This window comes from Gemmatimonadaceae bacterium, from assembly GCA_019752115.1.
Taxonomy (GTDB): Bacteria; Gemmatimonadota; Gemmatimonadetes; order Gemmatimonadales; family Gemmatimonadaceae; genus Gemmatimonas.
Map to the genome: position 1 here is coordinate 115,343 of JAIEMN010000019.1, position 57,671 is coordinate 173,013.

The 57,671-nt window shown below is 68.2% G+C and carries 47 protein-coding genes and 1 tRNA gene (2 of these 48 running past the window's edge); 19 read left to right on the plus strand and 29 right to left on the minus strand.

Annotated features, from left to right (window positions below):
- The 3 genes from K2R93_08955 to K2R93_08965 all read right to left on the minus strand — a co-directional run.
- A protein-coding gene (locus tag K2R93_08955) for a hypothetical protein (GenBank protein MBY0489952.1) crosses the window boundary here: on the minus strand, positions 1-585 show its 5' end (the start). It extends 786 nt beyond the left edge of the window; 585 of the gene's 1,371 nt are visible here — the first part of the coding sequence; the start codon lies at positions 583-585; the stop codon falls past the left edge of the window.
- Positions 586-596: 11 nt separating this feature from the next.
- Positions 597-3,341 carry a TonB-dependent receptor gene (locus K2R93_08960; protein ID MBY0489953.1) on the minus strand — a complete coding sequence of 915 codons (2,745 nt, stop codon included), beginning with the start codon at positions 3,339-3,341 and terminating at the stop codon, positions 597-599.
- A 189-nt stretch (positions 3,342-3,530) separates the two neighbouring features.
- A complete protein-coding gene (locus tag K2R93_08965; GenBank protein MBY0489954.1) occupies positions 3,531-4,592 on the minus strand; it encodes a LacI family transcriptional regulator in 1,062 nt (353 codons plus the stop codon).
- 169 nt (positions 4,593-4,761) lie between these two features.
- On the opposite strand from K2R93_08965, the gene K2R93_08970 reads away from it, so the two are divergent.
- A complete protein-coding gene (locus tag K2R93_08970; GenBank protein ID MBY0489955.1) occupies positions 4,762-5,286 on the plus strand; it encodes a hypothetical protein in 525 nt (174 codons plus the stop codon).
- Positions 5,287-5,289: 3 nt separating this feature from the next.
- On the opposite strand, the gene K2R93_08975 is transcribed toward K2R93_08970, so the two are convergent.
- The 3 genes from K2R93_08975 to K2R93_08985 all read right to left on the minus strand — a co-directional run bounded on the left by K2R93_08975 (position 5,290) and on the right by K2R93_08985 (position 8,023).
- The gene (locus K2R93_08975; protein ID MBY0489956.1) at positions 5,290-5,952 is read right to left on the minus strand and encodes a hypothetical protein; all 663 of its coding nucleotides are present in this window, start codon (positions 5,950-5,952) and stop codon (positions 5,290-5,292) included.
- A 32-nt stretch (positions 5,953-5,984) separates the two neighbouring features.
- Complete coding sequence (locus K2R93_08980; protein MBY0489957.1) at positions 5,985-7,508, minus strand: carbohydrate binding family 9 domain-containing protein; 1,524 nt, start codon at positions 7,506-7,508, stop codon at positions 5,985-5,987.
- Between the two features lie 65 nt (positions 7,509-7,573).
- Positions 7,574-8,023: a hypothetical protein gene (locus K2R93_08985; GenBank protein ID MBY0489958.1), complete on the minus strand. Its 450-nt coding sequence runs from the start codon at positions 8,021-8,023 to the stop codon at positions 7,574-7,576.
- 145 nt (positions 8,024-8,168) lie between these two features.
- Here K2R93_08985 and K2R93_08990 point away from each other — a divergent pair, with 145 nt between their 5' ends.
- Complete coding sequence (locus K2R93_08990; GenBank protein MBY0489959.1) at positions 8,169-9,428, plus strand: dicarboxylate/amino acid:cation symporter; 1,260 nt, start codon at positions 8,169-8,171, stop codon at positions 9,426-9,428.
- Positions 9,429-9,508: 80 nt separating this feature from the next.
- Here K2R93_08990 and K2R93_08995 read toward each other — a convergent pair whose 3' ends face one another.
- Positions 9,509-11,896 carry a ribonuclease H-like domain-containing protein gene (locus K2R93_08995; protein ID MBY0489960.1) on the minus strand — a complete coding sequence of 796 codons (2,388 nt, stop codon included), beginning with the start codon at positions 11,894-11,896 and terminating at the stop codon, positions 9,509-9,511.
- Positions 11,897-12,029: 133 nt separating this feature from the next.
- Here K2R93_08995 and K2R93_09000 point away from each other — a divergent pair, with 133 nt between their 5' ends.
- Both K2R93_09000 and K2R93_09005 read left to right on the plus strand, forming a co-directional pair.
- Positions 12,030-12,392 (plus strand): hypothetical protein, encoded by a 363-nt coding sequence (locus K2R93_09000; GenBank protein MBY0489961.1) that lies wholly within the window; start codon positions 12,030-12,032, stop codon positions 12,390-12,392.
- 61 nt (positions 12,393-12,453) lie between these two features.
- Positions 12,454-12,936: a hypothetical protein gene (locus K2R93_09005; GenBank protein MBY0489962.1), complete on the plus strand. Its 483-nt coding sequence runs from the start codon at positions 12,454-12,456 to the stop codon at positions 12,934-12,936.
- A 9-nt stretch (positions 12,937-12,945) separates the two neighbouring features.
- Here the strand turns inward: K2R93_09005 and K2R93_09010 are convergent, their stop codons facing one another.
- Positions 12,946-14,187 carry an aminotransferase class V-fold PLP-dependent enzyme gene (locus tag K2R93_09010; protein ID MBY0489963.1) on the minus strand — a complete coding sequence of 414 codons (1,242 nt, stop codon included), beginning with the start codon at positions 14,185-14,187 and terminating at the stop codon, positions 12,946-12,948.
- Between the two features lie 10 nt (positions 14,188-14,197).
- On the minus strand, positions 14,198-15,793 hold the full coding sequence (locus tag K2R93_09015) for an alkaline phosphatase D family protein (protein MBY0489964.1): 1,596 nt from the start codon (positions 15,791-15,793) through the stop codon (positions 14,198-14,200).
- A gap of 118 nt (positions 15,794-15,911) precedes the next feature.
- On the opposite strand from K2R93_09015, the gene K2R93_09020 reads away from it, so the two are divergent.
- Positions 15,912-18,449, plus strand: a complete 2,538-nt coding sequence (locus K2R93_09020) for a zinc-dependent metalloprotease (GenBank protein ID MBY0489965.1) — start codon at positions 15,912-15,914, stop codon at positions 18,447-18,449.
- A gap of 12 nt (positions 18,450-18,461) precedes the next feature.
- Here the strand turns inward: K2R93_09020 and K2R93_09025 are convergent, their stop codons facing one another.
- Positions 18,462-19,691, minus strand: coding sequence for a DUF1343 domain-containing protein (locus K2R93_09025; protein MBY0489966.1), 1,230 nt, complete (start codon positions 19,689-19,691; stop codon positions 18,462-18,464).
- A 79-nt stretch (positions 19,692-19,770) separates the two neighbouring features.
- Here K2R93_09025 and K2R93_09030 point away from each other — a divergent pair, with 79 nt between their 5' ends.
- On the plus strand, positions 19,771-21,018 hold the full coding sequence (locus K2R93_09030) for a DUF1343 domain-containing protein (protein ID MBY0489967.1): 1,248 nt from the start codon (positions 19,771-19,773) through the stop codon (positions 21,016-21,018).
- A gap of 235 nt (positions 21,019-21,253) precedes the next feature.
- Here the strand turns inward: K2R93_09030 and K2R93_09035 are convergent, their stop codons facing one another.
- Entirely contained in the window at positions 21,254-24,052 is a 2,799-nt protein-coding gene (locus tag K2R93_09035; GenBank protein ID MBY0489968.1) for a TonB-dependent receptor, read from the minus strand.
- 194 nt (positions 24,053-24,246) lie between these two features.
- On the opposite strand from K2R93_09035, the gene K2R93_09040 reads away from it, so the two are divergent.
- Positions 24,247-25,572, plus strand: coding sequence for an aspartate aminotransferase family protein (locus tag K2R93_09040; protein MBY0489969.1), 1,326 nt, complete (start codon positions 24,247-24,249; stop codon positions 25,570-25,572).
- An 18-nt stretch (positions 25,573-25,590) separates the two neighbouring features.
- Here the strand turns inward: K2R93_09040 and K2R93_09045 are convergent, their stop codons facing one another.
- Genes K2R93_09045 through K2R93_09060 form a run of 4 tightly spaced genes read right to left on the minus strand, consistent with a single transcriptional unit; the run spans position 25,591 to position 28,792 of the window.
- A complete protein-coding gene (locus K2R93_09045; protein MBY0489970.1) occupies positions 25,591-26,424 on the minus strand; it encodes a hypothetical protein in 834 nt (277 codons plus the stop codon).
- A 7-nt stretch (positions 26,425-26,431) separates the two neighbouring features.
- Positions 26,432-27,127, minus strand: coding sequence for a hypothetical protein (locus K2R93_09050; GenBank protein MBY0489971.1), 696 nt, complete (start codon positions 27,125-27,127; stop codon positions 26,432-26,434).
- A 1-nt stretch (position 27,128) separates the two neighbouring features.
- Positions 27,129-28,514: an FAD-dependent oxidoreductase gene (locus tag K2R93_09055; protein ID MBY0489972.1), complete on the minus strand. Its 1,386-nt coding sequence runs from the start codon at positions 28,512-28,514 to the stop codon at positions 27,129-27,131.
- Positions 28,511-28,792: a 4Fe-4S dicluster domain-containing protein gene (locus tag K2R93_09060; GenBank protein ID MBY0489973.1), complete on the minus strand. Its 282-nt coding sequence runs from the start codon at positions 28,790-28,792 to the stop codon at positions 28,511-28,513. Before K2R93_09060 ends, K2R93_09055 begins: the two co-directional genes overlap by 4 nt.
- Positions 28,793-29,001: 209 nt before the next feature.
- Between K2R93_09060 and K2R93_09065 the strand changes: the two genes are divergently transcribed.
- Complete coding sequence (locus tag K2R93_09065) at positions 29,002-30,054, plus strand: cyanophycinase (protein ID MBY0489974.1); 1,053 nt, start codon at positions 29,002-29,004, stop codon at positions 30,052-30,054.
- 163 nt (positions 30,055-30,217) lie between these two features.
- Here K2R93_09065 and K2R93_09070 read toward each other — a convergent pair whose 3' ends face one another.
- From K2R93_09070 to K2R93_09090, 5 genes are read right to left on the minus strand one after another with little or no spacing between them, the layout of a single operon-like run.
- Positions 30,218-31,036 (minus strand): fumarylacetoacetate hydrolase family protein, encoded by an 819-nt coding sequence (locus K2R93_09070; protein MBY0489975.1) that lies wholly within the window; start codon positions 31,034-31,036, stop codon positions 30,218-30,220.
- 10 nt (positions 31,037-31,046) lie between these two features.
- Positions 31,047-31,469, minus strand: a complete 423-nt coding sequence (locus K2R93_09075; GenBank protein MBY0489976.1) for a hypothetical protein — start codon at positions 31,467-31,469, stop codon at positions 31,047-31,049.
- Positions 31,466-32,728 carry a beta-lactamase family protein gene (locus tag K2R93_09080; GenBank protein ID MBY0489977.1) on the minus strand — a complete coding sequence of 421 codons (1,263 nt, stop codon included), beginning with the start codon at positions 32,726-32,728 and terminating at the stop codon, positions 31,466-31,468. The genes K2R93_09075 and K2R93_09080 overlap by 4 nt, the downstream gene beginning before the upstream one ends.
- A gap of 11 nt (positions 32,729-32,739) precedes the next feature.
- Positions 32,740-33,354, minus strand: coding sequence for a YbhB/YbcL family Raf kinase inhibitor-like protein (locus tag K2R93_09085; GenBank protein ID MBY0489978.1), 615 nt, complete (start codon positions 33,352-33,354; stop codon positions 32,740-32,742).
- 11 nt (positions 33,355-33,365) lie between these two features.
- Positions 33,366-34,226, minus strand: a complete 861-nt coding sequence (locus tag K2R93_09090) for a DUF1028 domain-containing protein (protein MBY0489979.1) — start codon at positions 34,224-34,226, stop codon at positions 33,366-33,368.
- A 146-nt stretch (positions 34,227-34,372) separates the two neighbouring features.
- Between K2R93_09090 and K2R93_09095 the strand changes: the two genes are divergently transcribed.
- Both K2R93_09095 and K2R93_09100 read left to right on the plus strand, forming a co-directional pair.
- Positions 34,373-36,628, plus strand: a complete 2,256-nt coding sequence (locus tag K2R93_09095; GenBank protein MBY0489980.1) for a prolyl oligopeptidase family serine peptidase — start codon at positions 34,373-34,375, stop codon at positions 36,626-36,628.
- A complete protein-coding gene (locus tag K2R93_09100; GenBank protein MBY0489981.1) occupies positions 36,625-39,177 on the plus strand; it encodes an Ig-like domain-containing protein in 2,553 nt (850 codons plus the stop codon). Before K2R93_09095 ends, K2R93_09100 begins: the two co-directional genes overlap by 4 nt.
- Before the next feature lie 59 nt (positions 39,178-39,236).
- Here K2R93_09100 and K2R93_09105 read toward each other — a convergent pair whose 3' ends face one another.
- Together K2R93_09105 and K2R93_09110 are read right to left on the minus strand one after the other, a co-directional pair.
- Entirely contained in the window at positions 39,237-39,419 is a 183-nt protein-coding gene (locus tag K2R93_09105) for a hypothetical protein (GenBank protein MBY0489982.1), read from the minus strand.
- Positions 39,420-39,480: 61 nt separating this feature from the next.
- Entirely contained in the window at positions 39,481-40,332 is an 852-nt protein-coding gene (locus K2R93_09110) for an NAD(P)-dependent oxidoreductase (protein MBY0489983.1), read from the minus strand.
- A gap of 117 nt (positions 40,333-40,449) precedes the next feature.
- Between K2R93_09110 and K2R93_09115 the strand changes: the two genes are divergently transcribed.
- Positions 40,450-40,893 (plus strand): cytochrome c, encoded by a 444-nt coding sequence (locus K2R93_09115; GenBank protein MBY0489984.1) that lies wholly within the window; start codon positions 40,450-40,452, stop codon positions 40,891-40,893.
- Positions 40,894-40,914: 21 nt separating this feature from the next.
- On the opposite strand, the gene K2R93_09120 is transcribed toward K2R93_09115, so the two are convergent.
- From K2R93_09120 to K2R93_09140, 5 genes are all read right to left on the minus strand, one after another.
- Positions 40,915-43,953, minus strand: a complete 3,039-nt coding sequence (locus K2R93_09120; GenBank protein ID MBY0489985.1) for an efflux RND transporter permease subunit — start codon at positions 43,951-43,953, stop codon at positions 40,915-40,917.
- Between the two features lie 173 nt (positions 43,954-44,126).
- Positions 44,127-44,348 (minus strand): DUF433 domain-containing protein, encoded by a 222-nt coding sequence (locus tag K2R93_09125; protein ID MBY0489986.1) that lies wholly within the window; start codon positions 44,346-44,348, stop codon positions 44,127-44,129.
- Between the two features lie 23 nt (positions 44,349-44,371).
- Complete coding sequence (locus K2R93_09130; protein MBY0489987.1) at positions 44,372-47,503, minus strand: efflux RND transporter permease subunit; 3,132 nt, start codon at positions 47,501-47,503, stop codon at positions 44,372-44,374.
- A complete protein-coding gene (locus tag K2R93_09135; protein ID MBY0489988.1) occupies positions 47,500-48,666 on the minus strand; it encodes an efflux RND transporter periplasmic adaptor subunit in 1,167 nt (388 codons plus the stop codon). Before K2R93_09135 ends, K2R93_09130 begins: the two co-directional genes overlap by 4 nt.
- A gap of 56 nt (positions 48,667-48,722) precedes the next feature.
- Positions 48,723-49,793: a hypothetical protein gene (locus K2R93_09140; GenBank protein MBY0489989.1), complete on the minus strand. Its 1,071-nt coding sequence runs from the start codon at positions 49,791-49,793 to the stop codon at positions 48,723-48,725.
- Positions 49,794-49,996: 203 nt separating this feature from the next.
- Here K2R93_09140 and K2R93_09145 point away from each other — a divergent pair, with 203 nt between their 5' ends.
- Positions 49,997-51,205: a hypothetical protein gene (locus tag K2R93_09145; GenBank protein ID MBY0489990.1), complete on the plus strand. Its 1,209-nt coding sequence runs from the start codon at positions 49,997-49,999 to the stop codon at positions 51,203-51,205.
- A gap of 9 nt (positions 51,206-51,214) precedes the next feature.
- On the opposite strand, the gene K2R93_09150 is transcribed toward K2R93_09145, so the two are convergent.
- Positions 51,215-51,361 carry a hypothetical protein gene (locus tag K2R93_09150; protein MBY0489991.1) on the minus strand — a complete coding sequence of 49 codons (147 nt, stop codon included), beginning with the start codon at positions 51,359-51,361 and terminating at the stop codon, positions 51,215-51,217.
- A gap of 139 nt (positions 51,362-51,500) precedes the next feature.
- Here K2R93_09150 and K2R93_09155 point away from each other — a divergent pair, with 139 nt between their 5' ends.
- Positions 51,501-52,340 (plus strand): AraC family transcriptional regulator, encoded by an 840-nt coding sequence (locus K2R93_09155; protein ID MBY0489992.1) that lies wholly within the window; start codon positions 51,501-51,503, stop codon positions 52,338-52,340.
- Positions 52,341-52,343: 3 nt separating this feature from the next.
- On the opposite strand, the gene K2R93_09160 is transcribed toward K2R93_09155, so the two are convergent.
- Positions 52,344-52,658 (minus strand): HigA family addiction module antidote protein, encoded by a 315-nt coding sequence (locus K2R93_09160; GenBank protein MBY0489993.1) that lies wholly within the window; start codon positions 52,656-52,658, stop codon positions 52,344-52,346.
- Between the two features lie 316 nt (positions 52,659-52,974).
- Here K2R93_09160 and K2R93_09165 point away from each other — a divergent pair.
- From K2R93_09165 to K2R93_09190, 6 genes are all read left to right on the plus strand, one after another.
- Positions 52,975-53,048, plus strand: a tRNA-Arg gene (locus K2R93_09165).
- A gap of 77 nt (positions 53,049-53,125) precedes the next feature.
- Entirely contained in the window at positions 53,126-54,379 is a 1,254-nt protein-coding gene (rho, locus tag K2R93_09170; GenBank protein ID MBY0489994.1) for a transcription termination factor Rho, read from the plus strand.
- Positions 54,376-54,870: a Holliday junction resolvase RuvX gene (ruvX, locus tag K2R93_09175; GenBank protein ID MBY0489995.1), complete on the plus strand. Its 495-nt coding sequence runs from the start codon at positions 54,376-54,378 to the stop codon at positions 54,868-54,870. Before rho ends, ruvX begins: the two co-directional genes overlap by 4 nt.
- A 128-nt stretch (positions 54,871-54,998) precedes the next feature.
- Positions 54,999-56,021 carry an endolytic transglycosylase MltG gene (gene mltG / locus K2R93_09180; protein ID MBY0489996.1) on the plus strand — a complete coding sequence of 341 codons (1,023 nt, stop codon included), beginning with the start codon at positions 54,999-55,001 and terminating at the stop codon, positions 56,019-56,021.
- Between the two features lie 10 nt (positions 56,022-56,031).
- Complete coding sequence (locus K2R93_09185) at positions 56,032-56,841, plus strand: glycosyltransferase family 2 protein (GenBank protein MBY0489997.1); 810 nt, start codon at positions 56,032-56,034, stop codon at positions 56,839-56,841.
- On the plus strand, positions 56,834-57,671 hold the 5' portion of the coding sequence (locus K2R93_09190; protein MBY0489998.1) for a class I SAM-dependent rRNA methyltransferase. It continues 341 nt past the right edge of the window; 838 of the gene's 1,179 nt are visible here — the first part of the coding sequence; the start codon lies at positions 56,834-56,836; its stop codon lies off the right edge, out of view. The genes K2R93_09185 and K2R93_09190 overlap by 8 nt, the downstream gene beginning before the upstream one ends.

Sequence of the window (57,671 nt, forward strand, 5' to 3'; positions counted from 1 at the left end):
CTGCGACGGGTCGATGCGCGACAGGGGGATATCCCAGGTCGGCGCATTGTCGTTGCCGGATTCCCATGGGTGCCGGATGTAAACGAGCCCGAGATGATCCGGATCCCGCTCGCGGTACAGATGCCGATGCAACGCCAGGACCGCCGGGATCAGGGCCCGGATCGCATCGCGGTCGAGCCCGCGTGCGAGCAGCTGCTGCAGCACCATGCCGTGCACGGCCGGCTGCGTGATCCCGGAGGTCAGGCCATGCCGCGGCGCGTGCGCCGACCGGGTGACCTGCCAGAAATCCGGGCCAGGGAAGTAGCGCCCCAACCCGGCTTCGTTGAACACGATGTGCGGCAGCATGCCATTCGCCCACTGCGCGGCGAAGAGCGTCTGCATTTCCGCGAGTGCGCGCTCGGGGCGATACGTCGCCAGCCCCAGCGCGATGAACCCCGAGTCCCAGTTCCACTGGTGCGGATAGAGCGTGGGCGAGGGCTTGGTGCTGGCTCCCAGCCAGTTGGCGTCCAGCACGCCCCGCGCGGACGCGATCAACGCGTCGCGCGAGGCGGCCGGCGCCGAGCCGGCCATGACGTCGGCGGTCATCCCCACCGGACTCAGAAGTCGTAGCGCAGCGACACCATCACGCGGCGCGGCAGAATGGGCCGGAAGTTGAGGAACGGCAGCGTGCTCGGATCGACACCACCCGCCAGACGCGGGTCGCCCTCGGTCACGCCACGATCGTCGAGGAGGTTGTAGATGTTGACGCCGACGCGGATGCGCTGCGCCGTGTTGCGGCCGAAGGTGTAGCCGGCGCCGGCCGTCAGCACCCCAAAGCCCTCGAGCTTCTGCAGGTTGGCGTCGTCGGCGAAGCGACTGCCGATGTAGTTGTAGTCGAAGTTCGCGTCGAGCCCACGGCGCTGATAGTTAGCCGACAGGTCGGCCATCGTGTTCGGCTGGCGGCGGATCTTGCGCCCCGAGTTGCTCGTGACCGAGTCGCGAATCGCGCCGTTGGCATCGCGGAGGTAGATCGTCGGCACCTGCGGGAAGTTGAGCGCCTTGTGATCCTGATACGTGCCGGCCGCCTGGAACGTCCAGCCGGGCAGCGCCGACGGCGTGGCCACGAGCGTGGCTTCGACACCGGCGGTGCGCGTCTCGCCGACGGCGTCGGTGACGACCGCCGAGACGCCGCCGGGCAGGATGCGGAGATCGCTCTGCAGGCGGTTCTTGATGTTGACGTAGAACGGCGCGACGGTGAGGCCGGCCTGCTTGGTGGTGAGGCGGTAGCCGACTTCACCCTGCAGGAACTGCTCGTTCTTGGTCAGCTGGGGCTGACGGAAGTTGCCGTTGGCATCGAGCGCCAGCGACGTGAAGAACGACGCATCCGGGATGCGGAAGCCGCGGCTCCCCGAGACGTAGAAATTCGACGTCGAGTTGATGGCATAGTTCACACCACCGGTGGCCGCCCAGTCGTCGAACTTCACCACGCGGCGCACGAAGCGGCCGGTGCCAATGGCCACATTGCGGCCGGCTTCGGTGATCCCCACGGTCTGATTGGCCGTCTGCTCCTGCGAGATCGACGTATTCTGGCGCTCGTAGCGGGCGCCGAGGTCCACGCGCCACTTGGTGCCGATCTGCATTTCATCGCCGGCGAAGAAGGCGGCGATGCCCGTCTGATACTCGGCGTTGGTGTAGGCGCTCGACAGGCGCGTGAGGCCGTTCTGCGTGATGCGGCGCACGACGGTATCGCCGGCGGAGCCGGCCGGGCCGCCCCGGATGGTCAGGTCGAGCAGGCGCGGCTGCGACTGCACGTCGATCAGCGTAAGCGGCGAGAACTGCTGGTCGAGCTGCCGCGTGCGCGACAGGAAGCTGCCGAGCGTGAGGCTGTGCTGCGTCTGCCCCTGCACGATCTTGCGCTGCAGCTGCGTTTCGTTGGCGTACTCCGTGAACGGGCGATTGCGGTAGCGCGCGTCCTGCGTCATGACGTTCGCCGAGTTGAACGGCACCACGGCATTGTTGACGTACGAATACACCGGACGCCACGCCGGATTCGTGAGATACTGCGCAGCGAAGCCCGCGGCGGTGTTCGTATTCGAGCCGGGGAGGAAGATGTTGAACTCGTGCGCGATGTTGCTCATGCGCGTCCGCGACGTGAGCTGCCAGCCGGGCGCCACTTCGTTGCTGAACTCGAGCGTCGCCACCGGGCCCTTCACGAGAATGCCGTTGGCCATCTTCGACTGGAACGTCCCGTTGAAGAAGCCGCCGGTGAAGCCACTCACGATCAGGTTGGCCGCTTCGGGGGTGTTGAGCGTGCCGGCGCGACCGACGGCCGCGACATCGGCGCCCTTCGCGTACGGGACCGGGAGGAAGAACTGCACCTTGTCGTCGATGATCTTGAGGTGCGCGCGGATATAGCCCTTCTCGAGCATGCGCGTCACGTTGGCCTTGAACTGCATGCCCTGCGTGGGCAGGCCGCCCTGCAGCGGACCGTCATCGAGGCGGAGGAAGCCGCCGACGTTGTAGGTGAGCTTGTCGCCCATCGGGCCCGAGCTGTTGTAGTCGAGGCGATAGAGGCCGCTCGGCGCCGTCGTCACCTGCAGCACATTCTGCTGCGTCGGACCACCGACCTTGTCGATGTAGTTGATGATACCGCCCGGCCGGCTCACGCCGAAGACGGTGGAGTTGCCGCCCTTCACGACCTCGACGCGATCGAGGTTCTGGTCCTGGCGCAGCAGCACGTCTTCAGCCGACAGGTTGATGGCGCTCTGCACGGGCATGCCGTTCTCGAGCATCATCAGGTAGCGCTGCTGACCCGGCGACGGGATACCGCGCACGAACACGTTCGACGCGAGCTCACCGCCACCGTTCTCGGCGTGAATGCCGGGGATGGTGCGCACGGCGTCGGCGATGTTGAAGTTCGGCGCCAGCTTGGTGAGCTGCACGTTGTCGATGACTGCCGCGGAGACCGTGGCTTCCTTGGTCACGCGCTCGGAGCGCGTACCGGTCACGACGACAGCCTCGGCGCGCATCGGGTCGGAGGCGAGGTCGAAGTTCACCTCGACGCTGCCGCCGGCCGGCACATCCACGACCTTGCTGTCGGGGCGATAGCCAATGGCGCGCACCCGCACCGTCTGCTTGCCGGCGGGGACGCGGGCGATGACGTAGCGCCCCGTGCCGTCGGCCGTGCCACCGATCATGGTGCCATCGATGCGCACCGAGGCGCCAAAGACGGCGTCGCCTTCGGGGTTCTTGACGACACCCCGGACGGTGCCGGTGGGGGCTTGAGCGGCGAGCGGGATGGCCGCGACCAGGGCGAGGAGCCCGGTGGCGAGCGAGAGCATACGAGCCGGGAGCGCGCGCATGACTGAGCCTCTGAGGAGGGAAAGGCGGGACACCGGCACGGGCCGGCGCGAAGGAGGGCGGAGGCGAATGTAGGAGTGCCACCGGATTTGTGCAATCGATTGCATAAAACCCGGCATTCCGAAATGCGGTATACTTTTGAACGTCCTGGAATACGCTTGGAACGGTTCAGCCCGAACAGGGGCCAACCGTCACCGTGGACGGGTCGATTCGCGAACGACGAGCTGGACCGGGAGTTCGGTGGACGGCGCGTCGCGACCGGCGATGCGATCGAGGAGATGGTCCACCAGCAGGCGGGCGCCGGTCACGACGTCCTGCCGCACCGTCGTGAGCGACGGCGAGATGATGGTCGCGGCCGGGATATCGTCGAACCCGACCACCTGGACCTCGTCGGGGACGCGTCGACCTTCGGCGCGGAGCACCTGCAGGGCGCCAATCGCCAAGGTGTCACTGGCCGCCATCACGCCGTCGAATTCGGCGCCGGCGGCCAACGCCCGCGTCATCGTCTGCTGGAGATCGTGGCGGGAGTAGCGCGCCATGAGGTCGAGCGGTGTCATCCCCGCTTCCCGCAGGGCGCGCTGGTAGCCCTGATAGCGCGCGTTGTACTCGGGTAAGGCGCGGTCGCCGACATACGCAATGCGGCGACATCCGCAGGCGATCAGATGGCGCGTCGCGAGCTGCCCACCGGCCTGATTGTCCGAGCCGATCGCGAGGTAGTGCTGATCGGGGAGGCGCTGCCCCCACACCACCAGATTCCGGTACGACTCCGACACGGCATTCAGCAGCGGATGCAGCGTGCTCTGGCGCAACACGATCAGCCCATCGGCACGGCCGGAGTCGAGCACGTCGCGCGCGAGCGACTCGATATCGGGGGAATGGCGGACAAGCAGCAGATCGAGCCCCCGCTGCGTGAGCACATCGCCGATGCCGGCGAGGAGCCCGAGCAGAAAGGGATGGGCGCCGTACTGTTCGAGGCCGTGCCCCATCGGCAGCACGATGCCGATCGTTTGCGCGCGTCGGGTGCGCAGACGGCTGGCCGAACTGTGCACCCGATAGCCGTGCGCGGCCGCCAGCGCTTCCAACCGCTGGCGCGTGGCCTTGGAAATGGCCGCGTGTCCTGCCAGCGCGCGTGACACGGTGGATTCCGACACATTCGCCAGCCGCGCCAACTCGGCCATGCTGCTCAATCGGCGGGGCGGCGGGGTCTCCGCGTCGGCGGGCGTCGGCGGCGGGGGCTGTTTGCGACGCGGCATTCCGGCAATATCGTCCCGCATGGGCAGCGCGACAACGTGCGCGTCCACTCTTCGTTTTTCCGGGCTCTCGCGCGGGCGCGTGATGTCGGGGAATCCCTCCTGACATCCGACTGTATTACTGAATAGTTATATAAGGCCCGCAATCGGCAACCCGTTCCCGGAGAACGTTATGCGTGCCTCTCACATCGCTTCGCTGTTGCTGGGTCTCACCTGCCTCTCCGCCATCGCGCCGGCGCAGGGCGCGCTGGGCGGCATGAGTCCCGGCATGGGACGCGGCATGATGGGCGATTCTGCCGCTGCCGTCATCATGCCGATCGTGCATGACCTGATGACCAATCACACCAAGCTCCGCCGAACGGTAACCATCCTGCCGAATGGCGTGCGAACGGTGACCGAATCGGACGACAGCACGATGATGTACCAGCTGCGGAAGCACGTCTCGACCACCGGTGGCCTGGTGGCGCGCAGTCAGGATCTCAATGTGCCGCCCGCCTCACCGGTGTTGCACGCGCTGCTGCAAAACGGCGCGAAGATCGTACGGACCGTGTCCCCCACGCCGAAGGGGGTGGCGGTGACCGAGACCTCCGAGGATCCGGCGGTGGTGCGCCTTCTGCAGGACCATGCGGCCGAGGTCACCGCGCTCGTAGAGCGTGGTATGGCGGCCATGCACGAGTCGATGATGAAACGGAAATAGGCGTCAGAACGCCAGCATCTGCGTGTACTTCACGATCACGCCAAAGCCCGAGGGCGGCGCATCCGGCATGGTGATGCGCTGCTGATTCAGCACCACGAAGAGATCGCTCAGCGGGTGGTGAATGAGGTTGAAGCGGATGTTGGCGTTGAGCAGGTGCGCGTGCGGGTCGTACTGCGCGAGGCCGTCCACAAACTTGTTGGTGGCCAGCGAGTAGTTCGCGCGCATCGTCCACAGCGTCGCTTCGAAGCTCGCGTGCGGTACGGCGAGCGATGCCGCCGTGTGCGAGATCCCGACCGTGCTGCTGAACTTGGCGGACGGGCGCACGGCCACGCCGAGTTGCTGGGAGTGCTGGTGCCCGCTCCAGAACTGCCCCTCGGTGAGCGTGAACGTCAACGCCAGCGGTCGGCTCAGGTCGGTGGCGCCCTTGAAGGCGATATCGGTCCACGGATACGCGCCCGCGGGGATGGCCGGAATGCTCTTGCTGATGCGAAATGGGGTCTCGATGCGCTGGAAGCGCGGGTTCACCGAGAGCTCGTAATAGGCACCACTGCTGTTGAAGACCGTGAAGTCGCTGTGCAGGTCCTTCGCGGTGATGCGGCCGCGCAGATCCTCGTAGTAATTCCAGGTGATGTGCGGGTGCAGCTCACGGGCCTTGATCCGGGGCAACCACTGCGGACGCGGACGAAGTCCGAAGTCGATCAGCCACTTGCGCGTGTCGGTCCGACGGAAGTAGCCCAGATCGTCCTGAAAGCCCTTCCCACCTGCAGCGCGCCCGCCTTGAGGTGAAGGAAGTTGCCTTCGTGGTTAATCCTGCTGCGCCACGCATACTGCCCCTCGGACTTGCCCGCGGTGCGCGTGCCGACCGCGTAGCTGCTCCAGTCCCAGACCCCCGGAAGGCGGAAGGTGGCATCGACACCAGCGACCCGATTCCAGCTGTTCTGTCCGCGCGCGCCGAGCCCTTCGCGGTCGAGCATGATCAGCCCCACATCCGAGCCGGGGCGCAGATTGCGCCGCAGTCGCAGGGCGCCATAGCGATTGGCGGGCGCCGTGGGCGTCGCCTGCGACTGCATGCCGAGGGCGCCGATGGTGAGTCCCGCCGCCGATCCCGTGAGCCGCACGCCGCCCGGAATGGGAACAGAGCGACCATCCGCCGAGAGCCCGATACGACGACTGAAGAAGAGCAGCATGTCTTCGTCGGGCGTCGGCGCCAGATTCACGCGATTGTTGCGCGCCGCATCCCCCACGTAGAAGATGCCTGAGTTCTCGAGGAAGAACTCGCGCTTCTCGGGGAAGAACTGACTGAACTGGGTGAGGTTGACCTGCTGCTCGTCGGCCTCCACCTGCGCGAAGTCGGGATTGAGCGCCACATTGAGCGCGAGCTTGGGCGTCACGCCATAGGTGACATCGAGCCCGCCGGCTTCGGCCAGCGTCGCGCGTGCGGTTCGGGCGGGCGCGACCGGCAGATCGCGCACATCGCGCGCGAGGAGATACGGCTTCACACGGAGATCGCGCGACCCCCCGCTGGGCTCCACGCCTTCGAGCGTGCCGGCGAGCGACGCGCGCGTGATGGTGAACGCGCGCGGTATCGGCGCCCAGTACGTCGTCTCGTTCCGATGGCGGATGCGCCGCGCGAAGTTGATCCCCCACCCGTCGACGTCGCCTAACCGATAGCGCAGCGTCTTGAAGGGAATCGCCATTTCGACGATCCACTTGTCGGCGAAACGGCGGGTCTTCACCGTCCACACGCCGTCCCAGCTGGTGTTCACCTCGCGTCCTTCATTCGCCATCTGCCGATCGGCGCGCGCGCCGGCCGCATTGGTCAGAAAGACGTAGCCATTGCGACGATCATGAAAGGTGTCGAGGAGGACTTCGAAGTCGTCCTGATCGTCTTCCTTGAAGTCCTTCTTGATGTCGGCGACGACGAGATTGGCGGCATCGGGGTCGTGCAGCACCGCGCCGATGTAGAGCGCGCTGCCGTCGAAGAGGACGCGGACCTCGGTGGCCTCGGTGGCCGGCTCACCGGTGCGCGGTTCGCTCTGCACGAAATCGGTGGCGAGCGGGGCGCGGGCCCAATCCGGTTCGTCGAGGGTCCCGTCGATCGTGACGGGCGCCGACGTGCGCGTGGCCCGGATGCGCTTCTCGGCGCGGGGCGGATCAGACGCGCGGGGCGTGGCGCGCGCGACGGCGGGGAGGAGACACGCCGCCGTCAGGAGACGACACACGGGACGAAACGATGGCATACACGACAATATGCCATCGGTTCGTCCCGCTCGCGGCGGGACTCAGGTCAGGTGCCGGACCCGGTCCACACCGTGACCAGCCGCGCCCACGGCAGCACGGCCGCGATGAGGAGCATCGTGATCAGCGTGCCCACGAGCGCCTTCTTGGCCTTGGCCGGTGCATTCGGGGCCTTCTTCACCAGCACGCCGGACACGGTGGCCGCAATGACCGCGGCGAGCATCAGCGTGGGGTGCTCCACGAGCAGGCGGCGCAGGTTCGGATCCTTCATGCTGTCGCCCATGCTCTGACGTGCCTGGGCAATGGTGGGGCTGGTGAAGAACAGCCCCAGGCCAGCGAGCAGCTGCAGATGCACGAACAGCGTCAGGCGCCGCACCCACGCGGTATCGCCGTCGTTCCACGTCTGCTGGCGCGTGGCGGCCTTGACCAGCACGAAGATGCCGGTGGCCAAGACGGCCCACGCCACGATGTTGTGCACACCAATCAGAATGCCGTACATCCGTCCCCACAGGTCATCAGGTAGCCGCGCGGGCGGAGTGCCGGGCGCGGGCGATGACGGAGGATGCCACGACCGGGGGCCCGGGGCAATCGGACCCGAGCGGTCGGAATGGCCTTCGGGGCGCCGCCGGTCTAGCTTCGCCGCCATGGCCCGACTCTCCCTGACCACGCGCGTCCTGCTCGCGCTCGTTGCCGGCCTTGGGCTTGGCGTTGTCATCGCCACCTCCGGCTCCCCCGCCCTGCTCGCGGTGGGGAAGGCGCTCGAGCCGTTGGGGACGCTGTTCGTGAATGGCATCCGGATGACGATCATCCCCCTCGTGGTCTCGAGCCTCATCGTGGGGATCGCGGCCGCCCCCGACGCGGCGACGATTGGCCGCCTGGGTGGGCGGGCGTTGCTGTTCATGGTGGTGAGTGTGGCCGTAGCGGCGGCGCTCGGCGTGACCGTGGCTGGCCCGTTGTTCGATGCGTTTCCGATCGATCCGGCGGCCACGGCGGCGTTGCGGACGAATGCGGCGGGGGCGGGCGACGCGGCAGCCCAGAGTGCCAAGGCCGTCCCCGGCTTTGCGCAGTGGCTGACCGACCTCGTGCCGGTCAATCCGGTGAAGGCGGCGGCCGACGGGGCGATGCTGCCGCTGATTGTATTCAGCGTGGCCTTCGGGATTGCGGTGACGCGCCTCGAGCCCACGCGACGCGCGGCGCTCGTGCCCGTACTCGAGGCCATTCAGGACGCGTCGCTCACGCTCGTGCGCTGGGTGCTGGGCTTTGCGCCCCTGGGCGTCTTTGGCCTCGCGGTGCCGCTGGCCGCGAAGCTGGGCGTGAGTGCGGTGGGCGCCTTGGCCACGTACGTGGGCGTGGTCTCGGTGCTGTCGATCGTCCTGATTCTCCTGCTCTACCCGGTGGCGGCGGCGCTCGGGCGCGTGTCGCTCGCCACGTTCGCGCGTGCCGCCCTGCCCCCGCAGGCGATGGCGTTCAGCGGCCGCTCGTCACTCGCTGCGATGCCGGCGATGATCACCGCCACGCGCGATACGCTCGCGCTGCCGGCGCAGATTCCGGGATTTCTGGTGCCGCTCCTCACCTCCACCTTTCGCGTCGGTGCCGGCATCGGACAGACGGTGGCGGTGGTCTTCGTCGCGCACCTCTACGGCGTCGCGCTCACGCCCGCGCAGCTGGCCACGGTGGCGGTGACGACGGTGATCAGTTCCTTCTCGGTGCCCGGCATTCCCGGCGGCACGATCGTGGGGATGATCCCGGTGCTGATGGCCGCCGGCGTACCGGTCGAAGGCGCCGGCATTCTGCTCGGCGTGGACACGATCCCCGACATGTTCCGGACGACGGCGAACGTGACGGGGGATATGGCGGCGGCGGTGGTGCTCGGCGGACGCGAGGTCGCTTCGCGGGACAACTGAACTGGGGGACAACGAGCGAGGGGCGGGACGACGCACGAGGATTGGGGTGGGGGCTGACCCTTCGCTCGCGACGCCTCTCGTCAGTGGTCCCTTGCCTCGTCAGTTGTCCTCAGAAGAAGCCAGGATTCGGGGACGCGGCTCGCGACGGCCCGCACCGATTCCAGCCCCGCGGCAAACAGCGGCAACTGCTCGGCGTCGGCGAAGACACGCTCGAAGTCGTCGGGGGTGAAGGCGCGCGCGAGCCGCGTGGCGAAGGTACGGCGCAGCAGCGCGGCGTAGTAGGCGCGGTCGTAGTCGCGCGGGTCGTGCTCAACGTGCGCTTCCCCGTCGAACTCGTCGATCACGCGACCGCCGGTGGGCGTGCGATAGACGCGCACGCGTTCGTTCACCGCCCAGTGGGTACGCCCGCTCTGCAGCATGGCCTCGTAGGCAAACTCACGACGGCTGTCGCGCGACTCGGCGTAGGCGCGCGGTGACTTTCGCAAACGCACGCGTGACGCGACCTCGAGCGTAGGGATCGCGGCGCGATGCAGCGCGCCGAGCGTCTCCAGATACGCGGCGCGGACCCCGGGGATGTCGCCGGCCAGCAGGCGCGCGATGGCGACGCGCAGAAACTGCTCCCCGAACGGTTCGGCGCGACTGGAGCGGAACGCGACGCCCTTGAGCAGCAGGCGGCCGTCGAACGTGAGAAGCGCGTAGTTCTTGGGCTCGTGCGACAGCATGGCGGCGTAGCGCCCTTCGAACTCGAGCTTCACCATGGGCGGCAGCATCGCCGCGACTTCATCGACCACGCGCCGTTCGTCGGCTTCGGACCACGTATCCGGGACGGCGAAGTAGATGCCGTCGGTGTCGGCTTCGAGCAGTTCGGCGCCGCGATCGGCGAGTGCGCGGCACATCTGCATGAGCGTGGCGCGGCCGCGGCGTGTGACCTCGTTGGCGGCGTGCACATCGGCGAAGCGGGTGAGCCCCTCGCCGGCGGCGAGATATCCATAGGCGGAGTTCACGACAAGCTTCATGGCCGCCGAGAGCGCATCGTTCTCATGACGCGCATCGGTGCCGGCTGGGGCAGCCTTTCCGCGTTGCTTCGCGGCGAGTCGTTGTTCGACCAGGCGATCGACCAGAAACAGCAGCGCCTGCAGATGATCGCGCTTCGGGCCGATAGCAAAGGCGCGCATCAGCGACGGGTACAGACTCGCGACGTCCACCTTCACCACGCGATGGGCCACGCCGGCGGTGAAGAGGAGCAATGCGGCGCCGCTGTGGACGGTGCCATCGCTTTCAGCATAGACCGGGAGCGCTTCCCCGGCGCGCAGGTAGGCACGCACCAGTAGCGGGTCGATCACGCCGGTGGCCGGGCCCGCGTCGGCGAGCCGTTCGTAGCGGCGCGGCGCCATGCGAGCGAGGGCGAACGCGGCGCCGCCGAGCAGGCGGGCGAGGCCTTCCACTTCGGTGACGTCGGCGCTGGCGTATCGCTTCACGCGATCGGGATCGACCTGGTACACCGCGTGAATGCGGTCGCCGGGGATCAGTTCACGATCGGGGCCGGCGAGGCCAAAGTGGCGCGCCACGGCCTTGAGGCCATGGCCCGGCAGGTCACGACTCGCGAAGTCATACCGTCGCACGGCATCGAGCGTGTCGATGCATTCGCGCCCTGGCGCCACATAGCGAATCCGCCGGCTCGGATCACGCGGGCTGCGCGCCCCGCGCATCGCGGCGCGCTCCTGCAGCGGTACGCCCTCGAAGCGCCCCAACACCAGCGGCAGGCGGAGCCGCTGCGCGCGCGCCTGCAGAAAGGGGAGATCGAAGCCATGCAGGTTGTGGTTCTCGAGCACGTCCGGGTCGTGCCGCGCGATGCACGCCATGAACGCTGTGAGCAACGCCCGTTCGTCGTCGTCGCTGGGGCCCGGCGCTTCGAGCAGCTCCACGGCGCCGTCAGGCGTGTGCACGGCGATGAGGAAGACGCGATCACGGGCCGGATCGAGTCCGGTGGTCTCGAGGTCGAACTGCACCCGGCGCAGCTGCGTGAACGCGAGATCACGGAAGTACGTGCGCCCGGTGGCGACGAGGTATTGCTCGTCGGGGGGGAGGACGTGCCGGGCGAGGCGATCGAGTTCGTGCAACCGCGTGATCCGGCGCCCGAGCCGTTTGGACGCGCCGCGGGTGATCGCCTGCTCGATGTCGCGCTGGCGATCCGCCGAGACGAGCCAGCGGAGGGCGCCCGGGCCGTGGAGCTCACGGGCGTGGAGGCCGCGCGCCGGCTCGTCGCCCCGGGCCACGGCCACCCCGGCCGCCTCGAGATCCTCGAGGGAGTCGAGCAGCATCCACGGCCGAAAGCGGGCGGTCTCGCGCACGAGCGCGCCACCATCGGGACGCCGCCACACCACCGCCTCACCCCGGTCGTTGGCCCACACCGAGACGATCGCCGGCGTAGGGTCCCACCCCCAAAGCCACTCGTCGTTGCCGGTCACACCCGGAAATGCGGATTCACAGCAGGAACTTCACGGTCCGTACCACCAAGTCCTAGACCACCTCGTCTTATTGCCTCCACCCGGTCCGGCCCCATTTGTAGAGGGATTCAGTTTTCCCGTTCCCGAGGTGCCGGTGGACCAGCAACGCGATGCCACCAGCCTGTTCTTCCGTTCCGGCGAGTATACCCTGCTGCTGGCGTCCCACGATACCGCGGAACGCATCGGCCGGCAGTGTGTGCGCGTGGAACCCGCGGCCGTGCAGGAGCACCAGGACTGGGTCCTGGAGGTGGCGCCCGATGGGCGCGTGCTGCTGGCGCAGTTCCGCGCGCCGTACCACGACGACCACGAGGTCGAGGCGCTGGGCGATGGCGTCCGGGTGACGTTCCTGCAGGTGTCCCAGCCGCGCACGGAAGAGGTCTACCCGGGGGTTCGGCTCTACCGCCACCCGGATACGGGCACCCTGGTGGGGGCGGACCTGACGCGGGTCTGTCGCTGAGTCGATTCTCCTGCGTCGCGTGACGTATAGTCGAGGAGGGCGGCGCGTCGCAATTTGGCGCATGCGCTCATCCCCCGGCTCCCTCTGCCGCGCCATCGCCGTCGCCATCGCCGGCGCTTCACTCGCCGCCTGCCACACCTACCAGCCGGCCGCGCTCGCGTCGCTCCGAAGCGGCCAGCAGGTGCGTTTCGAATCGCGCGCGGCTGGATCGGCACTGCGCTTCGGGCCGATTCCGACCGACGCGATCGACGACCACTGCCAGGCCACGCGCGTGAGCGGCGTCGTCGCGACCCCACACAGTTCAACCGTGATCAGCCTGCGCGCGCTTGGAAAGACGCGTGGCGGTGACCGCGCGGACAGCAGCTGCGCGCAGTTGGCCGGTCAGGCCGTCAATGTGGTGATACGCGACACCGCGGCGGTTCGCGTAAAGCGGCAGCGCATCGCGTGGGGACGCAGCATCCTGCTGGTCCTCGGTGGCGTGATCATGCTTCAGGGCGCACTCCTGGGGGCGTCGACCGGCTCGCTGCTCGCCGGTCCAGGTTGAGCCCTCGCGTTACCGCACCGCCTCCAGCAACCGCTCCACGTCCGCCATCTCGTTGTACACACTCGGCGACATCCGAATCCACGTCGGCGCCACGCGCACATTCACCTTGGCGGCGGTGAGCTTCGCGCCCACCGCGGCGGTATCCTTGAGCGCAAACGTGACGATGGGCGAGCGTGAATCCCGCGGCGTCTGCGGCGTCCAACCGAGGGTGCGCAGCTCCGTTTGCAATCGCGCGAGCAACGGTTGCCGATGGGCCTCGATATTGGCGACCCCGAGCTGCTGCAGATACGGGATCGATGCGCTCAGCGCTTCGCCTACGCCGATCGCGTAGGTCCCGAGCTGTACGTGATGCGCCGCCGCGCTGCCCGGGGTGTACGTCACACTGCGCGGATATTGCGGATCGAAGGGCGAGAGATGCAGATCGGTGTCGGGCGCCGATTCGTAGCTCCAGTGTGGGCGCTGCACGACGCGCCCAAGCAGGTCGTGGCGCACGTACAGAAAGCCGAGGCCGAAGTCACCCATGAGCCACTTGTAGCTCGACGTGGCGGCGAAGTCCACGCCGGTGGCTTTCACGTCGACTGGCACGGCGCCTACCGCCTGCGTGAGATCGGCATAGACGTACGCGCCGTGCGCATGGGAGAGATCGCACACGGCCTTGAGATCGTGCTGAAAGCCGTTGTACATCGAGACCAGCGACACTTCCACCAGCCGCGTGTGGCGGTCGATGCGCTGCTCGAGATCGGCCAGCAGGATCCGCCCGTCGCGCACCGGTGCCGTGCGCACGTCGAGCCCCTGCTTGGCCAGTTCGGCGAGGTGTACCAGCGCGCCTTCGAAGTGGAGCGCATCGGTCACCACGTTACCGCCGCGGCGCGGGAGCCCCAGCGCCTCGGTCACCCAGTTCTCGCCTGCGCTCGTATTTGGGATATACGCGATCTCATCGGGGCGGGCGTTGATGAGCGCTGCGTAGAGCGGCCGCGGATCGACCCGCGGTGGCGGCGGTGGGCCACCGACCGTGCCGCGCCGCGTGGCCCATGCCGCCTGCGCGGTACTGGCCACGCGGGGCATGGGATGCGTATACGCGCCGTTGATGTACGTGTAGCCGGGCGCGATCTCAAAATCCGCTCGGCGCGCGACGCCGGGCTGCCACGCGCCGGGCGGCGCAACCGGCTCATCGAACCAGGCACGCGGCACACGGCGCGCCGCGCCCGCCGCGAGCGCACCAGCGAGAACATCACGTCGAGTGGGGGCCATGCGGCCCACGCTACCGCGCGCTCGGCTCCGGCGCCAGTTCCGTGCTCCAGAGGCGCTTGCCGGTCACATCCCAGAGACCAGCGGTGAGTGCCCGTGAGGTGGGGTCGATGTCGAGCGTCCCGTAGAACTGGTAGTTGTCGCTCGGCGGTCGGTTCGGCTTGGGCGGCGTGCTGGCAAAACGCACCTCCGGGCCGAAGGTCGCGTCGAGCTCGTTCGGACCGAATGTGCCGGCATGCATCGGCCCCGCCACGAATTCCCAGAACGGATCGAAGCCCGTGAAGCGCGCGCGTTCAGGCGTGTAGTAATGCGCGGCGCAGTAGTGCACATCAGCGGTGACCCACACCACGTTCCTGACCCGCGCCTGCTTGAGGCGTTGCAGCAGCTGCGCGAGTTCGCGCTCGCGCCCGCTCGGTGCGCCGGGATCGCCGTTGGCCACGGCCTCGTACGTGCGCGGCCCACCGTTCGGGGGGTCCATCACCACGAGCCCCAACGGCATGTCACTGGCAACCACCTTCCACTGCGCGCGGCTCGTGGTCAGCCCGCGCTCGAGCCAGGCGAGCTGCGCATCGCCCAAGATATGCGCGCCGGATGCTTCCCGGTTCGGCGAATTGGCGGAGCGATAGCTCCGCATATCGAGGACGAACACCTCGAGCAGCGGCCCGTATGAGAACGAGCGGTACACGCGGCCAGCCTCGGTTGGGTTGCGTCGGATCGGGAGATAGTCGAAGAGCGCCTGCTTGGCCCGCTGCGCCAGCACGTGGACGCGCTTCTCGGAGTAGCGTGCGTCGTTGGCCAGCACGAGCTCGTCGTACCAGTTGTTGCAGACTTCGTGGTCGTCCCACTGCGCGATGATCGGCACGCTGGCGCCAAAGCGCTGGGCGTTTGCGTCAAGCAGGTTATACGCGAAGCAGCCGCGAAACTCGTCGAGCGTTTCGGCCACTTTGGCCTTGGCGGGGGTGACGAGATTGCGCCACACGGTGCCATCGTCGAGCGCGACCTCGGCCTGCAGCGGGTTGTCGGCGTAGATGTTATCGCCCGAGTGGATGAACACATCCGGCTCGGCACGGCGCAGCGCCTCGTACATGCGAATGCCGCCACGCGCGTCGTCGATACCCCACCCCTGCCCCACCATGTCGCCCGAGAAGGCCACGCGCAGCGGGCGATCGGCGCGCACGGGGGCCGTACGGAACGAACCGGCGAGGGGTTCGCTGAACGCGCCCGGGCTGTCATCGCTTTCGAAGCGCACGCGGTAGTGGATGGTCTGCCCCGGCGGGAGACCGGCGAGATCCACATGTGCGATGTGATCATCAACTGCGCGCACCGGGGCGGTCACCAGGCGCCGCACGTGGCGGAACGCGTCGGTGGTGTCCCATTCGATGTGCAGGCGGGCCGGGCGATCGGCGCGGCTCCAGAGCATGGCCCGGGTACTCAGCACATCCCCCACCTGCACGCCGCTGGGGAGGAGCGGGCGGAGACGCTCCGCCGTGATGATCGCCGGGGCGCCGTGGGCGGGGAGCCACCCCGATCGCGGGCGGATGACGGAGGCGACCCCCGCGGCCAGCGAGGCGCCCAGGAAGGATCGGCGAGTCAGATGCGGATCGACCATGCGGGAAAGCTACTGACGCGCCCAGCAGGTGCGCCCATCGCGTGCGCCCAGCGGATGCGCCCAGCGGATGCGCCCCGGTGGTCGTACGTTCTAGCGTCCCTCACCCCGAGCGTCCCTCATGTCGTTCCGTCGTTCTCGCGTGCCCGCCCTGGTGCTGCTGGGCACGCTGTCCACTCCGGCTGCCTCCGCGGTGGCGCAGCAGCCGCCGGCCGGTGGCGCCGCCCAACCCCCTGCCGCCACGCAGCCGCCCGCCGGTGGAGCACCGGGCGGCGGGAATGCGCCCGCGCGCGGCCCGCGCCCGTACGCGCAGGTGATCCCTGCCCGTGCGCATACCGAGCGGGGCGGCATCACGGTGCATCGGGTGGATGAACGCTGGTTCTTCGAAGTCCCCGACTCGCTCAAGGGGCGCGACTTTCTGATGGTAACGCGCGTGGCCGGCGTGCCCGGCGGCTCGGGCGGCTTTCAGAGCGCGGGCAGCTCGCTCACGGAACGCCTGGTGCGCTGGGATCGCGTGGGGGACCGCGTGCTGCTCAAGAGCATCAACACCGGGGCGGTGGCCGATGACTCACTCCCCATCGCCAAGAGCGTGGCGCAGAACAACTATCCGGCGATCATCGGCGCGTTTCCCATTGCCGCCTACGGCAAGGACAGTGCGTCGTACGTGATCGACGTGACCGACTTCTTCGCCACCGACAATCCGGCGACGTCCGGCCTCGACGCGGCAAGCCGCCGTCAGTTCGGTGTGCGTCGCTTTGATGCCGCGCGCAGCTACATCGCGGGGATCCGCGGGTTCCCGATCAACATCGAAGTGCGGCAGGTGCAGACGTTCGATGCCGCCACGCCCCCGAGCGATCCCGATGGGGCTACGGTCACGATGGAGACGCGGCAGTCGATCGTGCTCCTCCCCAAGGTGCCGATGCGCCCGCGCTACGCCGACGCGCGCGTGGGCTTCTTCTCGGTGGAGCGCGTGAACTACGGCCTCGATGTGCAGAAGGCCGAAAGTCAGGAGTTCATCACCCGGTGGCGCCTCGAGCCCAAGGATCCCGCCGCGTATGCGCGCGGAGAACTCGTGGAGCCGGTCAAGCCCATCGTGTACTACCTCGACCCGGCGACGCCCACCCGCTGGAAGCGCTACGTGAAGGAAGGCGTGGAGAACTGGCAGAAGGTCTTTGAGAAGGCCGGCTTCAAGAACGCCATCCTGGCGAAGGATGCGCCGAGCAAGGCGGAAGATCCCGACTTCGACATGGACGATGCGCGCTACAGCATTGTGCGCTGGGCCGCGAGCCTGGTGCGCAATGCGACCGGACCGCACACGCACGATCCGCGCTCGGGGGAAATCATCAACAGCGAGATCACGTGGTACCACAACCACATGCGTTCATATCGCAACTGGCTCATCATGGAGACCGGGGCCGCCAATCCGATGGCGCGCTCGCTCAACATCCCGGATGAGCTGATGGGCGAGACGATGCGGCAGGTGATCACGCACGAGATCGGCCACGCGCTGGGGCTGCAGCACAACATGATCGCGTCGGCGAGCTTCCCGGTGGATTCGCTGCGGAAGCCGTCGTTCACGCGGAAGTACGGCGTGAGTGCGACGATCATGGACTACGCGCGCCAAAACTATGTGGCGCAGCCGGGCGATGGGCTCGAGCCGAAGGACTTCATCCGTCGCGCCGGCCCGTTCGACGACTTTGCCATCAACTGGGGCTACCGCGTGATCAACGCCCCGACGCCCGAGGCGGAGCGCAGCACGCTCAACACGTGGCTCACCAAGCAGAGCGGGCCGTTCCCCTATCGTTTTGCGTCGCAGGGTGTGGCCGCGGGTGATCCGCGCAACCAGACCGAGGATCTGGGCGACGATCCGGTGAAGGCGAGCCGCTACAGCACGATGAACTACAAGCGGATGATTCCGCAGCTGGCCACCTGGACCACGACGCCGGGCGATGATTTCACGGAGTTGCGCGAGGTCTACGAGGAGTCGGTGGGGCGCTGGTTCGGCAACATGCAGCATGTGACCACGGTGGTGGGCGGCGTCGAGGTGGATCTGAAGAGCGCCGATCAGCCGGGGGCCGTGTATCGGGTTGTACCCAAGGCGCGGCAGAAGGAGGCGCTCGCGTTCCTCGCCGAGCAGGTGTTTGCCACGCCCACGTGGTTGAGCCCCGCGAACATCACGTCGCGCATCGGGCCCACGAACGTGATTGCGCAGCGGCAGGCGGCGATCGTGACGACGCTGCTGACGCCGGCGCGCCTTGGGCGTCTGGCGGAGTCGGAGGCGTACGACGCCGCCAATGCGTATCCGCTTGCGGAGTACATGACCGACCTGCGGCGTGCCCTCTTTGCCGGCACGCCGGACGCGGGGCGGCGGCAGTTGCAGCGCGTGTACCTGCAGCGGCTCGAGGCGCTCATCAAGCCGCCCACCGCGCCGGCGGCCGGTGGACCGGGCGGCGGCTTTGGTGGCGGACCGGCGCGCTACACGCCGTTCGTTACGGCGCCGACGGTGCCGCTGAGCGACCTGCCGGCGCTGGCGCGCCAGCAGTTGCGCGACGTGCAGCGGGAGGCGACGGCCAACGCGGCCACTGCCACCGGCACCACGAAGGCACACTGGCAGGATCTGGCCGATCGCGCGCGCGCGATTCTCGATCCGCGCAGCTGATCGCGCGCGGCGCTAGTACAGCAGCAGCGGTGCAACGCGCGCGGCCCATCCGGTCGCGCGCGTTGTCGTTTGGTCGGGGAGCGGCGCGTGCGGATCGGCCAGCGCCGCCGCGAGATCGCGCCGCCCCACCAGCCGGGCGAGATGATCAGCGCCGCTGGGATTGGCGGCGGTCGGATACGTCGCCCAGGCAAAGTCGCGCGGGTGCTGCCGCGCCACGTGCGCGAGCAGGCGAAGGCCGAGCGCCACCGGACGAAGCGACTGCGCCACAAATGTCGCGGGATCCGCCGCCGCCACGGTCAGGTGGATGCCCTCACAGCGCACACCGGCGTGCGGACCCGTCGTCGGCGTGAAGTGTAGCGGCTCCGCCGCCACGCCAGGCTCACGCACCGCCGACGCGAGTGCGGCCGCGTCGAGCCACGGTGCGCCGACGGTGGCAAACGGCGCGCTGGTGCCGCGCGCCACGCTGACGTTGGTGGCTTCGAAGAGACAGGTGCCGGGGTACCAGGCGGCGCAGTGTGCGTGGGGCATCGCCGGCGACGTGGGAATCCACGGGAGCCCGGTGGCCTGCCAGTCGCGCGTCCGATCCCATCCCGTGCAGCGGACCACCTCGAGCCGCGCCGTCGGTACGGCCTCGCATTGCCAGACGCGCGCCAACTCCCCCAACGTGAGACTGTGGCGAACGGGGATGTCGCTCTCCCCGATGAACGACCGGCAATCCGCCGAGAGCATCGGCCCTTCGGCGGACGCGAGCACACCGCCGAGCGGATTGGGGCGATCGAGGACCACCAACGGCACGCCGGCCTCGGCACAGGCGTGCAGCGCGTGCCACAGCGTCCACGCGTAGGTGTAGAACCGGGCGCCCACGTCGGGGATGTCGAAGAGCACGGCGTCGAGATCCATGAGGTGCGCCCGCGTGGGACGCATGCGCTCGCCATAGAGCGACACCACGGGGAGCCCGGTGACGGCGTCATGACCATCCGTGACGGGGGCGCCGTCAGCCGCCGACGCACCGAGGCCATGCTCGGGCCCAAATAGCCGCACGAGCGGCACACCGGCCTGCTGCAGGGCGACCCGCACTCGCACATCGGGATCGCCCGCACGGCGCGCCGCGTCATTCGTGATCAGTCCGACGCGCCGCCACGATGCCCACCACGCGGGGGTGTCGATGAACACATCCACACCGAATCGCACCACGGCGGGGGAGTGCGGTCCGGCAGGCGGGAGTCGCGGGGGCGAGTGCATGGGGTAGTATACGGGTGGATCGATATCGGCGGTCTCCCCGCGCCGGATCGACCGCTGCCCCACCCTCTCCCCACCGCCCATGTCCCGCCCCATCGTTCGCGCGGCCCTTGCCGCCGGCGTGCTGCTCCTCGCGCCCCTTGCCGATGCCCTCGCTCAAGCCAAGGGGAACGTCATCCCCGGCATTGAAGTGCTGCTCACCGACTCGCTGCACCTGATCAAGGGCAAGCGCGTGGGGCTGCTCACCAACCATTCGGGGCGAGATCGGAAAGGCACCAGCACCATCGATCTGCTGTTCAACGCGCCTGGCGTGAAGCTCACCGCGCTCTATGGCCCCGAGCATGGCATTCGCGGCGAGGCGAAGGCCGGCGAAAAGGTATCGAGTGGGACCGACGCGAAAACCGGGGTGAAGGTGTACTCGCTGTACGGCGATGTCGAGTCGCCCACGCCGGACATGATGAAGGACATCGACGTGCTGCTCTACGACATCCAGGATGTCGGCGCGCGCGTCTATACCTACCAGTGGACGCTCGCGCTGACTGCGGCGAGCGCCAAGAAGCCGATCATCATTCTCGATCGACCGGATCCAATTCGCGCCGACCGCATCGAGGGGAACATCCTCGATCTCAAGTTCCGCTCACTCGTGGGGCAGCATGCCGTCGCGCTGCGCTATGGGCTCACCGTCGGTGAGCTCATGAAATACCTCGTGGGCACCAAGGCGATCGATGCCCAGGTGACGGTGGTCCCCATGAAGAACTACCGCCGGGCGATGTGGTACGATGAGACCGGCATGCCGCGCGTGAATCCGAGCCCCAATCTGCGCACGCTCGACGCCGAGCTCCTCTACCCGGGCACGGTGTTTTTCGAGGGGACGAACGCCACCGAAGGACGTGGCACCGATGCCCCCTTCCAGCTGATCGGCGCCGACTACCTCACCGACCACGTCGCGGTGGCGAAGGGACTCAACGATCTCAAGCTCCCCGGTGTGCGTTTCGATACGGCGACGCGCACCATCGAAGCGGGCTACAAGTTCGGCGGCAAGACGATTCCCATGATCAAGGTGTCGGTCACCGACCGCAATGCGGTGCGCTCGGTGGAGCTGGGCATTCGCATGCTGCGCGCCTTCCGCGCCGCGCATCCGAAGGAGTTCGCCTGGCGTGAGCCGAGCGTGAATGCCGCCGGCCGCATCAAGGGGATCGATCGCCTGGCGGGGACCGATGCCCTCACCAAGGCGGTCGATGAGGGCACCGTCGATGCGCTCATCAAGCAGTGGGACGCCGATGCGGCCAGGTTCGCGCAGCTTGTGAAGCCATACCTGCTGTATCGGTGAGCGCTCGACCGGCCCTCGAGCGGCACTCGCACGGGGGTGCGTGTCACTGATATGGCATATCAGGGGCCAGGTGGGAGGGTTGAGGGGGAAGTGGGATGCGGAAAGGGGGCGACGGCGCTTTGCGCCGTCGCCCCCTCGCCGTTTCACCTCCCCCTGACTGCTCCCCCCTGGCTCCTCAACTGCGGGAGCCGTGACGGGCAGCTGCCGGCGGTGTGCTGGATCGCTGGTCGAGCGATCAGAAGTCGAACCTCAAACCCACCTGCCCCATGCGGGCGCCGAAGACGGCGGTCGGCTTGCCGAACGTGGCCACCGGCGCACCGGCCGTCGTGAACTGCGTGCCGCCGTACGACAGGTTGTTGCGCCAGTTGAACACGTTGAACGCTTCGGCCGAGAGGCTGACCGTGCGGCCGCTCACCTTGTACAGCGGGCGCGCGATGCGCATGTCCACCGTGCGGTACCAGAACGGCCACGAGTTCGGCGGCAGCGTCGTGCGGTTGCCGGTCGACGTGGGCGTGCTCCCCGGGAAGTCATCGTTGAACACGTTGTTCAGGTTGAGATCGCGCCCGTCGACCGTCACGAAGGGACGCGGGCTCGCAATCGTCGCCACCGAGGAGAACGTGAAGCCGAACGGGATCTGCACGATGTCCGAAAGCACGAAGCGGTGCCGTTCGTCGCCGGTGGTCCGCTGGCGATTGAAGAGGAAGTTGTACGTGAAGGTCGGCAGGGCCGCCGTGTCGAAGTCGCCCTGATACCAGCCGAGCGTATAGGCAAAGTTCACCCGGTTGCGCTTGCGCTGGTACGTCGCCTGGACGAGCACCGAGGAGTAGTCCGACTGGCCGATGTCATCCCAGATCAGGATGTCGCCATAGTTGGCCGTCAGCTTGCGACGGGACGGCGTCACAGTGCGATCGACGTAGTTCGGATTGCGCTGCACATAGAGGTTGTCCATGTGCTGGCGGACGTAGTCGATATTGAAGCCGAACGACTCGGTGAGCTGATGACCGACACCGATCGACATCTGCTTCGAGTGCGGCGTCTTCATGTCGAGGTTCATCAGGATCGGCGCCGGCGAGCCCGACGCGCCGGAGATGACCCGCTGGCGCAGGACGGCCGGATCGGTCGTACCCGGGTTCACGAAGTTGTAGGTACGCCAGGTCGAATTGCGACGCTCCTGGAAGCCCATGAAGCTCGTGACGCGGTCGTAGATGATACCGAAGCCACCACGCACGAACGTCTTGTTGTCCTTGAACGGATCCCACGAGAAGGACACCCGCGGCGAGAAGTTGCCGAGCTGGTTCTTGCGGTTGCCGGCGTTCAGGTAGCCCTGGAGCTCCGGAATCCCCTGCAACACCGGATCCTTCGACCACGGCGTCACGTAGTCGTTGTTCATGGTGTTGAGCTCGGCATCGTGCCGCAGACCGAGCGACAGCGTGAAGTTCGGCTTGATGCGCCACTCGTCATTGATGTAGATGCCGGTGGTATAGCCGGTCGCGCTGGCGATCGCGTCGCTGGTGCCGTTCGGATCATTGAAGCCCACGGCGATCGAGGCCGAGTTGGGCAGCGTGGACGTGTCGGAGGGGAAGTTGAAGGTGCCGTTCGTGTTGTTCGGCTGGTTCTGCTGCGCGGCGATCGTCGACAGCTCGACGCCGGCCTTCACGATGTGCGACCCGGCCTTCTCCACGTTCCACGTCGCCCGGTTGACGAAGCGGAAGTGGTTCTCCTTGAGGATGAGCGGGAAGCCCGCGGTCCCGAAGATGACGCCGGGATAGCTGCGCTGCGGACCCGGCAACAGCGGCGCTTCGTTGTGATTCCAGCTCACCAGCTGCAGGCTCGCTTCGTTCACGAAGTTGCCGCTCTTGGCGAGATACCGCTGACGAAGCTGCGCCGTGTAGATCTCGTACTTCTGCGAGATGCCGCCATCCTGCGTGACGCGGCCACCGAAGTTGCCTTCGCCGCGCAGGAAGCGCGCGGACCCCATGAAGTCGTACGTGATCGTGGGGCTCGCCACATACGTCAGGCGCGAGAACGCCGTGTGATTCTTGTTCGGCGCCAGGAACGACCCGCGAAGCGAGGCCCAGTTGGCGCCGCTGGTGGGATTCACATCGAGATAGAAGTCGGTGTCCGTCAACTCATAACTGGTCGCCAGGAACAGCTTATCCTTCTTGAGCGGACCGGCAATGTTGAAGCCGAGCTGCGACCGACCGAAGTTCGGCACGGTGGTCTGAAAGGCATTCTGCGCCAGCATGCTCTTGTTCTGGTAGAAGCCGAAGCCCGACCCCTTCCACTGGTTCGTGCCGCGCTTCGATTCCGCGCTGATCACGTACGAGCCCGCTCGCGTGAACTCCGCATCGTACGGATTCAGGTACACGCGGAAGTTCTCCAGCCCCTCCTGCGGCAGCGGTGAGCCGGTCTGCCCGAGGCCCACAATGTTGCCGTTGAAGAGGCTCTTCATTTCGACACCGTCCATGTAGACGTTGAAGAAACGGAGATCCGGTGCCGCACCGCCCGAGGGGAGGGTGCGCCCCGACTGCGGCTGGTACGTTTTGATGCCGGGCGCGATACCGGCCAGATTCATGATGCCGCGCGAGTTGAACGGAAGATTCTCGATTTCTTCCTTCACGACCGGCGCGGACACGGACATGCGCTGCACTTCCACCTGCTTCACGCGATCGGCGGTGACCGTCTGCGCATCGAGCTCGGCGGCGCCCTTCTCGAGTTCAAACTCGAGACGCGCCCGCTGGCCCAGCACGAGTTGCACGGTATCTGTGCGCTGCCGGTAGCCGAGCGCCTTCACATTGACGGTGAACTGCCCGGAGTAGAGGCCGAGCACCCGGAATTCACCGGTCGGGCGCGTCAGCACCCGATGGACTTCGTCGGTCGCCACGTTGCGAACCGTGATCTGCGCGCCGGCAACCGGGCTGCCATCGGCGCGAACCGCGCCTTCAAGTGTGATGGAGTTCTGGGCGAGCGCCGAACTGGCGGCGAGCACCGAGGCGGACGCCGCGAGGAGCAACCGTGTTACCGGTCGCATCATGGGCCTTCCTGGCGTTGGGGAGGGAGGAGGGAAACTGCGGTGGGGCAAGTGGCACGAGTATAGGAAACCGTTTACCGATCGGCTAGCCGGGGATTCCCGCACGGTGCCCCAGATCGCCGCCCCACGGTGGCCGATCGGCGTCGAGGCTCCCATGTTCTTCTGGTCCCGTGTTTCCCTCCTGCCAGCCGTGTGCCATGACTGCCTCGACCTTGCCGTCGCTCGACGCCCTCTGGATGCCGTTCACCGCCAACCGTGCCTTCAAGGCGGCGCCGCGGCTGCTCGCCCGCGCTGAGGGGGTGCACTACTGGGATGTGGATGGCCACCGCGTCCTCGACGGCACGTCGGGGCTCTGGTGTGTGAACGCCGGCCATGCCCGCCCGCGCATCGTGGAGGCGATTGCCAAGGCGGCGGCATCGCTCGACTACGCGCCCGGCTTCAACATGGGCCATCCGGCACCGTTCGAGCTGGCCGATCGGCTGGCGGCGCTCACGCCGGCGGGTCTCGATCGCATCTTCTTCACCAACTCGGGCTCCGAGTCGGTGGACACGGCCATGAAAATCATCATGGCGTACTTCGGGACCCGCGGCGAGACACAGCGCGTGCGCTTCGTCGGGCGCGAAAAGGGCTACCACGGCGTCGGATTCGGCGGCATCTCGGTGGGCGGGCTCGAGAACAACCGCCGGGCGTATGCACGCTATCTGCTGCCGCACACCGACGCGCATCTCCCCACCACACACGGCCTCGAGTCCAATCGGTTTGCGCGCAGCCAGCCGGCCAACGGGGTCGAGCTCGCCGACGCGCTCGAAGCGCTCTGCGCCACCCATGGCGGCGACACCATCGCGGCCGTGTTCGTGGAGCCGATGGCCGGGTCCGCCGGCGTGCTCGTGCCGCCGGTCGGCTACCTGGAGCGGCTGCGCGCGATCTGCGACCGCCACGGCATCCTGCTCGTGTTCGATGAAGTCATCACCGGCTTCGGTCGGCTGGGCGCCGCCTTCGGCGCGCAGCGCTTTGGCGTGACGCCCGATCTGATGACCCTCGCCAAGGGCATCACCAACGGCGCCGTCCCCATGGGGGCGGTGTTTGCGCGGCGGGAGATCTACGACACGGTCGTGGACGGCGCGCCCAACGGCATCGAGTTCTTTCACGGCTACACGTATTCCGGCCATCCGCTCGCCTGTGCCGCCGGTCTTGCCACGCTCGATACGTACGCCGAAGAAGGGCTCTTCGAACGGGCCGCCGAACTGGCGCCCTACTGGGAAGACGCGGTGCACTCGCTGCGCGGTGAACCACACGTCATCGACATCCGCAACCTGGGGCTCGTGGCCGGCGTGGAACTCGCCACCCGCGATGGTCAGGTCGGCGCACGCGGCATGGAGGCGCACATCGACTGCTTCCAGCACGGACAGCTGGTGCGCTTCACCGGCGACACCATCGCCATGAGCCCGCCGCTCATCATTGAACGCGCGCAGATCGACGAACTCATCGACGGCGTGCGCGCCACCCTGCGCCGCCTGCGGTAAGGTGCCCGGGCGACGAGCCTAGCGCTCGTCGCCCTCGCCGTGCTCGCGGCCACCCGCGTGGCAGGCAATACAGTTGTCCAGATTCGACGTTCGCACTTCGCCGCGGTGCTGCCGTGCCACGCGCGCCGGATCGTGCGCATGACAGCCGTAGCAGGTATAGGACTTGTAGTTGGACGGGTTCGTGTGGCACGTCGCGCACGGCACCGGCCGGCGGCTTCCGTGATCGAGCGGGAAGACGTCGTGCCGGATCTGCGCCCCCTGCCAGCTCGACGTGGTATGGCAGGCGGCGCAGTCAGTGCCCAGTGAGCCCTTGTGCGTATCATCCCGTTCGTGACAGCCGACGCAGGTGGTCGGTGTGCGCGCGAATGACAGTCGCCCACCGGTGCTCGTGTGGCAGCCGGCACACCGCACCGTGGCATGGGCGCCGTCCAGCGCGAACCCGAAGCGATCATGCTGACGCGCGAGCCCCTCGAGCGAGGCCCGCGTGGTGGTGCCGCCGCGATGCTCGTCGTGGCAGGCCAGACAGGGCGTGCGCGCCGCGAAGGCGGCATGCAGCGCGCTGCTGTCACGCTCCTCCGCCTGAATATCGGTGTGGCACGTGCGGCACTGCGCGCTCATCGTGGTCGGCGACCACGGCGCCACGTGACAGGCGCCACATCGGGTCTCGAGCGCCGCGTGCGACGTCACGCCACCGAACAGTTCGGGAGTGGAATCAACCGGCATCAGCGGCCCGGGCGAGACGATGGACGCGCCCCGCTGCTGCCAGACCGCGGCCAGAAGCACCACACACACGAAGATGGCGAACCAGCTGCTGCGGGGGACACGCGGACCAAAGGGAGCCGACGAGGACATGGTCACCTCAGCGCGTGAAGAGCGTGAAGTACACCGACGCCACGATATGGGCGGCGGCAAGCACCCACAGCGCCGCCGACATCGGCACGTGGAGCATCCACCACACACTCAGCACAGCACGAACGGCGGCGATCGGGGCCGGCTGCGCAATGTCACGTCGTACCCCTTCCTGTTCGTGTCGCAGGGCCATCAGCTCGGCGTGCAAGACAGCTTCGCGCGCCGCATCGGGCGGCTCGCGTCGCGCGACTTCGGCCAATGCGGCCTCCACGCGGGCGAGTTCGGAGTCGAGCATGGCCAACTGCACGGGATGCGCCGTCGTCACGGCGCGCGGCAGCGACGCCAGCACGGCCCGCCCCACAACGCCGCTGGCCACCACCAGCACCATCGCGAGGGTGAGCACCCCCGCGAGGCCACGAAAGACGAAGCCGGAGTGCAGGAGCACGAGATAGGGACCGAGCAGACCAGCCGCCATGTGCCAGACCATCGCGGTCGCCATGGAGACACTGCCGCCCGCCTCCTGATGCTTGCGCCACGTGTAGCCAAAGCCGGCCCAGAGCATCAGCAGGACACCGACGATCCCCAGGCCGTGGCCGAGCGGCGAGGAAGCCCACGAGGTGGCCGCATCGTGCCGCAGTGCGTAGAGCAGCGTGGCCAACACGGCGACGCCCAGCCCCATGATGATCTCACCGAGTCGCGTCGCCATATCACCGCCCGGACCGAGGATCGGTGACCCGATGTCCATCCGGGTCATGCACATGCGACTCGCAGAACGCCAGCAGGCGATCGAGGGCGTCATCAGGCGCGGCATCGAGGAGCGGACGCAGTGCGGAGATATCGACCTGCTCACCGATCAGATGCGCGAGCGGAACCGAGACCCGCTGATCGCCCATCACCACGGCGCCCACGATGCGTTGCCCGCTTACCACGACCCGCAGCCGGTCCTCATGGCGCGTGCCGCCGACGCTCCATGCGTCGGGATCGAGCTGCCACCGCTCGCTTTGGCCGCGCGTGAGCGTCAGCAGATCCGGATCGGCGGCACCACCCACGGCGCCGATGATCGTCGTGGTCACGCCTGCCACGCGGGTCACGTTGAGCGGGGGGTGCTGACGAAGCACGAGGCCGAGCCCCGCCATGTTGTAGCCGGCGGTGCGCCCCTGCGCGAGCGCGCTGCTCCAGAGCGTGTCGAGCTGCGCGGTGCGCGTGATCGGGTCGTACACCTGGGCACAGTCGCCGGCCGCGTAGATGCCGTCGTGGCTCGTTTCGAGCCGCTCGTTCGTGCGGATGCCGCGCTCCACCACCAGCCCGGCCTGCCGCGCCAACTCGGTGCGCGGCCGGACACCAATGGCCACCGCGAGCAGATCGGCGGGAATCGTGCGCCCTTCGTTCGTGCGCACGCCGACGAGCCGCCCGTTCACGCCGAGCGCCTCGCGAATGCTCGTGTTGCGATGCAGGGTCACGCCGCGCGCCGTGAGGCGAGACTCGACGATCGCCGATTCCACGCGGTCGAACACTTTGCTCCAATAGCGTTCCCCACGCAGCAGGTAGTGCGTCGGCACCCCGCGAGCGTGCAACCCGTCCACCAGCTCGAGCGCGGTGGAGCCACCGCCCACCACCACGGCGGCCTTGGCCGTTCGGGCCCGGGCAATGAGCGCTTCGGTATCCGACAGCCCATCGAGACGCATCACACCATCGAGCGACCCGCCGGCGAAATCGGGCGCCGTGGACGCCGCCCCAGTGGCGAGGAGCAGTGTGTCGTAGGTCAGGGTGTGCCCATCGGTCAGCTGCAGCTTGTGCGCTTCGGGGAGCAGTGCGTTCACCCGCGCCACGCGGCGCTCGAGGCGCAGCAGCTCGATCTGTGCGTCGGTGCGGATCAGCAGCCGCTCGGCCGGCAGTTCGCCGGTCAGGCGATAGGCGAGTGCCGGACGCGAGTAGAACCCCGCATCCTCATCGCCAATCATGGTGATCCGGGCACGATCATCGACGTCGCGGATCGCCTCGGCGGCGCTCAGCGCCGCGATGCCGGTGCCGATGATGACGTGATGGCGCACGCGTTCACGCGCGCCGTCTGGTGTGGAGGGCGCGGCGATCATGGGCGCGCCTCCAGGTCGCGAAACGCCAACGTGCCGCGCGGGCAGCGGGCGACGCAGCTCCCGCAGAGCACACAGCGGGCGTCGGTGACCGCGCGGCCATCGCGTGCATACGCGCGCACATCGATCCCGCTTGGGCAATTGTGCGAGCAGAGGCCACACTGCACGCAGCGCCCCGACTCGGCCATCACGATGCCACGTGCGAGCAAACGGACGCGCGTGGCATCGGTTGGGAGGCCAACGAGGGCCGTAGTGTGGGCATTCCGACGAATCGAACGCATGACATGATCCTGTGCTGGATGCTGCATGGTACGACCCACCGATGAACCCACCGTGAAGGGTGTGTGAATCAGGGATGAACGGCATGGCGAGGTCCGAGTGTGGCAGTGACGCCACTCGTCACAGTCCGGGCCCGCTTGCGCACGCATCGCCCGATCGCGAGGCTACAGGTGTCGTGAAGTCCCCTTCACCTGTCTTTTCGGAGCCCCTGATGTCCTCCCGCCTCCTGCCTGCGGCGAGCGCCGCACTCGTGCTCGCGCTCGTCGGTGCCTGTGCTGCTCCCGCCGACGTCGCGGCGCCTGAGGCGCGGCTCGCCAAGGCCCCCGCGCCAGACGTGGAGACGTATGTCACGGGGATCCCGAACGCGTCGAGCACGCCGCTCGGTGGCGTCTACCTCGCCGGTGGCGGCGTCGATGATGATGGCGGCATGGGCTGGCTCGTGCGCCAGGGCGGCGTGGCGGGCACCAACCGGAAAGGCGTCTCGTATTACGGCGATGTGGTCGTGCTGCGCACCAGCGGCAGCAAGGGCTACAACAGCTGGATCGACCGGCTCGGCGCCAACTCGGTGACGACGCTCGTGATCAACACGATCGCCGGCGCGAACAGCGACAGCGTGGAAGCCGCGATCAATCGCGCCGAAGTGATCTTTCTCGCCGGCGGCGATCAGTCCACGTATGTGAATCTCTGGACGGGCACGAAGCTCCAGCGTGCCGTCAATGCCCGGGTCGCCCTCGGGTACCCGATCGGCGGCACGAGCGCCGGCCTCGCCGCCCTCCCGCAGTACATCTACTCGGCGCAGTTCGCGTCCACCACGTCGGCGATGGCACTCGCCAATCCCTACGACGGTTCGATCACGTTCGCGCAGCGCCTGTTCACGGTGCCCCTCCTTTCGGGGCTCATCACCGACTCGCACTTCGTCACCCGTGATCGCATGGGGCGCTTCTACACCTTCCTCGCGCGCCTGCAGGCCGATGGCCTGACCAGCACGCCCCGCGGCCTCGGCGTCGACGAAGGCTCCGGCGTCGGCATCGCCGCAAATGGCCAGGCCACGGTGTACGGGACCGGCAACGGCGCGTATCTCGTCACCCCGACGGCGCGCGCGACCAGCACGCTCGTGGTACCGCTGACGTACGACCCGATGACGGTGGTGAGGGTGCCGGTAGGGGCGACGTTCAATGCGGCGACGTTCAGCGCGAGTGGTCCGACATATTCGATTTGGGCGAATGGCGGTGTGCTGAATTCGTCGACGGGAGTGATCTACTGAGCGACTGAGACGTGAGGAACCCCTCAGGCATCAGGAGGGGGGACGAAAGGGAGTGGGCGTCAGGACTGCGGTAAGCTCCGCCGTCCTGACGCCCACTCCCTTTCGTCCTACCCCCTGATATCTGAGGGGTTCAACTCACCACTCACATCTCAGATCTGAGTGGTCACTTCCGCTGCGCCACCGGATTCCTCAGCACTCCCACCTGCTCCAACTCCACTTCCACCACATCGCCGCTCTTCATCTGCCGCGTCGTGCCCGGGGTGCCGCTGTAGATCACATCGCCCGGTTCCAGCGTCACATAGCGGCTGATGTAGCTCACGATCTCGGCGACGTTGAAAATCAGATCCTTCGTGCGCTGCGACTGGACGATCTGACCGTTCAACCGCGTCTGCAGCAGCAGGTCATCGTAGTTCACGCCGCGTACGATCACGGGGCCCAACGGGCCGAAGGTATCGGCGGCCTTGGCGCGGAACCACTGCAGGTCGTTTTTCTGCCAGTCGCGCTCCGACACGTCGTTGCCGGTCGTCACGCCAAAGACATACTCCTTGGCCTTGTCCATCGGCACGTTCTGCGCGCGCTTGCCGATGACGAGGACCATCTCGCCTTCGTAGTGCACGTTGTTCGCATCGGGCGGAATGATGACCGTGTCGTTGTGCGCGATGATCGACGTCGGCAACTTGGCGAAGAGCCCCGGATAGGCGGCCGCCGGGCGCTCCCCCAGATGCGTCTGATAGTTGAGCCCCACGGCGATCACCTTCGACGGGACGGCCGGCGCGAGGAGCTTCACCTTGGCGCGCGCGACCTTCACCCCGGTCGGCGTGGCGTTCACCCACGGTGCGCCGCGCAGCTGCACGATCTGATCACCGTCCAGGCGGCCGTACGAGATCGTCGCCCCTTGCTGATAGCGCACAAACTCCTGCTTCTGCGCCAGCACCAGAGAAGGCACGGCGAGCAATGCCGCCAGCAGAACACCACGGGTCATGGAGAAAGCCTCAGGGTTCGAAGGTGATGACGGCCAGCACGACGGCCGTCAGCGCGCACAACAGATTGAATCTGCCCAGCAGCTGGATGCGCGCGATGGCCGCGGCGTCGCCCTGCATGGCCTTGCGGCGATGCATGTGAATGACGCCCACGGAGAGCGTGAGCAAGAGCACCGCGGCGAGCTTGGCGTGAAAGGTGCCCGGCAGTGGCGCAAAGCCGCCGTGCTTGGTGAACACCATGGTCAGCCCGGTGACCCACAGCAACGGCAGGCCGATATCGCCCAGCCGCCCCATCGCAAAGGCCGCCCGCCCCAGCGGCGGCCGTTCGGCCGGCGCCGCCGCGGCGATGACACGGGCGAGAATGAGATTCGCAAACGGGACCGCGAGCCCCAGCGCGAGGCCCAGCAGGTGCAGGATCAGCAGCAGCTTGTTCATCGCCGCCGGCTCTTGGTCAGGGCCGCATAGGTGAGGAACTGCACCCGAGCGACGATGTCACTCGCGATGGGGAGCTGGTTGATCATCACGACCATCGTGAGGCCTTCGACCGGATCGACCTTGTAGTTGGACCCGTAGGCACCGCCCCACCCCCAGGTGCCGGCCGACGAGGCATTCGAGGCCCCATAGCTCTCGATCGTTTCGAAGCCGAAGCCGAAGCCGACGCCCGCGCCGTGCAGCGCGCCCACCTGATTGCTAGTCATCAGACCGACGGTATGGGGCGCCAGATACTGTCGGCCAGCCCAGGTACCGCCATGGGCGAGCATCTGCAGGAAGCGAGCATAGTCGCGTGCGGTGCTGAGCAGCCCCGCGCCGCCCGCAAAGCTCACGCGTGGACCGTCGAGATAGTGCCCCTGCCCCGTGATCGGATCGTCCGAGCGCACAGCCTTGCCGTCACGACTCATGTACACGGTCACGAGGCGATCGCGTTCGGCGGGCGGCAGATAGAAGTACGTGTTCTTCATGCCCAGCGGCCTGGTGATGCGCTCGGCGATGAACTGGTCGAGCGGCATACCACTCGCACGCTCCACCACGCAGCCGAGAACATCGGTGTTGTAGCCGTACACCCACGCCTCACCGGGCTGCGCTACAAACGGCAGCGTGCCGAGGGTGTCCATCGTCGCGCAGATCGGCTCGGTCTTGTTGGCGGTGTACCACCCGGGTCCCTGCGCCGGCCCCAAGCCCTTCGCGCGATAGCGTTCCGCGACGATGGCATCGGTGCCATACGAGATACCGGCGGTGTGCGTGAGCAGATCCCGGATGGTGATCGCGCGCCGCGCGGGCACGATGGCGATGCCGGTGTCGCGCTTCACGGCGACCGAGGTGCGCGCAAACGTCGGCATGAAGCGACTCACCGGCGTCGTCGGAAGAAACTTCCCTTCCTCCATGAGCATCAGCGTGGCGACGCTCGTGAGCGCCTTGCTCTGCGAGGCAATCCGGAAGATCGCATCGGTCGTCATCGGACGCTTTGCGTCTCGATCCCGCCACCCCGCCGCACGCTCGTAGACCACCTGATCGTCACGCAGGACGAGCACCACCGCACCGGCGATCTCCTCCCGGGCCACGGCCGCATCGAGGGCGCTGTCGATGCGAGCGAGGCGGGCGGTGGAGAAGCCGAGCGTCGCGGCGGCGGGCTTGGGCTGCGCATGCGCCGTGGTCACGCCAAGCAGCGCGACCGCGACCGCGCGCCCCGATGACATCACACTCCGCCTCACGGCGCCGGCCGCCGATAGAGCCCCACCAGCACGCCCTTCCCGCGCACATGACCCGCGATCTGCTTCATCACCTCCGAACGCGTGAGCGGCGGGCTCATGGTCGTCGGCACCACATTCACCACATTGTCGAGCGCATAGAGCTCGAAGACGTAGTGATGCGCGGGCCCCGTGCTCGGCGCCGCCGGGCCACGATAGCGCGGGCCGCTCGCGCTGATCTGCCGAGCACCGTCTTCGAGAATTGCGCCACTCGGCACCCCCGCCGGCAGCGACGTGGCGGTGCCGGGGATGTTCCAGACCAGCCAGTGGAGCAGATCATCCGTGCCGTCGCCCAACGCGGCGTCGGCGTCGTGCACCAGCAGCACGAAACTGCGCGTGGAATCGGGCGCCCCACTCCAGCTGAGTGGCGGCGACACATCACGCCCGGGCTGGGCATTGGCCTCGGGGATCATCCCGCCGTCGGTGAAGGCGCTCGAGGTCAGGGTGATGACCCGCATCGCCGCCCGCGGCGGATTGGCCGGCTGCGCGGGGCGGGCGGGTTGGGCGGGCGTCTGCGCCTGGGCCGTGGGCCACGCCACGCACAGCGCGAGGGCAAGGAGCGCGAATCGGTGCATGATCGGCGCCCTCACTTGTACGAGGCCGGCTGCGTCTTCCGCCACGCGTCGTAGCGTGTGCGGAGCGTCTTGACCGGATTGAGGTTCTCACCGGGCTTGATGGCGTTCGGCCCCGGCTGATTGGGCTGCGCGACGGTGAGGTACATGCTGTACTTGCCGTTGTTGTGCGAGTCGCCGTTGGTATCGGCCTTGTTCGCCATGAGGATGTACGCCACGTAGGCCGTGCGCTCTTCGCAGGGGATCGCCGGCTTGCTGTTGTCCGCCGGCAGCGGCGGGCACGTGCAGCGGCTGTCGCCACCGAACCTGTCGGCGGTTTCGAGCGCGGCCATGACGCGATCGGTGAGGGCGCCCTGCGTGTGGAGGAACGCCCGCACCGCGTTGGGGATCACGTCGCCGGTGCGCAGGATGTTCCCCTGGATGGAGTAGTAGATCTGCGTTCCGGGCACCTGCCCCTGGATGTCCTGCGTCACGTAGCCGTTGCTGAGCCCTGAATGCCCGGCGGTGCGACCGGTCAGATCCACGATGCCGAACTGTCGCGTTTGAAACGCCGGATCGGCCGACAGCATCTCGATGATGCGCTTGGGATCGGTCCCTTTCTGCAGCTCGCGATAGACAAGCATCTGATTGGCGTGCGTGCCGTCAACGCCGGCCTGGCAGGCCGCAACGCCCTTGCCGGGCACCACGACGGCCTGGATGCCCATGAGAAAGGCGTCGTCACGATCGACACAGGTGGCCGAGGCGATCACGACCCGGCCGGTGGCCATGTCCACCGCGATGACCGACCACGTGGCATGCGCGGCCCGCGGCAGGACGAACAGGAGAAGCGCCGCGAGGAACGTCCACACGCGGGGCCCACGGAGGGAGAGGGGCATAAAGAAGAGGGATGGGGGCGTCTACCAACTCGCTACCAAAAGGCAGCGTGAGGCGCACCGCGTCCAGAGTGCCGCGGCAGCCGGGTCCGTCCCCCGGCGCTACAATAGAGCCGACCCTCCAATCTGGTCCCGAACCGGCCCTGACCATGCTTCCGTTCGCCCGCCGCCTCCGCGCCGCCGCCCTTGTCCTGCTCGCCCCGGTGGCGGCCGTGGCCCAGCCCGCCCCGCGCGCCTTCAATCTCGACGACCTCCTCGACACGCGGACCACCGCGCTCGGGGCCATGTCTGCCGACGGGCAGTTCGTCGTGGCGCTGATGTCGCGGGCGCGGACCAGCATGGGCGTCGATTACAACCGCTCGTTTGGCGACCCGACCTACGCTGCGCCCACCCGGCGCGAGGGCTGGGTCATCGACACGCGCAGCGGCGAGAAGACGGCGCTCTTCGCCGAACCGCAGGTCGTGGGCGCACAGGCCTGGTCGCCCGATGGCAAGACACTCGCTGTGGCGGTACAGCGCGACGACGATCGCTTTGACCTGCTGCTCTGGGACCGCGCCACGCGCAAAGCCGCGCCACTCAAGGTGCCCGCCGGCCGCTATGTCTTTGCGAACTCGCGCCTGCGCTGGAGCCCCGATGGCGCGAGCCTGTTCGTCTCGTTGCGCAGCGACAGCTGGCGCACGGCGGCGGCCGCCGAGTTTGCGCGCCTGACCACCGGGCCGCGCATCGTGCAGTCGAGCAGCGAGCCGTTTCTGGCGTGGAATGCCATCCAGCGCCGCGGCACCGTGGAGTCCGTGGTGCGCGTCGATCGAAAGACGGGCGCCGCGACCGATGTCCTGCCCGAAGGGATGCGCCAGTCCTGGCAGCTCACGCAGGACGGGCAGATGGTGGTGTACACCGAGGACATCACCACCAAGACCGACTACGATGTGATCGGCGGCAGCGAGCACAAGCTCCTCGCCCGTGCCGTCAGCGGCGGCACGCCCAGCGTGCTCTTCCCGTCGCTCAAGAATGTGCGGCTGGTGTGGGACAAGAGTGGCCGCCGCTACAGCTGGCTGCAGGGCGATCAGCTGCTCGTCGCGCAACTGGGCGACAGCGCGCGCACCCGTCTCGCCGGCGATAGCGCGGCGTCGCGCGATACCACCGCCGCGGCGCGCACGCGACGGGCGAAGGAGCGCTTCACACCGGTGAGCTTCGTGGATGGTGCCAGCACCCCGCAGCTGGTGGCGACCAACCCCGATGGCATCTGGCTAATCGACGCCTCCTCCAAGCAGCGGCGGCTGGTGGCCGCGACCAGCGATTCGGTCCCGACGTCGCCGCGCGTCCGCTTCGTGGGCGCGGTGAACAACGGCGGACAGCTGCTGCTGGCCATGGAGTCGCGCACGACCTGGCGGCGTGGACTCCTGCGCTATGACATCGCCAGCGGCCGCACCGATACCCTCTTTCAGGGCACGCGCCTCTACGGCGGCTTTGCGGTAAGCGACAATGGCAGCACCGTGGTCCTCTCCGGTGGCGACGGCAACCGCCCGGGTGACTTGTGGGCCATGACGGCGCCCTTCGGGGAGCCGCGTCGCCTCACCGAGGCCAACCCGATGCTCGCCGACCGCAACCTCGGCCCCACCGAACTGCTCACCTATCTCGACGCCGACGGCACCCGCGAGTTCGGTGTGGTGCACTACCCCACGAATTATCAGAAGGGGCGCGCCTACCCCACGGTCTTTCTCATCTACGAAGACTTCTTCGCCGACAGCTGGGATGGCCTCGCCAACCTGCTCAACGCGAACGGGTATGTGGTCGTGAAGCCGAGTGTGCGCTTCGACATTGGCTATCCGGGCGAAGCGTGGATCAAGGGCGTCACCGCGGCCGCCAACAAGCTGATCGAGATGGGCGTGACCGACAGCACCAAGCTCGGCGTGCAGGGCACCAGCTACGGCGGCTATGCGACCAACCTGCTCATCACGCAGACCACGCGCTTCAAGGCGGCGATCAACGTCAGCGGCAAGGTCGATGTGATCAGCTTCTACACCGATTCCCCGCGCCTCGGCGTGCGCAACGTGCACGCCGCCGAGAAGAGCCAGGACCGCCTCGGCGCCACCTTGTGGGAGGCGCCACAGAAGTACGCGGCGCAGTCGGCCATTCTCTACGCCGATCGCATCAAGACGCCGCTGCTGCTCATGACCGGCGAGATGGACGGCAACGTGCCGGCGATCAACACGCGCGAGATGTTCTATGCGCTGCGCCGCCTGGGCAAGGAGGTGACGTGGGTGAGTTACGCCAAGGGTGGGCACGGGACGCCGCTGTCGTCGCTCGACGACTGGATGGACTTCTACACGCGCACCCTCGAGTGGTGGGGCAAGTACCTCAAGGGCGAGAAGCCGGCCAGCAAGGCCACGGAGATGCAGCCGTGATCGTTCGCGCGTCCTTCGTTCGCGCGTCCTTCGTTCGCGCGTCCTTCGTTCGCCGGTACGCGGCGGGCCTGCTGGCTGCGGCGGCGCTGGCGGCGTGCGGCCACGAGGGCCCACCCAAGGTGGCCGCGGTGACCGTCTCCCCCGCCTCGTCGACCATGATGGTGGGGCAGTCGCTCACCTATCTCGCTACGCCACAGTCGGCGAAGGGTGCGGCGATCACAGGGCGTACCGTGCTCTGGAGCAGCAGCAACACCGCCGCCGCGACCATCTCCACCGGCGGGCTGGTCACGATGGTCGCGCCCGGATCTTCGATCATTTCCGCCAGTAGCGACGGGGTGACCGGCACCGCGCAGCTGACGGTGATCCCGGTGCCGGTCGCGCGTGTCACGGTGTCGCAGACCTCGGCGACGCTGCTGGTGACCCAGACGCTGCAGCTCACCGCCGGCACGGTGGATTCGATCGGCGGCGTCTTGTCCGGCCGACCGATCACCTGGACGAGCAGCGCACCGGCCGTGGCGACGGTCTCCGTGAGCGGCTTCGTTGTGGGGGTCGCCCCCGGCACGGCCTCCATCGTGGCGAGCAGCGAGGGCAAGACCACCGCGGTCGAAATCACCGTGCGCGCCCTGAGCGGCCCGCCGGTGCTCACGGGGCTGTCGGCAACCACGCTGGTCCCCGGGCAGCTGGTGGCGCTCCGCGGCGTCGGCTTTGGTGCGTCGGCCGCAGCCAACACGCTCACGATTCGCGGCATCCCGGTCCCGCTGGTCGCCGCCAAGCTCGACACGCTCACGTTTGTCGCGCCCTGCCAGAATGCCGGCACCGCGGCGTTGCAGGTCACCACGTCGGGCGGCACCAGCAGCGCGCTCACGGTGACGTTCGCGCCCATCACGCGCACGCTCGCCAAGGGGCAGGCGGTGATCATCACCGCCGCCGACTCGAGCCAGTGCAACCAGCTGCAGGGCACCGGCACCGCGGCGCGCTACGTCGCCGTGGTCTCGAGCAATCTGACGAGCCAGAACTCCGTCACCGACTTCGAGCTCGCCGGCAACACCACCAACGCGATCGCGCTGCGCACCGTGCAGGCCCCGGCCGCTCATCTCAGACAGCCGCTCGACGCCGACGAAGCGCGCTTCAACGAGGCGCACGCCGCGCATCTCGAGTATGAGCGCGCGCTCTACCCGCAAACGCTCGCGCTGGCCCGCCTCGCGGCCACGCGCCCACGGCGCGCGCGCGTGGTGTCACCGCCCGTGGCGGGGGACATGCGCAGCTTCTACTACAACTTCAACAGCTGCAACGACTCCACCCAGATCATCCGCGGCCGCGTGGTCTACAGCGGGACGCGCACCATCGTCTGGGAAGACTCGGCCAATGCCGTGAACTCGGCGGCGAACCCCGATGTGCTCTCCTACTACCAGAAGATCGGGCAGATCTTCGACCTGGATCAGTACGACGTGGTGAAGAACACCTTCGGCGACCCACTGCGGCGCGATGCGCTCACCGATTTCGACGAACGCGTGCACATGGTGTTCACGCAGCGCCTGAACGGCTCCGGCGCCGCCGCCTATGTGACCAGCTGTGACGCCACGGCCCGCGGCACGAGCCGCTGGGGGAGCAACTTCGGCGAGTTCTTCTACGGCATGGCGCCGACCGCGACCGGTACGAGCGTGACCAACACCGCGCAGCCGCCCGGGTGGTTTGCCTTCATGGTGCGCACCGTGGTGCACGAGGTGAAGCACATCGCCTCGCTCACCGCGCGCCTCTCGAACGGCGCCTCGGCGTTCGAGGCGAGCTGGCTCGAGGAAGGCACGGCGCGACAAGCCGAGGAAGTCTGGGCGCGCGAGAAGCTGCACAAGGTGGCCTTCAAGGGAAACACCGGCTACGGCACGGCCGCGAGCAACGGCGTGTTCTGCGACTTCAATCTCGCCAACGCGACCTGCGCCGCGAACGACGCCCTGCGCCGCCCCAGCTGGGGGATGCGCCGCCAGTTCAACGAGATCAAACCCAAGCTCGACGAACCGTGGAACTGGTCGCCGTACGGCGATGCCAACGGCCAGAGCGGCGCGATCTTCTACAACACCACCTGGAGCCTCGTGCGCTACACGCTCGACCGCTTCGGCTCGAGCGACGCGGCGTTCTTCACGGCCCTGACCAACGGCACCACCACCGGCATCAATACCCTGACCGCTCTGACCGGGGTGTCGATGGAACGCCTGCTCGGCGGATGGGGGCTCGCGCTGTACGCCGATGACTATCCCGGGCTCGGCACGGTGAACCCCGACGCCAGCTTCCTCACCTGGAACCTGCGCGACATCTACGGCGGGCTGAACGCCGATCCGCTCTGGACGGGCACCTACTCCAAGGCCTACCCGATCACGCCGGTGGCGCTCACCTTCGGCAGCTTCGTGGCGCAGCGCACCGGGATTCGCGGTGGGGCCCACGCCTATTTCGAGATTTCGGGGACGCCCACCGCGCCGCAGCTGCTCGATCTGCGCGGCGTGGGCGGCACCACGATGCCGGCCAACCTGCGACTGGCGATCATGCGGCTGCAATGACAAAGCGGGACCGCGCCCGAACAGCGCGGTCCCGCTTTGGAGGTTGGGCGATCCGCCGCTTACGGGCGGGCGGGTCCCATCACGTTGCGCGAGAAGAGCGCGATGACGATCGCGATGATCGCGATCTGCCCGATCGGCCCCACCGCCAGGATGATCTTGAAGATCGTCGAGATCAGCAGCAGCGGCAGCTTGATGATCGGCAGCAGGAAATCGGCGTCAGCCGGATGATCGAAAAACGGCATCGAGGATTCTCGGTCAGGGGTCAGGCCGGAATTGTAAGCGGTCCCGGCGGCGGCTCAAAGGTCAGCGACCCAGGGCGTCCTTGGCGATAACGCCAAAATCCGCCTGTCCGTGCCCCTGGGCGATCATTTCGTCCATCCGGGCGGCGATCGCCGGCAGGGTCGCCATGGGGCGGGCGCCGACGGTCTCGAGCATCAGCCGGACGTCCTTCCGGGCCATGTCCAGCTCAAAACTGGCCGCGAAGTTCCCCTCGGCCATGTTCTTTCCCCGGAGCTGGAGCATGCTCCCGGGGTTGAAGAAGCCGAGCAGCTTGAGGGCGTCGGGGGCCGAGACCCCCTCCTGGGCGCCGATGGTGAAGACGTCGGCGAGCATCGCTCCCATGCCAATAATGAAGCAGTTTCCCATCAGCTTGTAGACAGCAGCCAGATCCGGGCGCTCCCCCCAGTACTCCACCCGGGCGGCCTGCTGTTCGAGAGCCGGCTTGACCGCCTCGAAGAGCGCCTGCGGGCCGGCGGCCATGATGATCCCCTGCCCCTGGCGGGCCGCGGCGGGTCCGATGAACACCGGGCAGTGGAGGTACTTCACCCCCTCGGCGTTGAGCCGGGTGGCCCGTTCGGCGGTGAGGTCCGGGCGGGTCGTCGTGTGGTCCACGATGACGGTGTTCGGCGCGAGGCCGGCCCGGAGATCGGAAATAACCGCCTCCACGACCGCGTCATCCTTGAGCACCAGATGCACCCGCTCGGCGCCGCGCACGGCGTCGGCCGGGGTATCGGCGACCTTTGCCCCAAACTGAACGAGCGCCTCCGCCTTGCTGCGGGTGCGGTTCCAGACGGTCACCGAGTCGCCGCGCCCGAGGGCGGCTTCCACGAAGCCGCTGCCGAGCAGCCCCGTGCCGAGGTATGCGATGTTGGCCATGCGGGAAAGATAGCCAGCCACGCATTTTGGCCGCACATTCTGACGTGGACCTCAGCTTTCTCACGGCCTCACGTCGTCCCGCCGACGCCACCCCTCTCCTCGAGCCCCACACCACCCATGCGTCGTCTCCTCGCCCTGTCCCTCGCTGCTGTCGCGCTCGCCGCCTGTCACAAGGGTGCCGCCGGCGCCGGTTCGGCCCCCGCCGCCAAGGCATCGGCCGCGCCCAAGGTCCCCGCTGAAGTGACGCTCGCGAACGTCACGCTCGGCGACTCGCTCTTCAATAACGGCGGCTGCATGCGCTGCCATGGCAAGGGTGGCATCGGCGGCAACAACGGCCCCGTGCTCACCGACAAGGCGTGGGATCAGCTCACGACCGGCAGCTTCGAGGAGATCAAGGGGATCATCACGACCGGTGTCCCGAAGGAAAAGATCAAGGTCACCACGCGCCCGAACCCGATGGGTGCCCGCGGTGGTCGCATGGCGCTGACCGACGCGCAGATCGTGGCCGTGGCGGCGTATGTGTACACGCTGAGCCATCCGGAAGCGGCGCCGAAGAAGTAAGCGGCGCGCCGAAGCACGTGATCAGGGGGCGGAGGCGCGCAGGCGCTTCCGCCCCTTGAACGTTCGCAGGATCATCGCGGGCATCACGAAGAGCACGCCGAGCGTGGCCGCGACGGTGCCGCCGGCCGTGGCCAGCGCGATCGCGCCGAACATGGTCTTGGTGCTCGTTCCCACACTGAGCGGAATGAGGCTCGCCAACGCCGAGAGCGTGATGATCACGATCATGGGCGCCCGATCGAGCACCGCGCGCAGGACGAGTCCGGCGTCGAGGCGACCGAGCGCGCGCCGTTTTTCGAGTGCGGCGTCGATGAACAGAATGCCCTGATGCACCGCGAGTCCCACCACGAGAATCACCCCGACCGCGGCTTCGCGCGTGAACGCGGCGTCGGCCGCCCAGAACGCCACCACCACGCCGGCGAGGGCAAGCGGCAGTGAGAGAAAGACCATCGCGGCGCCCCACACGCTGTCGAAGACCAGCGCCACCGTGAGGATCACCAGCGCCAGGCCAATCGCGAACACGAGCCAGAGCCCCTTCGCGCTCTCGTCTTCCTGATAGAAGCCCCCGTCGGACAAATCCTTGATGCCGTACCCCGCCGGTGCGCTCAGCGACGTGACGAAGGCCTGGTGCGTGCGCCGCGCGAGCTTGGCGGGCCCGCGGAAGTCGTAGCTCACCTGGCGGACGTACTGCTGATCTTCGCGCACGACGGTGCTCAGCGCCTCGCGCGCATCCACGGCGGCCACATCGCGAATGCGGACCGGCGCGCCGATGAGGTTGGGGACCAGTGCATCCTGCAGCTCCTCGAGGCTGCGCTCACGCGCGCCGCTCGCCTTGACGGTAACGGGGAGCTCCTCGCCGCCGATCTCGAGCCGCTGCCCACCCACCGGCCCGCGCACCTCGCGCGCGACCGCCTGCGCGAACATCGCCGCGTTGAGCCCATAGCGGGTGAGCGCCGCCCGGTTGGGGTCGAGCACGACCTGATAGCCTCGCTCGCCGCCGCCCCACGAATTGCCGCTCGTGATGCGCACCTCCTGCACGCGCGGAATGCGCTCGAGCCGCCGCTTCAGGTCCTCAGCCACGCGCGAAACGCCGTCATACGAGAACCCTTTCACCTGCATCCGGAACGTGGCGAAGCTTCCCCCGCCGCCCCCGCTCGAGAACCCCGGACCATCGCCATACACGCCGACCTGCGCGCCGCCGATGAGCACGGCGCGCTGCGTGAGCAGTTCCTGCAGCTCCATCGGCGCCGCCGTGAACGCGCCCTCGCGCGTGAACACCACGCTCATCTGCGCACTCGTGCGCCCACTCGACTGCGTGCGCACCTGCTCCACCTCCGGGCGCCCGACCACGAGACGTTCGAAATCGCGCATGGCGCGATCGAGCGTGGCCGGATCGGAGCCGCGCGGAAAGCTCAACGACGCGGTCAGCGTGGTGCGGCGCTCCCCCCATCCGCCCCAGCTGGACCGCGGCACCTTCACGATGAACACCCACGTGAGCCCCGCTAACGTTCCCACCGTGAGCAGCAGCGTGGCCCATCGCCAGCGGAGTGTGCGCGCGACGACCGCGGTGTACACGTGCCTGACGCGCGGCCACGGCGCTTCGCGCGCGGCGACGCCCTTCCCGAGCGCGGGGACCACGAGCAGCGCCGTGATCACACTCCACACAAGCGCGATGACGAACGCCAGCGCAAAGGGCACGAAGGCCGCGCGCGCGTTCCCCTGCAGATAGAGAAACGGAAAGAGCACCACCGCGGTGGTGAGCGTACTGCCAATGACCGCCGGTGCGATGCGTCGCGTGGCCGCCGCACGCCCATCCGGCGTGTCCGGTGCCCGCGCCAATCGATCCACCACCACGATCGCGTTCTGCACCAGAATGCCCACCCCCATCCCCAAGCCAGCCAGCGTCAGCAGGTTGGCCGGAATATTGGCCACATAGAGCGTGAGTGCCGTGGCCGCGAGGGCGACGGCCGCTGACCCCATCACCACCGCCACGGCGCGCCAGCGGCGCAGCAACAGCGCGAGCACGAGCAACACCGCCCCAAGGGCAATCGCGCCGCGCGTGGTGAGGTCGCGGAGCTCCTTCGCCAGCGCCACGCTTTCGTCGTTGACGATGCGCAGGCGAATCCCGGGGGGCATCACGCGCGTGAGCTCCGCAATCACCGCCCGCAGCGCCGCCGCCGTCTGGATGGCATCGGCGCCCGGATGGCGTGTGACATCCACACTCACCGCCGGAATGCCATCGATCCGATAGAACCGCCCCCGCTCGTCTTCCTCGGCGCGAATGGTGGCCAATTCGCCCAGCCGGAACACACGCCCACCCGCGCCCATCACGGGCAGCGCCGCGAGGCTGTCCAGCGCCGCCGGCTGATCGCGCAGCACCACACTCCGCACCTGCGCCCCGGCGGTGAGATCACCCAGCGCCTCCACCACCCGCGCCCCCTGAATGGCCTGCGTGAGCCGCTCCGGCGGGAGCCCCATCTGCCGCAGACGCGTCGCGTCGTAGCTCACCGACACCCCGAGATCGGCACCACCGCGCAGCTGCACACCCGCCACCCCGGCCACACTCGCCAGCCGTGGCGTCACGCGTTCGTCGAGCAGCCGCTGCAACGCCCCACTGGTGTAGGGGCCCGACACGGTGAGGGAGAGCAGGGGCGATTCCTCGAGCCCCTCCGGTACGTAGTTCGACACATTCGGCGGGCTCACGCCCGGCGGCAGCTCGCTCCGCAACAGCTCGAGCCGCTCCAGCATCGCCAGCCGCGCCATCTGCACATCCGCGCGCTCCTCGAGCTCCACCGTGAGCAGCGCATAGTCGTCGTAGCTGGTGCTGTTCACCTGCTTCACACCCCGCACGCCCAGCACCGCACTTTCGATGGGCGACGTGAGGTAGGTCTCGATCACCTCGGGCGAGGAGCCCGGCCACGCGGCGGCGATACTGAGCCGCGGCAGCTCGACGGTGGTCTTGGTGGCGAGCGGCAGGCGCGTGAACGCGATGGCCCCGGCGAGCAGCAGCGCGAGACAGCTGGCCCACACCACGGCGGGTCGGTGTGCGGCGGCGCGGATCATGTCGGCACCCGCGTGGCGGTGCTGACAACGACGAGGCCCGAGGGACAACGAACGAGGATCTCCGCGCTACGTGGATCACGCGCCGCGATCCCTCCGCATGTGATCAGCGCCAGCGCCAGGCGCGCCGGCATGCACTCGTCAAGCAGTATGCGCACGCATTGATCAGGGCGCGGCTAGGCCGCCGGCGCTCGGACAAGCGCTTGGCGTGCAATCTCGAGGGCCGCGATCACCTGCTCGCGCCGCACACTCGGAAAGTCGCCAAGGAACTCGTCGAGCGAATGCCCCGCCTCCAAATAGTCGATCAAGCTCTGCGCCGGGACACGCGTGCCGACAAACACGGGCGTCCCGCCCAGAACCTCAGGGTCGCAATGGATCACTGCAGCAGACTCAGCCATCGCGCTCTCCGGAAAGGGGCTCCTCACAAGTTAGCCCTCCCGAGTCGTTCGTGCCGCCCCTCCAGCGCCGCATACGCCACCGGCAGCAGGAAGAACGTCACCAGCAGCGCACTGATCGACCCGCCGATGATCCCCGCCGCCAGCGGCTGATAGAGCGCGCCACCACTGCCCCAGCCGAACACCAGCGGCAGCACGCCGGTCACCGTGGTGATGCTCGTCATCGCAATCGCGCGGAGCCGCTGCTCGCCGCCGCGCAGAATGGCCTCGTGCAGCGGCAGCCCCTGCTCGCGAAACTGGCGGATGGCATCGAGCTTCACCACCGCTTCGTTGTCGGCCATACCGATCATCACCACGATGCCGATGAGGCTCACCGCATTGAGGCTCTGCCCGGTGAGCCACAGGAAGATCACCGCACCCGCGCCCGCGAGTGGCACCGTGAGCATCACGACCAGCGGAATCGTGAAGCTCGCAAATTCGCCGGCAAGCACCAGGAACATCAGCGCTGCCGCGAGCACCGCGACCAGCGTGAGCTCATTGCTTGTGCGCTGTCGCTCGGTGTCGGCGCCGGCCACCTGCCAGGTCACATTCGGCGGCAGCGAGACGCGCGTGAGCGCCTCCTGCACGGCCTCCGTGGCCCGCGCCGTGCCGCCCGCTTCCACCAGGCCTTCCACGATCGTGACCGGCCGCTGCCCCACGCGCACCACTTCCACCGGCGCGCGCACCTCCTTCACCGTGACCAGCTGCTCCACCGGTACCCCGCGAATGGTGGTGCGCAGCGCCGTGGCCAGATCTTCGTTACTCGCGCCAGCATAGCGCACGGCGATGGGCGTGCGCTTGTCGGTCTCCCGCAGGTCACTCGCGACCACGCCCCCCAGCGCGCCCGCCAGCGCGCTCGCCACCTGCTGCGGCACGATGCCGCGCTGCGCAAGGCGTTCGCGTTCGAGCCCGATCTCGATGAGCGGCTGCGTCGCCGCATACGCATCGCGCACATCGGCCAGCTCGCGCACCGCGCCCAGCCGCCGCCGCACCGTATCCGCCCACTGCTGCGCCACCACCGGCGTGGGCGCCGACAGCTCCACGCGGACCAGCCGCCCTTCGCGCCCAATGAGCGACCCGAACTCACTCTGCCCCGCGAGATCGATCGCCAGCGCCCCGTTCGCCAGGTCCGGCACCTTGGCCCGCAGCTGTTGCGCCAACACCGCCGCATCCGCGCCCGCCGGCACCGGCACAATGAGCTGCGCCGACGCCGAAGACCCCGGATCCGCCCCCGCGAGAATCTCCTCATCGGTGGCTTTGCCCACGCGCGCATAGATATCCCGCGCACCCAGCTGCTTCGCCGCCGTCTCAAGTCTCGCCACCTGTACGGTAGTCGCCTCGAGCGAAGTCCCCTGCGGCAACCCCAGCTGCGCCACCAGAACCCCTTCATCGACGCGCGGCAAGATCTCCTTTGGCAACCGCACAATCAGCACCACGGTCAGCGCGAGCGAAGCCAGCGCGCCTCCAAACACCGTACGCGGATGTGCCAGCGACCACACCACTCCGCGCTCATATCCATGCGCCAACCGCGAGCCAACGCGAGAGAGCAAGGACGCCGTTCCCGCAGTTTGTCTTCCCGCAGTACGTCTTCCCGCAGTACGTCTTTCCGAAGTTTCGCTGTTCTCTCTTCTCCGACGCCTCCCCACCAAGAGCACCGGCATCAACGTCAACGCCAACAAAAGCGACGCCGCCACCGTCGTAACCACCGACAGCGAAAGGTCTCTGAACAGCGCCGCCGCCAACCCTCGCACAAACACGATCGGCCCAAACACCAACACCGTCGTCAGCGTCCCCGCAAACAACGGCGCCGCCACATCGTCCGTCCCCACCACCGCCGCCTCCCGCAGCGGCATCCCCTCGTCTCGCCGTCTCGAAACCGCTTCCGCCACCACAATCGCCGTATCCACCAGCAAGCCCGTGCCGAGGGCCAGACCGCCGAGCGACAGCACGTTGATGGTGACGCCAAGCGCCTGCAGCGCGACGAGCGCCATCAGCACCGACAGCGGCACCGTGAGCCCAATCGCCAGCGACAACCGCCAGTCGCGCAGGAAGAGCAGAATCACCAGCAGCGACAGCACGCCACCCGCCACGATCTCCTGCCCCAGATTCGACAGCGCATCCACCACGAAGTCCGCCTGCGCCGCCACCACCGTCACCGCGAGCCCGGGAAACTCCTTCTCCAGCGCCCCAAGCGTTTCGCGCAAGCGCTGCGTCACCGCCACCGTGTTCGCGCCCGCATCCTTGTACACCACCAGCCCCACCGCCTCGGCGCCGTCCAGCCGCGTCAGCGTGGTGGGCTCGGCGAGCCCCAGCTGCACGGTGCCCACATCGCGCAGCGTGAGCCCGCGCCCCGGTACCCCAATGGGCGCGTCGAGAATCTCCGCCGGTGCGCGAAACTCGGTCAGCGCCCGCACTGAAAAGCGGAACTGCCCGCGCCGAATGGTGCCACCCGCACCGGCCACGTTCTGCGCGCGAATACTCGCCGCCACATCCTCCGGCGTGAGATCGAGCGCCCGCAGCTTGTCGGCATCAAGCGACACCCGCACTTCGTCGTTCGGCGCGCCAACCACCGCCACGCTCGCCACCCCTTCGATCTGCTCGAGCCGCCGCGCGTGCACCTCGCTCGCGGTGCGTGCCAACGCCCGCAGATCCGCCGCCTGCCGGTTCGCCGTGGCATTCGCTGCCGGCTTCACCGCCAGCACCGCAATCGGCCGCTCACCCGGATCACTCGTAAGCAGCGTCGGCCGCTCGGCGCGCTCCGGTAACCGCCCGCGCGCCGCATCGAGCCGCTCACGCACCGCGAGCACGGTGCCGCGCATGTCGGTGCCCCACGCAAACCGCGCCGTGGTGGTCACCTCCCCATTGCGACTCACGCTGCGCAGCTCCACCAGCCCCGGTGTCGCCGCAATGGCCTCCTCGATGGGTTCAGCCACAAAGCGCGACACTTCCGTGGCCGCCGCCCCCGCGTACGCCGTGCGAATGGTCAGCACCGGCAACGACACATCGGGCAACAGCGATACCGGCAGCCGCGTGAGCGACACCGAGCCCAGCAACAGCACCGCCAGAATGGCCGCCACCGTGGCGACCGGGCGGCGCACGGCATACGCGGCGATACTCACCCGCGGGGCTTCGCGTCGAGGACTTTCGCTGGCGCCACCTTTACCGGCGCATCGTGCGTGAGCGTGAGATGCCCCTCCACGATCACCGGGTCACCGGCTTTCACCGGAATCTCCCCAGTCGCCGAATCCGGCAGCACCTCCGTCTCGCGTCCGTTCGACCGCCCAGGGACGATGTACGTCCACTGCGCGCGCCCATCGCGCACGACAAACACGAGCGGCCGTCCATCACGCTCGATCACCGCACGACTCGGTACGAGCCGCCGCCCGCGCAAGCGCGTCGCTTCGAGCTCCACATCGGCATACATGCCCGGGCGCAGCACGCCGTCGCCGGCCACGCGCACCACAGCGCGCCCCGCTCGGCTGGTGCTGTCCACCAGCGGCAGCAGCGCATCCACCCGCCCACGCAACACCCGTCCCGGCGCGCCGGCACTGGTGACTTCGGCCTCGCCGCCCACCTTCACCAGCGGCAAGTCGTGCTCCAGCACCTGCGCCTCGATGCGCAGATTGCGCGTATCGACCACCGTCAGCAGCGGCTGCCCCGCGCCGATCTTCTCGCCCACGGCGATATCAATGCCGTCCACCATGCCAGCCACCGGCGCGCGAACGACGGCGCGGTCCTGCTCGTACTTGGCCCGCTCGAGGCGAAGCCGTGCGCCGGTCAGCCCCGCCTTATTCATCAGTGCCTTGCGCTGCTCCGCCGTGGGGGAGCGCCCGGTGACCAGCGACTCCGGCACAAAACTCTCGAGAAAGCGCTGTTCCGCTTCGTCCGCCGATGCCTGCGCCTCGCGGACCGCCAAGTCGAACGGATAGCTGTCGAAGCGCAGCAGCACCTGCCCCTGCGTCACCGCCTGCCCCGGCTTCACCAACAGCTGCGCCACCGTGCCCCCCACCTCACTGCGCAGCTTCACCACCGCATCCGACCGGACCTGTCCGGTCGTGCGCACATGCAGCACGAGGTCACCCTCGCGTGCCTCCTCGGCGGCCACTGGTAATGCCAGTGCCGGCCGGCCGGAGTCGTTCGCCATGGCCGCGAGCGAGTCGCCGGCGGCAGAGCGCGATGAGTCGCCGGTGGCCGCGCCGACTTTGCTGCAGGCAGCGGCGAACATGGGCACCAGAATCAGCGCCAGCGCGGCGTACGAATGGGGACGAACGGCATTCAGCATTGAGGCGGGGTGGGTCGTCTGCGCTAGGATAGCACGGCGTGGGCGGCCATGCGACATCATTTCGACGCAGCGGTCTCGAATCCGGGAATCACGTACACCTCCAGCTGCTGCAGGTCATCCTCGGTCCGTCGCGCGACCACCACCCGGTTCCCCGTGTACCCCACGATCCGGGAGCGACCGGGAAATCGAATGCGCCGCGAAGTGCCCGACGGGGCCAGCTCGAGATACTCCGTGAACGGCTCGCCCGGCGCTCGGGTTCGGCGGAGCCAGGCTGTGCCTGGGCGCGGCACGCGCAGCCCATTCTCAGTCCACAGGGGTTGCCACCGTGGGATCTTCTCGCGGACCGCGGCGCGCGTCTCCACTGAGCGCGCACTGTCGCTCACTGGGAAGCGCGCGACCGCCGGCAGACGGGTCGTGGCGGTGATGCGACCATTCGCATCGCGCCATTCTAGCCGTTCGCTTTCGGCGCGCGCCACCACCAGACTGCCATCGGGGCCAACCGCCCACGCATCCTGTGGAGCGAACGGGACGAAGAAATACGCCACGCCCGCTGGACGGCCGCTCGGGCCGGCGGGCATTGGCGAAGCCACCATATCGGCGCCCGCAACGACGGCGAGCGTATCCAGGCGCCCCGTGGCTGCCGTCCAGCGCATCAACGCGCGCTCTGGTTTCGCCGGCGGCGGCGCCGGAAAGCCAAGCCCGTACGCGTTGCCGCGCGCATCCGCATACTCGGCGTACCTGAGCACATGTTCGCTTGGACCAAAGACGCGCGTGCGTTGAAAGGCCCCGGTGGAATCGAACAGCATCCACCGATTCTGCGGCGGGTCGATGAGCGCGGTGAGTCCATTCGGCATCGCGATGAGGTGCTGCGCCGACTCGTATTCCCCCGGCCCGCTCCCGTGACGCCCAAGCACGGTCCGCTCGCGCCCGCGCCCCGTCACCCGCACGAATTCCCGCGCCCCCGGGTCCGCCACCAGCATCGACCCGTCACCAAACAAACGGACCGTACTCACATCGGTGAACTCGGCGGCCGTCTGATACAGCGGCGCGCCCACCGTCACGATCGGCTGCGCCGCCGCCGTCCCGCCGATCGCGAGGCCACCGACCAGCGCCCCCCACCATCTCATGCGCATCCTTACTCCCGATTGCTGGGACAACCCGTTGCCCACCATGACCACCTTTTGCCCATGGTGACTAGGCACTTTTTCAGTTTCCACCACACGATGGACCCGTCCCGTCCGGCCGCCATTGGCCGGCGGGTTCTGGGATGACTGCAATCATGCCCCCTTCAATGATTGCGCAGTAATGCTCTCCTGAACTCTTTCCTTACATGCGGAAACCACTCGCACCGCTCGACGCGCTGCAGGCCGACGCGACCAGTGCGCAGGGGCGCCGGGTCGATCTCGACGCGACCCTCGCCACCTGGGTCGCGGCCGCGCAGCTGTCGTGTGAACTCGCCGCCCGGTACGGCGCGCTCACCGACGTGCCGGCCACCCTGGATGGGCTCCTCGAGCGGGACGCCCTGCTGCGCGCCGTACACACCCGCCCCACCATGGTGCACGATGGCGCCGCGCCTCCCGACACCGCGCTCGGCATGACCGCCGAGCGCCTGCGCGTGCTCGCCGAGGAGATGGAGCAGCACGGCTGCTTCGAGCTGGCGCTCACCACCGTATCAGCAGTCTGTCGGCTCACCGCACGCACCGATGCCACCGGGCACGCGCTGGCCACGCTCCACCTCGGGCGCATCGCCCGGCAGATGAATGCCCTCGAGGCGGCCGAGGACGCGTACGCGGCGGCCATTGCGAGGGCCCTTCATCTAAGGGAACCGCCGATCGCCGCGCGTGGCCATATCGGGCTCGCGCTCGTGGCCGACATGCGCGGCAACCTGCCCGCCGCCGCCGAGCAGTATCGCGAAGCCTTGCGGCTGGCGGTGCCGGGCGGCGGCGCATATCGACAGGCGCTGCAGGGGCTCATGTCGCTCGCCGTGACCCGCAATGACCTGGGCGAAGCGCTCGTGCTAGGGTGGACGATCTACGATGCCAGCACCGATGACGCCGACGCGCGAGCGGGCGCCCTGAGCGAACTCAGTCTGGTCGCACTCAAGGCCGGGTTTCCCTCCCAGGCACGGGCGGGGTTCCGCATCGTGCTCGACAGCCGCGTGCACACAAGCCAGCGACTCGCCACCCTGGGGGGCGATGTGCGCGCCGCCGCCGCGCTCGGCCAGCGCCGCGACGTGGCGCAACGTGCGGCGGAGATCGAACAGGAGGTGGCCCGCGGCGATGCGCTATACACCGCGACCATGACGTATCTGCATCTCGCCGAAGCACAGCAGCTGATCGGCGAGCAGGCGCAGGCCGAGGCGGCGCTAACCCGCGCCCGCGAACTCGCGGCCCGCTTTGGGTACCACGAGTACACCTTTGCGGCCGATGCGCTCGCAGCGCGGTGGCGCGAGGCGCGTCCGCTCGAGGCCGTGGCGCCGCTTTCCGTCAGCTCGACGGAAGTCTCCGAGGCCATCGAGCGGTTCGCCATGCTCGCGTAGCGCCGACTGTCAGCCCCACGGCTTACTATCACGATGCGTCGTATCGCTGGCGGTGCCACCGCTGTTCGGATCATCGGCGGCGGTGGGCATGTAGCAGGCGGCAACGAGAGGCGCAGTAACGACGAGGGCCAGCAGCAGCAGACGGCGACGCAGCATCGTGAGAGACTCCGGTGAGGGGTTGGCTCACGATGCCGCTCACCGGCTGCCGATACCGCATCACCATGGGCAAACGCTATTCATGGTGGGCAACGAGTTTTTTCTTGGGGCGACGCCGCCCGTTTCCTGAGTCTTCTGCGTGCACGCTGCGTTCACGATCGGGTTGCTTGCTTCGTCGGCCGATGCCGCCCCGCGCTTGCGCGAGGCGGCGCGTGGGCGAGCACAGGTGGCCGAGTGTGCATCGATCGAGCAGCTCGTGGCTCTCGTGGCCGACGGCGCGGTGTCGCTGGCCGTGGTGGAAGTCCGGCGCGCGACCGCGGCCGATCAGTGCCGCGCCATTCGGCAGCTGCAGGCACACTTTCCCGCGCACCCCGTGGTCGCGTGGGCCGATCTGCGCGAGCTGCCCACCGCCCTGCTCCTCGAGCTGGCGGCCTTGCGCGTCATCGATGTCCTGCGCGGCGACGCCGAGCACCTGCCGAGCGCCCTGGTCCGCGCGATTGGCGCGGCGCTGCAGCGCACCGTGGCGGTGGCCATCGCGCAGGCGGTGGGCGATCTCATCCCGCCCCGCCTCACGCCCGTCTTCGAGTACGTCCTGGAGCACGTGAACGACCGGCTCGATCGCGACCAGCTCGCGGCGACGTTCGGCATTTCGCGGCGCACCCTGCACAATCGCCTCGTTGAAGCCGGGCTCCCACCCACCCGGGCCTTCCTCACCTGGTGCCGGGTCTTCGTGGCGGTCGCGCTGCTCGAGCAACCCGGGCACACCCTCGATTCGGTGGCCGGCCAACTCGACTTCGGCGACGGCGGCGTGCTCGCCAACACCGTCCGCCGCTACGCCGGCGCCGGCATTGCGGAGCTCCGGGCGCAAGGCGCGCTGGCCGCGGCCGCCCGGGCCTTCCGTGAGCAGGTTCGGGCCGCGCGCGCGGCACCCGGTGCGGCGGCGCGCGACGCCGCAGCTGAGCCCGTGTTGGGCGACTAGCCGCTAGGCGGCGGCGATCGGCTTGATCCGGGCCAGGTCGTCCTTGATGGCCTGCTGGGCATCCCAGAGGTCCACGGCCCGCTGGGCATTCAGCCAGAAATCCGCCGAATTGCCGAAGAACCGCGATAGCCGGAGCGCCATCTCCGCCGAGCAGGCGCGCCGCTCGCGGAGCAGCTCAGTGGTGGACTGGCGCGAGACCCCCAGCGCTGCGGCGAGCTGAGCGGCGCTCAAGCCATAGTCGGGGAGGAACAACTCGCGGAGGAACTCACCGGGATGCGTCGGTCGCCGCTTGAGCGGGCGGTTGTTGGGAAAGCTCATCTCAGGTTCCGCCCACGGTCTTGATAGTGGTAGTCACACAGCTCGACGTCATGAGCCTGGCCGTCCTGCCAGCAGAGGCAGATAGGCCGCCGAGAGTATGTCACGCCACACGTGACACTGGCAAGATCGGTAACGGCCCACCATAGGCGCCCTTGCAGCCCGATGTGTCGCCATTTCACCGAGCCTCGGATCATTTCCTTGCCGCCCGCCCCCCCGCCCGGTTAGCTTGCCCCGTCTGACGTTGGTGGCGCCCCCCGGGGCGTTGTGCCCGTCAGGCGGATCGCCGCGGCAGCTTCTGCCCCGGACTGGCCGCATTGCGCGCGTAGCTCAGTTGGATAGAGCGTCTGCCTCCGGAGCAGAAGGTCGCAGGTTCGAGTCCTGCCGCGCGCATGGCTGTGCCATTACAGCCAGGCCCCACGGTTGAGCCATCATGGCCCGGCCGCATTGGCCCCTCGCAAATTCGCCTAGTGCACGTCGCCGAGCTCAAGCGGAAAACTGTTCCTGAACTGCTGGCCCTGGCCGAGTCGTTGCAACTCACCAGCGTCAACGGCCTCAAGAAACAGGAGCTCATCTTCCGGATCGAGCAGGCCCTGCTCGACGCCGAAACGACGCTCTACGGCGAAGGCGTCCTCGAAGTCCTCCCCGAAGGCTACGGCTTTCTGCGGGCGCAGGACTTCAACTACCTGCACGGCCCCGACGACATCTACGTCTCCCCCTCCCAGGTGAAGCGCTTCGACCTCCGCACCGGCGACACGGTGATGGGCGAAGTCCGCCCCCCCAAGGAATGGGAACGGTACCTCGCGCTCCTCAAGGTGGAGCGCATCAACGGTGGTGACCCCGAGCAGTCCAAATTGCGTAGCGCCTTCGACAACCTGACCGCCAAGTACCCCGACGAGCGCCTCCACCTCGAACGGAAGAATGGCGAAGTCGCCACCCGCGTGTGCGACATCATCGCGCCCCTCGGCAAGGGCCAGCGCGCCCTCATCGTCGCGCCGCCCAAGGGGGGCAAGACGATCCTGCTCCAGCAGCTCGCCAACGCGATCCTCGAGAACCACCCCGAGGTGACCGTCATCGTGCTGCTCATCGACGAGCGCCCCGAAGAAGTCACCGACATGCAGGCCAACTGCCCGGGCGCCGAGGTGATCTGCTCGACGTTCGACGAAAAGGCCGAGCGCCATGTGCAGGTGGCCGACATGGTCATCGAAAAGGCCAAGCGCATGGTCGAGTCGGGCAAGGACGTCGTGATTCTGCTCGACTCCATTACGCGCCTCGCGCGCGCCCACAACGCCGTGGCCCCGCAGGGCGGCAAGCTCATGTCGGGCGGTATGGAAGCCACCGCCATGCAGAAGCCCAAGGCGTTCTTCGGCGCCGCGCGCAATCTGGTCGAAGGCGGCTCCCTCACGATCGTGGCCACCGCGCTCATCGAGACCAACTCGCGCATGGACGAGCTGATCTTCGAGGAGTTCAAGGGCACCGGCAACATGGAGCTGGTCCTCGATCGCAAGCTCGCCGAAAAGCGCATCTTCCCCGCCATCGACATCAACAAGTCGGGAACGCGCCGCGAAGAGCTGTTGCTGACGCAGAAGGAACAGCAGCGGGTCTTCCTGCTGCGCACCTTCCTGGCCGACATGCCGAGCGATGAAGCAATGCTCTTCCTGCTCAAGCGCATGGAGCGCGCGAAGAACAACGTCGAGTTCTTCGAACAGATGACGGAAGCGTGACCACGACGGCAGGGCGCCTGCTCGCCGTGGACTGGGGCGACAAGCGCATTGGCCTCGCCGTGAGCGACGAACTGGGCATGCTCGCCTCGCCGGTGGGGATCATCGCCCGCCGCGCCGGGAAGCGTCCGCCCCTCGCCGAGCTGATGCGGCAGGCCGACGCCCTCGGCGCCACCGGCTACATCTTCGGTCTCCCCCTCGACCCCGCCGGCGCCGAAACCGACCGCACCCGCGAGGTCCGCGAGGTCGCCGCCAAGCTTGCCGAACGCCAACCCCTCCCGGTGCGTTTGGTGGACGAACGCTTCACGACCTCCTCGGCCCTCCGCAGCATCCGCGAACAAGGCGGCAGCACCCGCGGCCGCAAAGGCGACGTCGACGCCATGGCGGCGTGCGTGTTGCTCGAGAGCGTGTTGCGGGCGTCCTCGCAGGGCGTGGTGCTCGGGGAGCCGGTGTTACCGCCTTCGGACAGGCCAGTGCCAGACACGAGTTTGTAGTACCTGCCATGCGGAGAGGCGGAGCAACGGGGCAACAGAGAACTACACATTGAAGAACTCCGTTGCCCCGGCGCTCCGCCCCTCCGCAGAGCTGGCACGGTCTCATCATCTCACCCGCTCTTCACCGCATGCCCCGCAAACGCTCCAACACCCGCCTCTTCACTCTGGCCGCCACCGCAGCGGCGGTGGTGCTGGGCGCGTGGGCGTTTCGCGAGATCGGCGGCAGCGCCAACCCCACCGATACGCCCGCCCGGGTGATCATCCCCAAGGGCGCGAGCATGAAGGCCGCCGCGGATTCGCTCAAGGCGCACGAGGTGATCGGCTCCACGCGCCTCTTCCGCTGGTACGCGTCCTTCAGTGGCAGTGCGACCGCCATCAAGCCCGGCACGTATCAGTTCGCGGCCGGGGCCGGCTATCGCGATGTGCTCGACGCGCTCGTCACCGGGCGTGGCATCATGCGCACCGTGGTCATTCCCGAAGGCTTCGACCTGCGCGACATCGTGCCGGCGCTCGCCAAGGCACTCGATGTCCCCGAAGACTCGGTCGAAGCCGCGGTCGCCGACAGCGCCTGGCGCAAGGAACTCGAGATCCCCACGCCCACGCTCGAAGGGTATCTCTTCCCCGCGACGTACAGCTTCACCGACGGCACGACCGCGCGCGACGCGATCAATGCCATGGTCGAACGGTTCATCGACGTGTGGAAGCCCGAGTGGGATGCGCGCCTCAAGGCGCTGAACATCTCGCGGCACACCGCGATGACGATGGCGGCGATCGTCGAGAAGGAAGCGCGCAAGCCCGAAGAGCGCCCCATCATTGCCGCGGTGTACTGGAACCGGGTGAAGAAGGGGATGCGGCTGCAGGCCGATCCCACGGTGCAGTACGCGCTCCCCAAGCACGTCGCGCGCGTGTTGTACAAGGATCTTGAGGTCGATTCCAAGTACAACACCTACAAGAACGCGGGCCTCCCGCCGGGCCCGATCGCCTCGCCGGGAGAAGCGAGCATCGCGGCCGCGCTCACGCCGGCCGAGGTGCCGTATCTGTACTTCGTGGCCAAGGGCGACGGCGGCCACGAATTCACCACCACCTTCGACGCGCACACCAAGGCCATTCGCGCCATCAAGGCCGACGCGCGCAAGAAGTCGACGCCGTGAGCCCGCGCGCATGACGCCGAGCCTCTCCGTGCTCGTGGCCACCTACAACTGGCCCGAAGCACTGGCGCTGGTGCTCCAGCACCTGCGCGCGCAAACGGTGCGGCCGCTCGAAGTGCTCATCGCCGATGACGGCTCGGGGCCGGCCACCGCCGGCCTCATCGCCCGCGAGGCGGCGTCGTTTCCCGTGCCGCTCGTCCACTGCTGGCACGAAGACCGTGGCTTTCGCGCCGGCGCGATCCGCAATCAGGCCATCGCCCGCGCGCGCGGCGAGTACATCCTGCAGATCGACGGCGACATTCTGCTTCACCCGGCCACGGTCGCCGCCCATCTCGCCTACGCCCGACGGGGCACCTTCGTGCAGGGATCGCGCGCCCTCTGCGATGCCGCCCTCACGGCGCGGCTCCTGCGCGGCGACCACGTGGCACTCTCGCCGCTGACCCGCGGCGTGGAGCGACGCGTGAATGCACTGCACCTGCCGTGGCTCGCGCCCTTGAGCGGCGGCACCCGCGATACCGTCGAGCGCATTCGTGGCTGTCACATCGCCTTCTGGCGCGACGATCTCGTGCGCGTGAACGGCTACGACGAAGCCTACGAAGGCTGGGGTCGCGAAGACAGCGATCTCACCCTGCGACTCGGTCATGCCGGCGTGATACGCCGCAATCTCAAGTTCGCCGCGGTGGCGTATCACCTGTGGCACCAGCCCGCCTCACGGCACGCGTGGGACCGCAATGACGCGCGGCTCGCCGAGGCGCGACGCACCCGCGTCGTGCGCGCCGAGCGTGGGCTCGATCAGTATCTCGAACCGGCACGACATGTCTGACACCTCCGTGGGCACCGCCATCGTGTCACGACGCGGCGCCCAGCGTCTGCGTCGTGGCCATCCCTGGATCTTCAAGAGCGATGTGGAACGCCGCCCCAGCGGGCCGGCTGGCGTCGTGCGGGTGGAAGACCCGGCCGGCGCGCCACTCGGCTGGGCCCTGTGGAGCCCCCGCTCCGAGATCTCCCTGCGCCACATTGAACGCGACGCGGCGCGCACGATCGACGCCGGGTGGTGGCGCGAACGCCTGCAGACCGCGATCACACGCCGGGCCCCGCTCGCCGCCGAGGCCAACGCGTATCGCCTCGTGCATGGCGAAGGCGACGGGCTACCCTCGCTGGTGGTGGACCGCTATGGCGATGCGTTGGTCGTGCAGCTGCTGTCGGCGGGCCTCGATGCGCACACCGACGTGATTGTCTCAGCGCTGCGCGACCTGACCGGCTGCACGGGCATCCTGGCGCGCAACGATCCGGCCGCGCGGGCCCGCGAGGGGCTGCCGCGCGAAGTCACGCTGCTCTACGGCGATGTCCCGAAGGTGGTGGAAGTGCTCGAGCACGGCGTGCGCTATCTCGCGGCCCCGTGGGAGGGCCAGAAGACGGGGGCCTTTCTGGATCAGCGGGAGAACCGCGTCCTGATCGGCAGCATGGCCCGCGGGCAGGCGCTGGATTGCTTCGCGTATCACGGCTCGTTCGCGCTGCATCTGGCTCGACACGCCGAGCATGTCTACGCGCTCGATGTGAGTGCCCCGGCGCTGGCGCGCGTGGATGAACACGCCAAAATGAACGGGCTTTCCAATATCGAGCCTGTGGAAGGTGATGCCTTCGACATCCTCC

Coding starts and splice junctions, on each gene's coding strand:
- K2R93_08960 (MBY0489953.1), bottom strand. CDS start 3,341: ATGCGCGCGCTCCCGGCTCGTATGCTCTCGCTCGCCACCGGGCTCCTC.
- K2R93_08965 (MBY0489954.1), bottom strand. CDS start 4,592: ATGCCGCGTCGCAAACAGCCCCCGCCGCCGACGCCCGCCGACGCGGAG.
- K2R93_08970 (MBY0489955.1), top strand. CDS start 4,762: ATGCGTGCCTCTCACATCGCTTCGCTGTTGCTGGGTCTCACCTGCCTC.
- K2R93_08985 (MBY0489958.1), bottom strand. CDS start 8,023: ATGTACGGCATTCTGATTGGTGTGCACAACATCGTGGCGTGGGCCGTC.
- K2R93_08990 (MBY0489959.1), top strand. CDS start 8,169: ATGGCCCGACTCTCCCTGACCACGCGCGTCCTGCTCGCGCTCGTTGCC.
- K2R93_09005 (MBY0489962.1), top strand. CDS start 12,454: ATGCGCTCATCCCCCGGCTCCCTCTGCCGCGCCATCGCCGTCGCCATC.
- K2R93_09010 (MBY0489963.1), bottom strand. CDS start 14,187: ATGGCCCCCACTCGACGTGATGTTCTCGCTGGTGCGCTCGCGGCGGGC.
- K2R93_09015 (MBY0489964.1), bottom strand. CDS start 15,793: ATGGTCGATCCGCATCTGACTCGCCGATCCTTCCTGGGCGCCTCGCTG.
- K2R93_09020 (MBY0489965.1), top strand. CDS start 15,912: ATGTCGTTCCGTCGTTCTCGCGTGCCCGCCCTGGTGCTGCTGGGCACG.
- K2R93_09025 (MBY0489966.1), bottom strand. CDS start 19,691: ATGCACTCGCCCCCGCGACTCCCGCCTGCCGGACCGCACTCCCCCGCC.
- K2R93_09030 (MBY0489967.1), top strand. CDS start 19,771: ATGTCCCGCCCCATCGTTCGCGCGGCCCTTGCCGCCGGCGTGCTGCTC.
- K2R93_09035 (MBY0489968.1), bottom strand. CDS start 24,052: ATGATGCGACCGGTAACACGGTTGCTCCTCGCGGCGTCCGCCTCGGTG.
- K2R93_09040 (MBY0489969.1), top strand. CDS start 24,247: ATGACTGCCTCGACCTTGCCGTCGCTCGACGCCCTCTGGATGCCGTTC.
- K2R93_09045 (MBY0489970.1), bottom strand. CDS start 26,424: ATGTCCTCGTCGGCTCCCTTTGGTCCGCGTGTCCCCCGCAGCAGCTGG.
- K2R93_09050 (MBY0489971.1), bottom strand. CDS start 27,127: ATGGCGACGCGACTCGGTGAGATCATCATGGGGCTGGGCGTCGCCGTG.
- K2R93_09055 (MBY0489972.1), bottom strand. CDS start 28,514: ATGATCGCCGCGCCCTCCACACCAGACGGCGCGCGTGAACGCGTGCGC.
- K2R93_09060 (MBY0489973.1), bottom strand. CDS start 28,792: ATGCGTTCGATTCGTCGGAATGCCCACACTACGGCCCTCGTTGGCCTC.
- K2R93_09065 (MBY0489974.1), top strand. CDS start 29,002: ATGTCCTCCCGCCTCCTGCCTGCGGCGAGCGCCGCACTCGTGCTCGCG.
- K2R93_09070 (MBY0489975.1), bottom strand. CDS start 31,036: ATGACCCGTGGTGTTCTGCTGGCGGCATTGCTCGCCGTGCCTTCTCTG.
- K2R93_09075 (MBY0489976.1), bottom strand. CDS start 31,469: ATGAACAAGCTGCTGCTGATCCTGCACCTGCTGGGCCTCGCGCTGGGG.
- K2R93_09080 (MBY0489977.1), bottom strand. CDS start 32,728: ATGTCATCGGGGCGCGCGGTCGCGGTCGCGCTGCTTGGCGTGACCACG.
- K2R93_09085 (MBY0489978.1), bottom strand. CDS start 33,354: ATGCACCGATTCGCGCTCCTTGCCCTCGCGCTGTGCGTGGCGTGGCCC.
- K2R93_09090 (MBY0489979.1), bottom strand. CDS start 34,226: ATGCCCCTCTCCCTCCGTGGGCCCCGCGTGTGGACGTTCCTCGCGGCG.
- K2R93_09095 (MBY0489980.1), top strand. CDS start 34,373: ATGCTTCCGTTCGCCCGCCGCCTCCGCGCCGCCGCCCTTGTCCTGCTC.
- K2R93_09105 (MBY0489982.1), bottom strand. CDS start 39,419: ATGCCGTTTTTCGATCATCCGGCTGACGCCGATTTCCTGCTGCCGATC.
- K2R93_09110 (MBY0489983.1), bottom strand. CDS start 40,332: ATGGCCAACATCGCATACCTCGGCACGGGGCTGCTCGGCAGCGGCTTC.
- K2R93_09115 (MBY0489984.1), top strand. CDS start 40,450: ATGCGTCGTCTCCTCGCCCTGTCCCTCGCTGCTGTCGCGCTCGCCGCC.
- K2R93_09120 (MBY0489985.1), bottom strand. CDS start 43,953: ATGATCCGCGCCGCCGCACACCGACCCGCCGTGGTGTGGGCCAGCTGT.
- K2R93_09125 (MBY0489986.1), bottom strand. CDS start 44,348: ATGGCTGAGTCTGCTGCAGTGATCCATTGCGACCCTGAGGTTCTGGGC.
- K2R93_09135 (MBY0489988.1), bottom strand. CDS start 48,666: ATGCTGAATGCCGTTCGTCCCCATTCGTACGCCGCGCTGGCGCTGATT.
- K2R93_09140 (MBY0489989.1), bottom strand. CDS start 49,793: ATGAGATGGTGGGGGGCGCTGGTCGGTGGCCTCGCGATCGGCGGGACG.
- K2R93_09145 (MBY0489990.1), top strand. CDS start 49,997: ATGCGGAAACCACTCGCACCGCTCGACGCGCTGCAGGCCGACGCGACC.
- K2R93_09150 (MBY0489991.1), bottom strand. CDS start 51,361: ATGCTGCGTCGCCGTCTGCTGCTGCTGGCCCTCGTCGTTACTGCGCCT.
- K2R93_09160 (MBY0489993.1), bottom strand. CDS start 52,658: ATGAGCTTTCCCAACAACCGCCCGCTCAAGCGGCGACCGACGCATCCC.
- mltG (MBY0489996.1), top strand. CDS start 54,999: ATGCCCCGCAAACGCTCCAACACCCGCCTCTTCACTCTGGCCGCCACC.
- K2R93_09185 (MBY0489997.1), top strand. CDS start 56,032: ATGACGCCGAGCCTCTCCGTGCTCGTGGCCACCTACAACTGGCCCGAA.